This window comes from Phyllobacterium myrsinacearum (assembly GCF_014138285.1).
Lineage (GTDB): Bacteria > Pseudomonadota > Alphaproteobacteria > Rhizobiales > Rhizobiaceae > Phyllobacterium > Phyllobacterium myrsinacearum_A.
This window is the reverse complement of record NZ_JACGXN010000001.1, coordinates 473,726-531,396: the sequence shown is the minus strand read 5'-3', so window position 1 is coordinate 531,396 and position 57,671 is coordinate 473,726. Positions and strand designations below refer to the sequence as shown.

50 protein-coding genes and 1 tRNA gene (1 of these 51 cut by a window edge) are annotated in these 57,671 nt (G+C 57.8%); 34 read left to right on the top strand and 17 right to left on the bottom strand.

Features of this window, described 5'->3' with window-relative positions:
• Window positions 1–169: 169 nt before the first annotated feature.
• Entirely contained in the window at window positions 170–856 is a 687-nt protein-coding gene (locus FHW16_RS02685; protein WP_182547616.1) for an HAD family hydrolase, read from the bottom strand.
• Window positions 857–1,069: 213 nt separating this feature from the next.
• Here FHW16_RS02685 and FHW16_RS02680 point away from each other — a divergent pair, with 213 nt between their 5' ends.
• Window positions 1,070–2,203, top strand: a complete 1,134-nt coding sequence (locus FHW16_RS02680) for a site-specific DNA-methyltransferase (protein WP_182547615.1) — start codon at window positions 1,070–1,072, stop codon at window positions 2,201–2,203.
• A 91-nt stretch (window positions 2,204–2,294) separates the two neighbouring features.
• On the opposite strand, the gene FHW16_RS02675 is transcribed toward FHW16_RS02680, so the two are convergent.
• On the bottom strand, window positions 2,295–2,906 hold the full coding sequence (locus FHW16_RS02675; protein ID WP_182547614.1) for an HAD family hydrolase: 612 nt from the start codon (window positions 2,904–2,906) through the stop codon (window positions 2,295–2,297).
• Window positions 2,903–3,982 (bottom strand): A/G-specific adenine glycosylase, encoded by a 1,080-nt coding sequence (mutY, locus tag FHW16_RS02670; RefSeq protein ID WP_182547613.1) that lies wholly within the window; start codon window positions 3,980–3,982, stop codon window positions 2,903–2,905. The genes FHW16_RS02675 and mutY overlap by 4 nt, the downstream gene beginning before the upstream one ends.
• Before the next feature lie 87 nt (window positions 3,983–4,069).
• Here mutY and FHW16_RS02665 point away from each other — a divergent pair, with 87 nt between their 5' ends.
• From FHW16_RS02665 to FHW16_RS02635, 7 genes are all read left to right on the top strand, one after another.
• On the top strand, window positions 4,070–5,380 hold the full coding sequence (locus FHW16_RS02665) for an O-antigen ligase family protein (protein ID WP_182547612.1): 1,311 nt from the start codon (window positions 4,070–4,072) through the stop codon (window positions 5,378–5,380).
• A 31-nt stretch (window positions 5,381–5,411) separates the two neighbouring features.
• On the top strand, window positions 5,412–6,386 hold the full coding sequence (locus FHW16_RS02660; protein ID WP_182547611.1) for an SDR family NAD(P)-dependent oxidoreductase: 975 nt from the start codon (window positions 5,412–5,414) through the stop codon (window positions 6,384–6,386).
• Window positions 6,387–6,421: 35 nt separating this feature from the next.
• Window positions 6,422–6,922: a DUF721 domain-containing protein gene (locus FHW16_RS02655; protein WP_182547610.1), complete on the top strand. Its 501-nt coding sequence runs from the start codon at window positions 6,422–6,424 to the stop codon at window positions 6,920–6,922.
• 139 nt (window positions 6,923–7,061) lie between these two features.
• On the top strand, window positions 7,062–7,799 hold the full coding sequence (locus tag FHW16_RS02650) for a DsbA family protein (protein ID WP_182547609.1): 738 nt from the start codon (window positions 7,062–7,064) through the stop codon (window positions 7,797–7,799).
• A gap of 66 nt (window positions 7,800–7,865) precedes the next feature.
• Window positions 7,866–11,324, top strand: coding sequence for a chromosome segregation protein SMC (gene smc, locus FHW16_RS02645; RefSeq protein WP_182547608.1), 3,459 nt, complete (start codon window positions 7,866–7,868; stop codon window positions 11,322–11,324).
• A 429-nt stretch (window positions 11,325–11,753) separates the two neighbouring features.
• A complete protein-coding gene (gene ppdK / locus FHW16_RS02640) occupies window positions 11,754–14,417 on the top strand; it encodes a pyruvate, phosphate dikinase (protein WP_182547607.1) in 2,664 nt (887 codons plus the stop codon).
• An 88-nt stretch (window positions 14,418–14,505) separates the two neighbouring features.
• Entirely contained in the window at window positions 14,506–15,258 is a 753-nt protein-coding gene (locus FHW16_RS02635; RefSeq protein WP_182548886.1) for a polysaccharide deacetylase family protein, read from the top strand.
• A 65-nt stretch (window positions 15,259–15,323) separates the two neighbouring features.
• Here FHW16_RS02635 and FHW16_RS02630 read toward each other — a convergent pair whose 3' ends face one another.
• Window positions 15,324–16,532 carry an MFS transporter gene (locus tag FHW16_RS02630; protein ID WP_182547606.1) on the bottom strand — a complete coding sequence of 403 codons (1,209 nt, stop codon included), beginning with the start codon at window positions 16,530–16,532 and terminating at the stop codon, window positions 15,324–15,326.
• Window positions 16,533–16,690: 158 nt separating this feature from the next.
• Between FHW16_RS02630 and FHW16_RS02625 the strand changes: the two genes are divergently transcribed.
• Window positions 16,691–17,611 carry a LysR family transcriptional regulator gene (locus tag FHW16_RS02625; RefSeq protein WP_348643840.1) on the top strand — a complete coding sequence of 307 codons (921 nt, stop codon included), beginning with the start codon at window positions 16,691–16,693 and terminating at the stop codon, window positions 17,609–17,611.
• 7 nt (window positions 17,612–17,618) lie between these two features.
• Here the strand turns inward: FHW16_RS02625 and FHW16_RS02620 are convergent, their stop codons facing one another.
• Window positions 17,619–18,728, bottom strand: a complete 1,110-nt coding sequence (locus tag FHW16_RS02620; RefSeq protein ID WP_210278005.1) for a calcium:proton antiporter — start codon at window positions 18,726–18,728, stop codon at window positions 17,619–17,621.
• Window positions 18,729–18,984: 256 nt separating this feature from the next.
• On the opposite strand from FHW16_RS02620, the gene gnd reads away from it, so the two are divergent.
• Entirely contained in the window at window positions 18,985–20,007 is a 1,023-nt protein-coding gene (gene gnd / locus FHW16_RS02615; RefSeq protein WP_182547605.1) for a phosphogluconate dehydrogenase (NAD(+)-dependent, decarboxylating), read from the top strand.
• A 195-nt stretch (window positions 20,008–20,202) separates the two neighbouring features.
• Complete coding sequence (locus FHW16_RS02610) at window positions 20,203–21,207, top strand: OmpA family protein (protein WP_182547604.1); 1,005 nt, start codon at window positions 20,203–20,205, stop codon at window positions 21,205–21,207.
• Window positions 21,208–21,290: 83 nt separating this feature from the next.
• Here the strand turns inward: FHW16_RS02610 and FHW16_RS02605 are convergent, their stop codons facing one another.
• From FHW16_RS02605 to FHW16_RS02595, 3 genes are all read right to left on the bottom strand, one after another.
• Window positions 21,291–21,644 carry a hypothetical protein gene (locus tag FHW16_RS02605; protein WP_182547603.1) on the bottom strand — a complete coding sequence of 118 codons (354 nt, stop codon included), beginning with the start codon at window positions 21,642–21,644 and terminating at the stop codon, window positions 21,291–21,293.
• A gap of 197 nt (window positions 21,645–21,841) precedes the next feature.
• Window positions 21,842–22,192: a hypothetical protein gene (locus tag FHW16_RS02600; protein ID WP_182548883.1), complete on the bottom strand. Its 351-nt coding sequence runs from the start codon at window positions 22,190–22,192 to the stop codon at window positions 21,842–21,844.
• A 284-nt stretch (window positions 22,193–22,476) separates the two neighbouring features.
• Window positions 22,477–23,568, bottom strand: a complete 1,092-nt coding sequence (locus FHW16_RS02595; protein ID WP_182547602.1) for a citrate synthase/methylcitrate synthase — start codon at window positions 23,566–23,568, stop codon at window positions 22,477–22,479.
• 87 nt (window positions 23,569–23,655) lie between these two features.
• Between FHW16_RS02595 and FHW16_RS02590 the strand changes: the two genes are divergently transcribed.
• Both FHW16_RS02590 and kdgT read left to right on the top strand, forming a co-directional pair.
• Window positions 23,656–24,804, top strand: a complete 1,149-nt coding sequence (locus FHW16_RS02590; protein ID WP_182547601.1) for a citrate/2-methylcitrate synthase — start codon at window positions 23,656–23,658, stop codon at window positions 24,802–24,804.
• A 213-nt stretch (window positions 24,805–25,017) separates the two neighbouring features.
• On the top strand, window positions 25,018–26,007 hold the full coding sequence (gene kdgT / locus FHW16_RS02585) for a 2-keto-3-deoxygluconate transporter (RefSeq protein ID WP_182547600.1): 990 nt from the start codon (window positions 25,018–25,020) through the stop codon (window positions 26,005–26,007).
• A 6-nt stretch (window positions 26,008–26,013) separates the two neighbouring features.
• Here kdgT and FHW16_RS02580 read toward each other — a convergent pair whose 3' ends face one another.
• Complete coding sequence (locus tag FHW16_RS02580; RefSeq protein ID WP_182548882.1) at window positions 26,014–26,415, bottom strand: GNAT family N-acetyltransferase; 402 nt, start codon at window positions 26,413–26,415, stop codon at window positions 26,014–26,016.
• Between the two features lie 294 nt (window positions 26,416–26,709).
• The gene (locus tag FHW16_RS02575; protein ID WP_182547599.1) at window positions 26,710–27,636 is read right to left on the bottom strand and encodes an SDR family oxidoreductase; all 927 of its coding nucleotides are present in this window, start codon (window positions 27,634–27,636) and stop codon (window positions 26,710–26,712) included.
• Window positions 27,637–27,735: 99 nt separating this feature from the next.
• Here FHW16_RS02575 and FHW16_RS02570 point away from each other — a divergent pair, with 99 nt between their 5' ends.
• Window positions 27,736–28,335 (top strand): TetR/AcrR family transcriptional regulator, encoded by a 600-nt coding sequence (locus FHW16_RS02570; RefSeq protein ID WP_182547598.1) that lies wholly within the window; start codon window positions 27,736–27,738, stop codon window positions 28,333–28,335.
• 105 nt (window positions 28,336–28,440) lie between these two features.
• Window positions 28,441–29,799 (top strand): esterase-like activity of phytase family protein, encoded by a 1,359-nt coding sequence (locus FHW16_RS02565; protein ID WP_182547597.1) that lies wholly within the window; start codon window positions 28,441–28,443, stop codon window positions 29,797–29,799.
• Here FHW16_RS02565 and FHW16_RS02560 read toward each other — a convergent pair.
• The 3 genes from FHW16_RS02560 to FHW16_RS02550 form a co-directional block, all read right to left on the bottom strand.
• Window positions 29,796–30,437, bottom strand: a complete 642-nt coding sequence (locus tag FHW16_RS02560; protein WP_182547596.1) for an alpha/beta hydrolase — start codon at window positions 30,435–30,437, stop codon at window positions 29,796–29,798. The genes FHW16_RS02565 and FHW16_RS02560 overlap by 4 nt on opposite strands.
• A gap of 75 nt (window positions 30,438–30,512) precedes the next feature.
• Window positions 30,513–31,907 carry an aminotransferase gene (locus FHW16_RS02555; RefSeq protein WP_182547595.1) on the bottom strand — a complete coding sequence of 465 codons (1,395 nt, stop codon included), beginning with the start codon at window positions 31,905–31,907 and terminating at the stop codon, window positions 30,513–30,515.
• Window positions 31,908–31,998: 91 nt separating this feature from the next.
• Complete coding sequence (locus FHW16_RS02550; protein ID WP_182547594.1) at window positions 31,999–32,340, bottom strand: hypothetical protein; 342 nt, start codon at window positions 32,338–32,340, stop codon at window positions 31,999–32,001.
• Between the two features lie 303 nt (window positions 32,341–32,643).
• Between FHW16_RS02550 and FHW16_RS02545 the strand changes: the two genes are divergently transcribed.
• The 3 genes from FHW16_RS02545 to FHW16_RS02535 all read left to right on the top strand — a co-directional run bounded on the left by FHW16_RS02545 (window position 32,644) and on the right by FHW16_RS02535 (window position 36,483).
• A complete protein-coding gene (locus FHW16_RS02545) occupies window positions 32,644–32,910 on the top strand; it encodes a plasmid mobilization relaxosome protein MobC (protein ID WP_182547593.1) in 267 nt (88 codons plus the stop codon).
• 58 nt (window positions 32,911–32,968) lie between these two features.
• Window positions 32,969–35,395 carry an alkaline phosphatase family protein gene (locus FHW16_RS02540; protein ID WP_182547592.1) on the top strand — a complete coding sequence of 809 codons (2,427 nt, stop codon included), beginning with the start codon at window positions 32,969–32,971 and terminating at the stop codon, window positions 35,393–35,395.
• Between the two features lie 287 nt (window positions 35,396–35,682).
• Complete coding sequence (locus tag FHW16_RS02535) at window positions 35,683–36,483, top strand: DUF1499 domain-containing protein (protein WP_210278004.1); 801 nt, start codon at window positions 35,683–35,685, stop codon at window positions 36,481–36,483.
• Here FHW16_RS02535 and FHW16_RS02530 read toward each other — a convergent pair.
• Window positions 36,468–37,373, bottom strand: coding sequence for an MBL fold metallo-hydrolase (locus FHW16_RS02530; protein WP_182547591.1), 906 nt, complete (start codon window positions 37,371–37,373; stop codon window positions 36,468–36,470). The two genes, FHW16_RS02535 and FHW16_RS02530, sit on opposite strands and share 16 nt — an antisense overlap.
• Before the next feature lie 104 nt (window positions 37,374–37,477).
• Between FHW16_RS02530 and FHW16_RS02525 the strand changes: the two genes are divergently transcribed.
• The 7 genes from FHW16_RS02525 (at window position 37,478) to uraH (ending at window position 44,665) form a co-directional block, all read left to right on the top strand.
• Complete coding sequence (locus FHW16_RS02525) at window positions 37,478–38,065, top strand: biotin transporter BioY (protein WP_182547590.1); 588 nt, start codon at window positions 37,478–37,480, stop codon at window positions 38,063–38,065.
• 138 nt (window positions 38,066–38,203) lie between these two features.
• A complete protein-coding gene (puuE, locus tag FHW16_RS02520; protein WP_182547589.1) occupies window positions 38,204–39,121 on the top strand; it encodes an allantoinase PuuE in 918 nt (305 codons plus the stop codon).
• Entirely contained in the window at window positions 39,118–39,618 is a 501-nt protein-coding gene (locus FHW16_RS02515; RefSeq protein WP_182547588.1) for an ureidoglycolate lyase, read from the top strand. The genes puuE and FHW16_RS02515 overlap by 4 nt, the downstream gene beginning before the upstream one ends.
• Before the next feature lie 244 nt (window positions 39,619–39,862).
• Window positions 39,863–41,278, top strand: a complete 1,416-nt coding sequence (xdhA, locus tag FHW16_RS02510; protein ID WP_182547587.1) for a xanthine dehydrogenase small subunit — start codon at window positions 39,863–39,865, stop codon at window positions 41,276–41,278.
• A gap of 184 nt (window positions 41,279–41,462) precedes the next feature.
• A complete protein-coding gene (xdhB, locus tag FHW16_RS02505) occupies window positions 41,463–43,808 on the top strand; it encodes a xanthine dehydrogenase molybdopterin binding subunit (protein WP_182547586.1) in 2,346 nt (781 codons plus the stop codon).
• The gene (gene uraD, locus FHW16_RS02500) at window positions 43,795–44,298 is read left to right on the top strand and encodes a 2-oxo-4-hydroxy-4-carboxy-5-ureidoimidazoline decarboxylase (RefSeq protein ID WP_182547585.1); all 504 of its coding nucleotides are present in this window, start codon (window positions 43,795–43,797) and stop codon (window positions 44,296–44,298) included. The genes xdhB and uraD overlap by 14 nt, the downstream gene beginning before the upstream one ends.
• A 10-nt stretch (window positions 44,299–44,308) precedes the next feature.
• Window positions 44,309–44,665 (top strand): hydroxyisourate hydrolase, encoded by a 357-nt coding sequence (gene uraH, locus FHW16_RS02495; RefSeq protein ID WP_182547584.1) that lies wholly within the window; start codon window positions 44,309–44,311, stop codon window positions 44,663–44,665.
• Between the two features lie 29 nt (window positions 44,666–44,694).
• Here the strand turns inward: uraH and FHW16_RS02490 are convergent, their stop codons facing one another.
• Entirely contained in the window at window positions 44,695–45,867 is a 1,173-nt protein-coding gene (locus FHW16_RS02490) for a DUF2793 domain-containing protein (RefSeq protein WP_182547583.1), read from the bottom strand.
• Between the two features lie 249 nt (window positions 45,868–46,116).
• On the opposite strand from FHW16_RS02490, the gene FHW16_RS02485 reads away from it, so the two are divergent.
• Together FHW16_RS02485 and FHW16_RS02480 are read left to right on the top strand one after the other, a co-directional pair.
• Window positions 46,117–47,985, top strand: a complete 1,869-nt coding sequence (locus FHW16_RS02485) for a nucleoside-diphosphate sugar epimerase/dehydratase (protein WP_182547582.1) — start codon at window positions 46,117–46,119, stop codon at window positions 47,983–47,985.
• A gap of 86 nt (window positions 47,986–48,071) precedes the next feature.
• The gene (locus FHW16_RS02480) at window positions 48,072–48,995 is read left to right on the top strand and encodes a glycosyltransferase (protein WP_182547581.1); all 924 of its coding nucleotides are present in this window, start codon (window positions 48,072–48,074) and stop codon (window positions 48,993–48,995) included.
• Here the strand turns inward: FHW16_RS02480 and FHW16_RS02475 are convergent, their stop codons facing one another.
• Complete coding sequence (locus tag FHW16_RS02475; protein ID WP_182547580.1) at window positions 48,996–49,997, bottom strand: glycoside hydrolase; 1,002 nt, start codon at window positions 49,995–49,997, stop codon at window positions 48,996–48,998. It abuts the gene before it with no gap.
• 174 nt (window positions 49,998–50,171) lie between these two features.
• Here FHW16_RS02475 and FHW16_RS02470 point away from each other — a divergent pair.
• Window positions 50,172–50,246 (top strand) — tRNA-Gln (locus FHW16_RS02470).
• Window positions 50,247–50,293: 47 nt separating this feature from the next.
• Here FHW16_RS02470 and FHW16_RS02465 read toward each other — a convergent pair.
• Window positions 50,294–51,247 carry an NAD-dependent epimerase/dehydratase family protein gene (locus FHW16_RS02465; protein WP_182547579.1) on the bottom strand — a complete coding sequence of 318 codons (954 nt, stop codon included), beginning with the start codon at window positions 51,245–51,247 and terminating at the stop codon, window positions 50,294–50,296.
• A gap of 444 nt (window positions 51,248–51,691) precedes the next feature.
• Between FHW16_RS02465 and FHW16_RS02460 the strand changes: the two genes are divergently transcribed.
• The 6 genes from FHW16_RS02460 to FHW16_RS02435 form a co-directional block, all read left to right on the top strand.
• On the top strand, window positions 51,692–52,735 hold the full coding sequence (locus FHW16_RS02460) for a substrate-binding domain-containing protein (protein ID WP_182547578.1): 1,044 nt from the start codon (window positions 51,692–51,694) through the stop codon (window positions 52,733–52,735).
• Window positions 52,736–52,792: 57 nt separating this feature from the next.
• Entirely contained in the window at window positions 52,793–54,292 is a 1,500-nt protein-coding gene (locus tag FHW16_RS02455; RefSeq protein ID WP_182547577.1) for a sugar ABC transporter ATP-binding protein, read from the top strand.
• Window positions 54,289–55,266, top strand: coding sequence for an ABC transporter permease (locus FHW16_RS02450; RefSeq protein ID WP_182547576.1), 978 nt, complete (start codon window positions 54,289–54,291; stop codon window positions 55,264–55,266). Before FHW16_RS02455 ends, FHW16_RS02450 begins: the two co-directional genes overlap by 4 nt.
• A gap of 17 nt (window positions 55,267–55,283) precedes the next feature.
• The gene (locus FHW16_RS02445) at window positions 55,284–56,279 is read left to right on the top strand and encodes an ABC transporter permease (protein ID WP_182547575.1); all 996 of its coding nucleotides are present in this window, start codon (window positions 55,284–55,286) and stop codon (window positions 56,277–56,279) included.
• A gap of 73 nt (window positions 56,280–56,352) precedes the next feature.
• A complete protein-coding gene (gene rbsK, locus FHW16_RS02440) occupies window positions 56,353–57,282 on the top strand; it encodes a ribokinase (protein ID WP_182547574.1) in 930 nt (309 codons plus the stop codon).
• A 31-nt stretch (window positions 57,283–57,313) separates the two neighbouring features.
• Window positions 57,314–57,671, top strand: the 5' portion of a protein-coding gene (locus FHW16_RS02435; protein ID WP_182547573.1) for an RbsD/FucU domain-containing protein. The gene runs 98 nt beyond the window's last position; the window shows 358 of its 456 coding nt (coding positions 1–358); it begins with the start codon at window positions 57,314–57,316; the stop codon falls past the right edge of the window.

The following is a 57,671-nucleotide window of genomic DNA, read 5'->3' as shown; positions in this document are numbered from 1 at the left end:
GGAAGCTCACCTTTGCGGTGCGTGGTTCGACAAGCTCACCATGAGGGACATGGTAGCTGCAAGGCTAATCGGAAACATTGCAGGATATAATTCCCTGCTATCCTCACTCTCCCTCATGGTGAGCTTGTCGAACCACGCACAACGGCATTGCAGCTATTTCAGCCTGATTCTAAACAGCCTCGGACCAGACGGCCATCGCCTCGATAACGGCAGGCAGGTCGCGGTGACGGCTGATTACGGTTTCGGCGCCTGCATCAGTCAGCTTGTCCGCATGACCCGGGTAGGTATGGGCGCCACCGGTAAAGCCGATAACACGCATGCCGGCGGTCACTGCCGCATGTACGCCGTGCGCAGAGTCTTCGATTACAATGCAACGGGCAGGCTCGACATTGAAATGCTTGGCAGCGAAGATGTAGACATCCGGTGCCGGCTTTGCCTTCCGGGTTCCTACTTCGCGAGCCGAGAAAATATTGGGTGCGAAGAGGTCATAGAGCGAGCTTTGTTCCAGCATCATCTTCAGCGAAGCACTGGTCGAGTTCGAAGCAATGCATTTCGGGTATTTGAGCGTAGCGGCAACCTGCTCGATACCGTCAATGACATTCAGTTCATGGCGCAGCTTCTGATCCATCTGGCGCGTCGATTCTTCAATCAGCGAGGCGGAAATGGGGACGCCCGATTCTTTTTCCACTTGAATGAGGATATCCGTCCAGGTCAGTCCGGCAAAACGTTCGGCAATGGCCTCCGCTTCGATCGGGTAACCCGATTCCGTCAACAATTTCGATTCGACCTCGGCGGCCAATATCTCTGAATCGACGAGTACGCCATCGCAGTCGAAAATAATCAGCTGGGGTTCCATTCCGTCATACCTGTTCGTGAAAAATGGCTGCATCGCGCAGCTTTGTGTCAAGTTTGGGGGATTACCGGCATCGACTACACCCTTATTGACGGGGCGTCAAAGAAAAGCGCGTTGTTTTCGATCACGGATATCAGCTGGCTTTAACGCGATGTTTACCCTGCTCGGTAACCATAAGGTCAGTTCAGTAACGCGTCTCCAGTAATCGAGTATCCCATGTCCGTTGTTCGTCTCGTCAATGACCTGCCCCAGGCTGCACCGCAATCTTCCTGGCTCGACACGATCCTGAAAGGCGACTGTGTTGCCGCTCTCAATCGTCTTCCCGATCATTCCATCGATGTTATCTTTGCTGACCCTCCTTACAATCTCCAGCTTGACGGCGATCTGCATCGCCCCGACCAGTCAAAGGTCGACGCTGTTGACGATCACTGGGACCAGTTCGACAGTTTTCAGGCCTATGATGCCTTCACCCGCGCCTGGCTCCTTGCGTGCCGGCGCGTTCTGAAGCCGAATGGCACCATCTGGGTCATCGGCTCCTACCATAACATCTTCCGCGTTGGCGCCGCCATGCAGGATCTCGGATTCTGGATGCTTAACGACGTCATCTGGCGCAAGAACAATCCGATGCCGAACTTCCGCGGCCGCCGGTTTCAGAATGCGCATGAAACCATGATCTGGGCGTCGCGCGACCAGAAGGGCAAGGGCTACACCTTCAACTATGAAGCGATGAAGGCTGCCAATGACGATCTGCAGATGCGGTCCGACTGGCTGTTTCCCATCTGCACTGGTGCGGAGCGTCTGAAAGATGAGAATGGCGACAAGATCCACCCGACCCAGAAGCCGGAAGCGCTTTTGGCCCGTATTCTCATGGCTTCATCCAAGCCCGGCGATATCATTCTCGATCCGTTCTTCGGATCAGGAACAACCGGCGCGGTCGCCAAACGCCTTGGCCGCCATTTTGTCGGTGTTGAACGCGAACAGAAATACATCGACGCGGCGATGAGCCGGATCGCCTCGGTCGAGGAACTGGGCGGTGCCGAGCTCAAGGTTATGACCGGCAAACGCGCCGAACCACGTGTTGCGTTCGGCAGCATCGTTGAGGCCGGACTGCTGAAGCCGGGTGTCGTTCTGAGCGATGTCCGTCAGCGCCATGCGGCTATCGTTCGTGCTGACGGAACCGTATCCAGCAATGGCGATGCGGGATCGATCCACCGCATGGGTGCGAAGGTGCAGGGCTTCGATGCCTGCAATGGCTGGACTTTCTGGCATTACGAGGAAGATGGCAAGCTCAAGCCGATTGATGAACTGCGCAAACAGGTTCGCGACGGAATGGCTTCCGCCGGCGTATAGGCCCTGATCCGATCGGACGAGACCTCCAGTGCCGCTCTGATCTCGAAACGCCCGAGGTGTAAGCCTTGGGCGTTTCGTCGTTTTCGTCCGTTTAAATGCGAACGCCGAGCCGGGCGAGATCGGCGCGCAGCGTTTCCGGATTGATGAACTGCACCGACTGCCATCCAGCAGCCTGCGCGCCGGCCACATTCTTGGCGCTGTCATCAATGAAGAGGGTGGCGGCGGGATCAACCGCGAATGTTGCAACGTGATGGTCATAGATCGCCTTGTCAGGCTTGATCAGGCCGATATCGCCCGAGATCGTAACGCCACGGCTTTCCGTCAGGAAGGGGAAGCGCTCCCAGGCCTCGCGCAGCGTGTCGGAGGCGAAGTTCGTCAGCATCGTCACATCGTGCCCGTCAGCAATCAGCTTGCGCATGATAACGACGCTCTCATCGATCGAACCGGTGATCATCTGATGCCAGTTCTGCCTGAAGGCGCGGATATGGTGCTCGCGGTCAGGAAAATCGGCGATCAGGAGCGCTTCGGCATCAGCCCATTTGCGGCCCCGGTCCTGTTCGATGTTCCAGTCATGGGTACAGACGTTGTCGAAGAACCATTTACGCTCGGCGGCATCCGGGATGACACTGCGAAAAGCGACATCGGGATCGTAATGGATAAGAACCTGTCCGATGTCGAATACAATGTGTTTGACGGGTGTCATGCCTCTTTCCTTCTTTTCTCGAAAGCATCCGGTATTGCGGCAGCAATGGCCTTTTTCATGACCGTGGGCAATGCTTCGTTGTCCAGATTTTCAACACTGATCCACCAGCCGTCATTGCTGGCCAGCTTTTGCACGTTCTGAGCCTTGTAGATTGTCAGGCGGAGTTCAAAATGCGTGAAAATATGGGTTATGGCGCCACTGGATGTCCACTCCGCTTCAAAGGGAGCGGCATCAATGCCTGTCTCGCCATCGGCGCGGGACGTCCATTCCGTTGTCGGCACCTCGGTCATACCCCCAAGCAGTCCGGTTTGAGCCCGTCCTCGCAGATAGACCTCACCGTTGCCCGAAATTGCAACGAACGCGGCGCCCATCCGGACTGGCTTCCGCTTTTTGGGCGCCTTCACCGGGAAGAATTCCGGATCTGTCGTCTTCAGGGCCTCGCAATTGTCATTGAGCGGGCAGATCACACAGGCAGGACGCCTGGGTGTGCAAATTGTCGCGCCGAGATCCATCATCGCCTGGGCGAAATCACCGGAACGCTTGTCCGGCGTCAGCGCCTGCATCAACCGCCGAATGTCAGGCTTGGCCGCAGGCAATGGTGTCGACAGCGCATAAAGCCGCGTAATGACGCGTTCCACATTGCCGTCGACAACAGCAACCGGCATATCAAACGCAATGGATGCAATGGCCGCTGCGGTATAATCACCGATTCCGGGCAATGATTTGAGTTGGGCAAGATCGGCCGGAAAGTGCCCGTCAAAATTTTCTGCCACAATATCGGCGCACTTCTTCAGGTTTCTGGCGCGGGAATAGTATCCAAGTCCGGCCCACGCACGCATCACATCATCCTGGCTGGCGGCCGCGAGATCCAATATGGTTGGCCATTTATGAATAAAGCCGAGAAAATAAGGTTTGACTGCCTCAACCGTCGTCTGCTGAAGCATGATTTCCGAAAGCCAGATTCGGTATGGACTAGCTACAATTCCGGACTTGTAATCGCGTGGTGTTATGCGCCAGGGTAAAATTCGATGATGGCTATCATACCAAGTGAGCAGTTCATTTGTTATTGGTTGCATCAATTCAAAACTGCTTTACAGGGAAGTGGAGTGACATTTCTCATGAAACGGTTGCGAAAGTAAATTCAAGAACATTCGGATTCATAGATGTTTCCAGCTCAGTTGACCAACGCCCTGCTGTTACCCACAAAAGGGCGTCTTGTCGGTATTGATCGCAACAATCGCATCTTTACTTTTTTGTTCGCGCTTTTTCCCGGTTTGCTGGTCAGCGGAACGTCGGTGACGCTGGTCTGCGCGTTCCTCTGGGCTATAATTTCGCTGGTATTGGGGCGCTTCCCCTATCAAATGACGCGGCAGGACCGCATCATTGCATGGATTTTCACCACTTATGTCCTGGCTACTGTCCTCGCAGTTATTCTGAGCCCCAATCTGGCAAAGGGTGCTGAATACCTTCTGAAGATGATTCCGTTCCTGGCGGCATGGGCAATTATCCCTCGTCTCAGAGTGAGTCTGCAGGGGCGCCTCATCCCATTCTTTTTCACAGGTGCCGGGATCGGGATGATCGGTGCCCTTGTCTACAGCATCATTCAGGTGCTGTTCATTGAGAGTCGCGCCGCAGGCGGCGCGGGCAATGCCGCCGTGTTTGGGCTTTTTGCGGTGCTTTTTGGGAGCATATCACTGCTCAATGTGCATTCGGAAAGCAGGGCCGAGCGGATAATTGCCGTGGCCGGTTTCACCTGCGGTTTGATTTGCGCGTTTCTCTCGGGAACCCGGTCCGCCTGGCTGGTGATTCCCTTTCATTGCGCCATTCTGTTTTGGTATCTGCGCGGTCAGACACTGCCGACGATCAACAGGACTATAAAAATCCTGGTGGTAATTTTGCTTGTTTTGGTGGCCGTGGCCGCTGTTCCCAAGATTCTCGACCGCTATCGTGCCCTGCAGACGGATATCGTCCAACTCGATGAACAGCCAGGCAATATGAGTTCCCTGAGTGCCCGCATTCAGCTGTGGAGCGGTGCAGAAAAGGCATTCTTTGCTTCACCTGTCATCGGGCAGGGGCCGCAAAATCGCATGAAGGCCGTCAACGAGGCGCTGCAACTACCCGTTGAGAAGTATATGACGTTCACCCACGTCCACAATGGGTTCCTGAATGCGGCTGTGGACGGCGGTATTGTGGGTATTATCGCGCTGCTCCTGTTGCTCTCCGCGCCCATTGTGGCGGCAAGACTGAAAGAACCAGGGCAGGGCCGCGATCTGATGACAGCGCTTTCGTTGCTACTGGTGACGAGTTATGTCATCACGGGCATGTTTGGCATTATGTTCGGTCATGATGCCACTGATGCGGTTTTCATCTATGTGACGCTTCTTATTTCTTCGGTTTCCGGCACTATACCCTATCTGTCGGTGCGGCAACTCGCGGAGCGTGCCGAAGACGACAAGGCCGTTCTGGCCACATGATAATAACGGGTGCTTGGGATAAAATATTGAAATGAAAGCGATTGTTACCGGAGCAGCGGGCTTTATCGGCTTTCACGTAGCAAGACGGCTTGCCAAGGAAGGCTTTGAGGTCGTCGCTATCGACAACCTTAACGATTACTATCAGGTGGCCCTCAAGGAGACACGCCGGTCGGCACTTGATGGCCAGCACAATATCCGCTTTGCCCGCGCCAATATCGCCAGACCCGAGGAATTGCGCGCAGCGATTGGCGCCGACATGGACGCTGATGTCATCGTGCATCTGGCTGCCCAGGCAGGGGTACGTTACTCGGTTGAAAATCCGGCTGCCTATGTCGACGCCAATGTTCATGGTCAGGTGACCGTATTTGAACAGGTCCGGGTGATGCCGAAGCAACCACCGGTCGTCTATGCAAGTTCATCGTCGGTTTACGGTGCCAACACCAAGGTGCCGTTTTCCGAGAGCGATCCGGTCAACAATCCGGTTTCCGTCTATGCGGCGACAAAGCGCTCGGCTGAATTGCTGGCCTATTCCTACTCCCACGTGCACAAGATCGCTTCAACCGGTCTGCGGTTCTTTACCGTCTATGGTCCCTATGGCCGCCCTGACATGGCGCCCTGGCTGTTCACGGACGCTATTTCGAAGGGTGAGCCGATCAAGGTATACAATCACGGCAAGATGGCGCGCGATTTTACCTTCATCGACGATATCGTCAGCGGCGTCCTCGGTGCTGTGAACCGCATCCTGTCGAATCCGGCAGAAACGGCCCCGGTCTACAATCTTGGCAACAACAACCCGGTGGCCCTGCTGCGCTTTATCGAGATCATCGAACAGGCGGTGGGACGTGAAGCCGTCAAAAAGTTCGAACCGATGCCACCGGCTGATGTCGAGCGGACCTATGCCGATATTGAACTTGCTACGCGTGATCTGGGTTTTTGCCCGAAGACAACACTGGAAGAGGGTATTCCTTTGTTTGTTGAGTGGTTTCGCGGCTATAATGGCCGCTGACGCTTCCATTCCGGACACACGAGGCAATCGGCACCATGAGCGATAATCGCAAGCAGAGAGGATTCCGGCCATTGGCCGATCCCGCTTCAGGTGTGCTCGATCCTGTCCTGCGCAAGCGTGCCGGGATCACGATAGAGCTTGTTCAGGCTTGGGAAGAGGTGGTCGGCCCCGCCCTCGGCGATCAATCCCGCCCTCTCAAGCTGCTGTGGCCGCGCCGTGCGCATGAGGACGATCCGTTCCAGCCGGCAACGCTTGTGATCGCCTGTCAGGGCTTTACCGCCATGCGTATCCAGCACGAAACGGGTGAGATTATCAGCCGGGTCAACGCTTTTCTGGGGTTCGCCGCCGTCGGCCGCATCAAGATCGAGCAGAAGGCCATCACGCTGCCTGCACCGAAGCGGCGTCCCTTGCCGCCGGTCGATGCGGCAACCAGAGGAAAGATCAGCCGCGTGGTGGAAGCTATCGAGGATGACAGCCTGCGCGAAGCACTGGAGCGGCTCGGCCAAAGCATCCACGCGGAAAAGATCAAACGCTGAAACACGTTTTGCTTGATTTTATTCCGGTTCAGATCACGAAAAATTCAAAGACAGATTGCAAGCTCTGCCTTAAAGAGACTGCCATAGGACTCTATTGAGTCAATCAACGCATAATCAACACCGGAGACAGGTGATCCTTATGACTGACATGCTGACACGCCGAAACATTCTGACACTTGCGGCCGTATCGACGGCGGCGCTCGCCGTGACTGCGGGCAGCCAGGCATGGGCAGAAGATGCGGCAGCGCCCGCTGCAGGTGCTTCGACACCAGCCCCCGCGACACCGGCCCCCGCGACACCGTCCAACGTCAAGATTCCGGAAGCTGCCGGCAAGGTCGATCAGGCCAAGCTGATGGAGCAGGGTGCTTTGAAAGACATCGTCCTGGGCAAGGCCGATGCGCCGGTCACCATCGTCGAATACGCCTCGATGACCTGCCCGCACTGCGCGCACTTCACCGTTGCCACGCTGCCGACGATCAAGGAAAAGTATATCGATACGGGTAAGGCCAAGCTCATTCTGCGCGAATTCCCGTTCGATCCGCGCGCTGCCGCTGCCTTCATGCTGGCTCGTTGCGCCCCGGAAGACCGTTATTATCCGCTGGTAGATGTGCTGTTCAAACAGCAGGAACAGTGGGCTGCTTCGGCAAATGCAGTGGAACCTTTGATGCAAATCTCTAAATTGGCCGGTTTTACACAGGAGTCCTTCAACGCTTGCTTGACGAACCAAAAACTTCTGGATGATGTGAATGCATCGCGTGACCGCGGAGCCAAGGATTTCGGCGTGAATGCCACGCCGACCTTCTTCATCAACGGCACGAAATATTCAGGAGCCCTATCGGTTGACGAAATGTCAGCGATTATCGACGGTCTACTCTGATAGCTGCCTGTCCGGCGGACGCTTTGTCGCGTCCGCCCTTGCGGTGTTTTGCGGGAAGGGCCTCTGATGCGCTTCACGAAACTCCGTCTCCTCGGTTTCAAATCTTTTGTCGAGCCTGCCGAATTCGTCATTGAAGGCGGATTGACCGGCGTTGTCGGTCCCAATGGCTGCGGCAAGTCCAATCTCGTTGAAGCCCTTCGCTGGGTCATGGGCGAGAACTCCTACAAGAATATGCGTGCGTCCGGCATGGATGACGTCATTTTCTCGGGCTCCGGCACGCGCCCGTCGCGCAATACCGCTGAAGTGACGCTTTTTCTCGACAATCATGACCGCAGCGCTCCGGCAAGCTTCAATGATGCCGATGAATTGCAGGTATCGCGCCGCATCGAGCGGGAAGCGGGATCAGTCTACCGTATCAATGGCAAGGATGCCCGTGCCAAGGATGTACAGCTTCTGTTTGCCGATCAGTCGACCGGTGCCCGATCGCCATCGATGGTGGGTCAGGGCCGCATTGGCGAACTTATTCAGGCCAAGCCGCAGGCCCGCCGGGCGCTTCTGGAAGAAGCCGCTGGCATATCCGGTCTGCACACCCGCCGCCATGAAGCGGAACTGCGCCTCAGAGCAGCCGAACAGAATCTGGAGCGGCTGGAAGATGTCGTTGGCGAACTCGAAACCCAGATCGAGAGCCTGAAACGGCAATCGCGTCAGGCCAACCGCTTCAAGAGCCTGTCGGCGGATATTCGCCGTTCAGAAGCGATTCTGTTACATCTGAAGTGGGCCGTAGCCAAAAAACAAGAAGCAGAGGCGCAATCCGCCCTGTCCGCCGCAACGTCGGGGGTCGGTGATTTCGCCCAGGTCCAGATGAATGCTGCCAAGGAGCAGGCAATCGGCGCACATAAACTGCCTGATCTGCGTGAAGCAGAAGCCAAGGCTGCCGCAGCCCTGCAACGCCTGACTATTGCCCGCTCGCAGATCGAGGAAGAGGCCCAGCGCATCCGCGCCCGCCAGTCGGAGCTGGAAAAGCGTCTGGTCCAGCTCACCGCCGATATCGCCCGCGAAGAGCAGATGGTGCGCGACAATGCCGATATTCTGGCGCGTCTCGATGCGGAAGAGCGCGGCCTCAATCAGGACAACGCCAATGCGGGTGAACACGAACTGGAAACCCGCGCTGATTTTGAACGTGCCGATGCGAAGCTTCTGGAAAGTGAAGCGGCTCTTGCCAAGGTAACCGCAGAACGCGCCGAGGCCACGGCCGAACGGGCGCAGGTTGAACGCAACCTGCGTGAAAGCACCGAGCGCCGTGATCGTCTCGTCCGTCAGATGGGCGAGGTGGAACGCGACCTCTCCGCCATCACAGTGCAAATTGGGGCTCTTGCCGATCCCATCGAGAAACAGGCGCTGGTTGAAGCAGCCGAAGCGACGCTCGAACAGGCCGAGGAGCGTGCTCTGGCGGCCGAAGCCGCCGTTGAGGCCGCGCGCCGTATGGAAGCGCAGTTGCGCCAGCCGGTGCAGGACGCCCGCAGCAATCTCAACCGGATCGAGACTGAAGCCCGCACTTTGGCCAAGATGATCAACGTCGGCGGTTCGGATCTGTTTCCCGCCGTTGTCGAAGCGGTAAAGGTAGAAAAGGGGTTTGAAGTCGCGCTTGGTGCCGCGCTCGGTGAAGATCTCGATGCGCCGCTGGATCGCAGCGCTCCGGTTTTCTGGGGCGATATTGACAGCACCGGCGATGATCCCGCTTTGCCGTCCGGACTGAAGTCCCTTGCCAGCGTCGTCAAGGCGCCGCGTCAATTGGCTCGTCGTCTTGCCCAGATCGGCATTGTCGATGAGGCGGACGGCGTGCGAATTCAGGCATCTTTGAAGCCGGGACAGCGGCTGGTCAGCCGTTCCGGTGCGCTCTGGCGCTGGGATGGCTATACGGCGAGTGCCGATGCCCCGACCCCGGCAGCCCAGCGTCTGGCGCAGAAAAACCGCCTTGCCGAACTTGATATCGAAGTTGTCGACGCGACAAAGCACCTGCGCGAGGCCGAGGCCGCCATCGCGGGCGCAGAAGCCGCGGTGCGGCAGTCGGTCGACAACGAGCGGATGGCCCGTGATCACTGGCGTGCCATGCAGCGCGCCGTCAGCGATGCGCGTGAGGCGCTTGCATCAGCCGAACGGGCTGCCGGGCAGCTTTCCAGCCGCCGCGCCGCCTTGGACGAGGGCAAGGCGCGTTTGGCCGAAACGCTTGAGGAAACGCAGGAGCAGCTGCTTGAAGCCCAAGACCGGCTGGAACGGGCGCCGGATCTGGAAGAAGTCAATATCCGGCTCACCCATCTGACCACGGAAGTCATGACCGACCGGGCGGCCCTTGCCGAGGCACGTGCTGCGCACGAGGGGTTACGCCGCGAAGCTGAAAACCGCATGCGGCGGCTTGAATCGATTGGTTTTGAACACAAGAGCTGGAGCGACCGTGCTCTGAATGCCGACCGCCAGATTGAATCCCTGACCGTGCGGCGGCAGGAAGCGGAAGAGGAATTTGCCGATCTGGTCGATGCGCCGGATGAAATTGCTGAGCGCAACCGGGCTCTGTTGTCGCAACTCTCGCAAGCCGAGGCTCTGCGCAAGGACGCCGGTGACCGTCTGGCCGTCGCAGAGGCGCGTCAACAGGAGCTTGACCGCGCCGCCACCGATGCCATTCAGGCATTGGCCACTGCGCGTGAGGGCAGGGCACGGTCTGAAGAGCGCCTTGCGGCGGCGCAGGAACGCCGCCATGAAGCCGAAACCCGCATTACCGAAGCCTTGAACTGTGCACCGCATGAAGCGATGAAGCTGACCGGTCTGGGCCCCAATGACCTGCTGCCGGATGTCGACGCGACAGACCGCAATCTGGAAAGGCTCAAGATCGAGCGCGAGCGACTGGGTGCAGTCAACCTTCGGGCCGAGGAAGAGCAGGAAGAATTGTCATCGCGGCTTGAGGCGATTGTCAGCGAGCGTGAAGACATTATCGAAGCGGTCAAGAAGCTGCGGCAGGCGATCCAAAGCCTCAACCGCGAGGGCCGCGAACGGTTGCTTGCCGCGTTCGAGGTGGTGAATACCCAGTTCCAGCGCCTGTTCACGCACCTGTTTGGTGGCGGCACGGCTGAATTGCAATTGATTGAATCGGAAGATCCGCTGGAAGCCGGTCTTGAAATCCTCGCCCGTCCGCCCGGCAAGAAGCCGCAGACCATGACGCTTTTGTCCGGCGGTGAACAGGCATTGACTGCCATGGCGCTGATCTTTGCGGTGTTCCTGACCAACCCGGCCCCGATCTGCGTTCTGGACGAGGTGGATGCACCGCTCGATGATCACAATGTCGAACGCTTCTGCAATCTGATGGACGAGATGGCGGCATCCACCGAAACGCGTTTTGTTGTCATCACGCATAATCCGATCACCATGGCCCGCATGAACCGCCTGTTTGGTGTCACCATGGCCGAGCAGGGAGTCAGCCAGCTGGTATCGGTCGATCTCCAGACTGCCGAGCAGCTGCGCGAGGCAAGCTAGGATCATATCCTCGGTATGGTGTCAGGGGTTGCCATAGTTCGTGGTTCGACAAGCTCACCATGAGGGAGAGGGAAGCTCTTCACGAGGGAGATTGAGGATTGCAGGCCCCTATATTCTGCAATGTTGCCCATTAGCATTCTGCAATGTCTCCAATTAGCCTTGCAGCACCACTCTCCCGCATGGTGAGCCTCACTCTCCCTCATGGTGAGCTTGTCGAACCACGAACCACGAACACTCAACCCGCCATGCAGTGCTTCAAGCTTGAAATGACGAAGGATTTCAAAGATTAACGCGGATTTACCCTGCTAATCGATTTGAATGGTGCAATGCAGCATTTTTTGATGGTGCTTCACGGGTCTATCGAATAGACCTTCTCCAGCGCTTTGTAGCGCATGGACGGCGGCATGGACGGCGGCATGGGAGGCTGCAATGGTGAAGTGGGTCTACACATTCGGTGACGGCAAGGCTGAAGGGTCTGCCAGCGATCGCAATCTTCTGGGTGGCAAAGGCGCCAATCTGGCCGAGATGTGCGCGCTTGGTCTGCCGGTTCCACCCGGATTTACCATCACGTCCGAGGTATGCAGCTGGTTTTATGACAATGGCCGCCACTATCCCGATACGCTCCAAGCTGATGTCAAGAAAGCGCTCGGCCATATCGCTGCGGTAACGGGCCGCGATTTTGGTGACCAGTCCAAGCCGCTGCTGGTGTCCGTGCGTTCCGGGTCCCGGGCGTCCATGCCCGGCATGATGGATACGGTGCTCAATCTTGGTCTGAATGACGAGACGGTGGAAGCCATCGCGCGCGAGTCCGGCGATCCGCGCTTTGCCTATGACAGCTACCGCCGTTTCATCCAGATGTATTCTGATGTGGTCATGGGGCTCGACCATGCGGTCTTCGAGGAAATCCTTGAGGATACCAAGGCCAATCTTGGCGTCGAGATCGATACAGCGCTCTCCGCCGAAGACTGGAAAGGCATCATTGCCCTCTACAAGGCCAAGATTGAGGAAGAGCTGGAAGAACCGTTCCCGCAGGATCCGGAAAAGCAGCTTTGGGGCGCGATCGGCGCGGTGTTCTCCAGCTGGATGAATGCGCGGGCTATCACCTATCGCCGCTTGCACAATATCCCGGAAAGCTGGGGCACCGCCGTCAATATTCAGGCCATGGTTTTCGGCAATATGGGCGAACGCTCGGCAACGGGTGTCGCCTTCACACGCAACCCTTCGACCGGCGAAAAGAAGCTCTACGGCGAGTTTCTCGTCAATGCGCAGGGCGAAGATGTGGTTGCGGGCATCCGGACGCCGCAGAACATCACGGAAGACGCGCGTATCGCTGCCGGTTCCGACAAGCCGTCGCTGGAAAAACTGATGCCGGCCGCCTTTGCCGAATTCTGCGCCGTGTCGGACCGTCTCGAGAAGCACTATACCGACATGCAGGATCTCGAATTCACCATCGAGGACGGCAAGCTGTGGATGCTGCAGACGCGATCCGGCAAGCGGACCGCCAAGGCCGCCCTGAAGATCGCCGTCGAAATGGCAAATGAAGGGCTGATCACGCGGGAAGAAGCCGTCCTCCGCATTGATCCGGCCTCACTCGATCAGCTGCTGCATCCGACAATCGATCCGTCGGCCAAGCGCAACGTCATCGGCAGCGGGCTTCCGGCATCGCCGGGCGCCGCCACGGGCGAGATCGTTTTCTCGTCGGAAGACGCGGAACAGCTGAAGTCGGAAGGCCGCAAGGCTATCCTCGTGCGCATCGAAACCAGCCCGGAAGATATTCACGGCATGCACGCGGCCGAGGCCATCCTGACGACTCGCGGCGGCATGACCAGCCACGCGGCGGTTGTGGCACGTGGCATGGGCAAGCCCTGTGTATCCGGTGCCGGTTCGCTGCGTGTCGATTACCGTAATGAAACCCTGCTGGCGGCTGGGGTACTCCTGAAAAAGGGCGATATCATCACCATTGATGGCGGTATCGGCCAGGTGCTCAAGGGTGCCGTTCCCATGCTTCAACCGGAATTCTCCGGGGATTTCGCCAAAATCATGGAATGGGCGGACAAGACACGCCGCATGAAGGTGCGCGCCAACGCCGATACTCCGGCGGATGCGCGCATGGCACGCTCCTTTGGTGCAGAAGGCATTGGCCTTTGCCGCACCGAGCACATGTTCTTTGACGGTGAGCGCATCCTCGCCATGCGCGAAATGATCCTTGCCGACAATGAAAAGGGCCGCCGTGCGGCGCTTGACAAACTTTTGCCGATGCAGCGCGATGATTTCAAAGAGCTTTTCGAAATCATGAATGGCCTACCGGTAACGATCCGGCTGCTCGATCCGCCGCTGCATGAATTCCTTCCCAAGACCGAGGAAGAGATCGCAGACGTTGCCGCTGTCATGAAAATCAGTCCGGACAAGCTACGCGAACGCACGGACAGTCTGCATGAATTCAATCCGATGCTCGGGCATCGCGGTTGCCGCCTTGCGATTTCCTACCCGGAAATCGCCGAAATGCAGGCGCGGGCCATTTTCGAAGCGGCATTGCAGGCTGCCAAAGCTACCGGTGCGCCGATCGAACCTGAGATCATGGTGCCGCTGGTTGGTCTTCGCGCCGAGCTCGATTTCGTCAAGGCCCGCATCGATGCGGTTGCTGCCGATGTAATGAAGGAAGCCGATATCAAGATCAATTACCTCGTCGGCACGATGATCGAGCTGCCACGCGCCGCGGTGCGTGCCCACTCCATTGCCGAGGTTGCCGAGTTCTTCTCCTTTGGCACCAATGACTTGACGCAAACGACCTTCGGCATCTCGCGTGACGATGCGGCCTCTTATCTGATGACCTATCAGATGAAGGGCATTATCGAACAGGACCCCTTCGTCTCCATTGACGTGGATGGTGTCGGCGAACTGGTGCGTATTGCGGTGGAAAAGGGCAGGGCGACCCGTCCGGATATCAAGCTTGGCATCTGCGGCGAACACGGCGGTGATCCAGCCTCGATCCACTTCTGCGAAGAGACTGGGCTCGACTATGTCTCCTGCTCGCCTTTCCGTGTGCCGATCGCGCGTCTTGCCGCCGCACAGGCTTCCGCGAAACAAAAGTAGCGTTGCTGCTTCTGTTTGCGGGAGGCATGCCGCATTTTGGACGTGATCTGCGCGCGTATCTGCGCGGAATTCTCAAAACCGGTGAAACATCGTGCGTTCAGCTTCTGCAATCATCGCTGCCCTTCTGCTTGTCATGCCTGCGGGGATCGCAACGGCCGGGAATCGCGCCTCTTTCGTGGAACCCAAACTGTATATTGCCAAGGGCGGTGCCGTATCGCCGCAAGTGGCGCTGACCCTCGATGCCTGTTCGGGCCAGACGGACCCGCGCATTCTCAATACGTTGGTCGAGAACCATATCCCGGCGACAATCTTCGTCACGGCCCGCTGGATGCGCCGCAACGCGGAGGCGCTCGCTGTCATGAGGGCGCATCCTGATCTGTTTGAACTGGAAAATCACGGCCTCAATCATATCCCGGCCATCGATAACCAGCCGACTATGTTCGGGCTGAAGACGGCCGGCTCCGAGGCGGCTATCCGCACCGAGATTCAAGGCGGCGTCGATGCCATGCTGGCATCAGCCGTCGCCAAGCCGGTCTGGTACCGCGATGCCACCGCCCGTTACAGCGACAACGGTATTCGTATTATCCATGACATGGGCTACCGCGTGGCCGGTTACTCGCTGAATGCTGACATGGGTGCTTCGCTGATGGCCGGACAGGTGGAAAAGCGCATATCCGCAGCCAAGGACGGCGACGTGATCATTGCCCATATCAATCAGCCGAGCCGGGTTGCCGGTGCCGGTGTTGCCAAGGGTATCCTGACTTTGCAGCAAAAGGGCTTCCGTTTCGTGCGCCTGCAGGATGTGACTGTCTCTGCCCAGCCGGTGCACTCCGGGGTCTAGTCCATCCCTATCCGTCATCCTCGGGCTTGACCCGAGGACCCATGACGGAGAGGGATATCAATTGTTCATTGCCCCGCAGCGACAACCGGAAAACCGTGGCTCCTTGCTCTGACGGCGGCGATGAAGGCGAGCGCAAGCATTGCCAGCAAAACCCATGAGAACGCGCTGACGCCGGTTGTTTCCAGCAGGAAGCCGCCGATGATGCCTCCACCGGCAATACCGATATTCCAGACTGTCACCATCATGGATTGCGCCACATCTGCCGCATCGCCGGCGGTTTTGGCCGATGCCGTCTGGAACAGGGTAGGCACCCCGCCATAGGTGATGCCCCAGATGGCGAAGCTGAGATAAACCATCGTGCTGTTGGCGGACCAGACAGCAAGGAATACGGCTGCCACGGCAAAGGCCGCGATGCAGATCAGCGTCAGTTCCCGCAACCAGCGGTCGATCATCATACCGATCATCCATGTGCCGAGAATGGCAGACAGACCGAACACGAAAAGCACTTTGTCGATGCTTCCAGCGAGCCCGGCGGGAACCAGAAACGGTGCGATGTAGGTATAGAGCACATTATGCGCCACAACATAGGTCAGCGTGACGAACAGCACGGCTTTGACGCCCGGGATGGCGAAGACGCCTGAAATCGGCAATTGCCTGCCTGCTTCCTGTCCGGGAAAATCGGGCAGTTTCCAGATTGTCCAGCCCACGAGCAGCACCGTCAGGCCGCTCATGATACCAAACGTATATTGCCAGCCTACGAATGCCCCGAGGAATGTCCCGGCGGGAACGCCGAGGGACAGTGCAAGAGGCGTACCGAGCATGGCGACGGCTATGGCCTTGCCCTTCATATGGCTGGGAACCATGCGCCCGGCATATCCCGCCACGAGGGCCCACAGCAATCCGGCGAAGACACCCGCGAAAAACCGTGCGCCGAGTGTGAGGGTATAGCTGGTCGAAACCGCCGTGATCGTATTGACGATGGCAAATCCGCCGATGGCGCTGAGCAGGAGCGGTTTGCGGCGCCATCCGCGCGTGGCCGCAGTCAGCGGGATAGCGGCAACCAGCGAGCCGAGGGCGTAGATGGTGACGAGCTGGCCCACCAATGATTCCGGCACCGCGAAACTTGCGCCCATCTGGGGCAATAATCCCGCGGGCAGGACTTCTGTGAGAACCGTGATGAATCCGGCCGCAGCAAGGGCGAGCAGCCCGCTGAGCGGCAATCGGCCGGAAGAGGCGGGAGAAGCCTCATCCAGCGATGTTGTTATCGATGTCATGTCTTTGCCTGTGTTGCGATTAAGGGACTGGCAGATCGAAGGACTATTTTGCTTGCGAGGCAGAGGTCTTCATCTGCGATGGAAAACCGAACCTAGGCATCTTCGCAAAATGGAAAAACGGGCTATAGTTCCTTTCACAAAGGACATTTTTGTCGGCAATGAAAAGAGTGCTGCAGATGGACAATCTTGGCTCGTGGAATGCCTTCATTCAGGCGGCGGAATATCGCAGTTTTGTAGCTGCCGGGCGACATCTTGGCGTCTCGCCCTCGGCCGTCGGCAAGTCCATCGCGCGGCTGGAGGAACGGCTTGGCGCCCGGCTCTTTCACCGGAGCACCCGCAGTATCACGCTGACACCCGAGGGATCACTCTTCCTCGAGCGCTGCCGCCGGATTTTCTGCGAGATCGAGGCGGCCGAGCTCGAACTGTCACAGGCGCACGAGGCACCTCGCGGCAAGCTGCGTGTCAGCATGCCGATTGCGGACAAGCTGATGATGCCTGTGCTTTCCGCTTTCATGCGTGCCTACCCTGATATCGAGCTGGATATTGACTGCTCGGACCGGCTGGTCGACGTGATCGAAGATGGCTTTGACGCGGTCCTGCGCACCGGCGAGCCAAATGATTCCCGGTTGATGACACGGGTGCTCGGTTCATTCCGCAAACGCCTTGTCGGATCACCGGAATATTTCAAGCGTATGGGCACACCGCAGATTCCGGAGGACCTCACGAACCATCAATGCCTGTTTTATCGGTATCCCACGACCGGGAAGCTGCAACCCTGGCCGCTGTCTCGCGATGGCAAGGATCTGGAACTCGACCTGCCTGCGACGATTATCTGCAACACATCTGCACCGCAGATCCACATGGCCAAGGAGGGATTGGGCATTGCCTGCCTGCCGGATTTCACCATACCGGGCGAACTGGAATCTGGAAGGCTGGTCAGTGTTCTCGAGGATTTTATCCCGTTTTCCGGCACATTTCGCGTGCTTTGGCCGTCGAGCCGTTATCTCTCACCCAAATTGCGGGTGTTCGTCGATTTTATCGCCGAACACCTTGATCTCGCGCCGATAAAGACCCCGTAATCTCAGATCAAGGGCTGAAGATCAGGACGAGATAAACGAAGAAGATCATCAGATGCACCGCGCCCTCGAGAATTGTCGTGCGCAGGCCGGAAAAGGTCAGCGTGCTCAGGATGAGGGTAACCGCGAGCAGCGTCATTTCGGTGGGCGACAGGCCGAGGATGGCGGTCTGACCGGTGAACAGGCTGATGGCAAGCACGGCAGGCACGGTCAGGCCGACAGTCGAGGTGGCTGCCCCGAGGCACAAATTGACCGCGCGCTGCAGTTCATTGCCCGAAACGGCGCGCAGCGCGGTGATGGCCTCGGGCGTGAAGACGATGGCGGCAATGAGCAAACCGCCCAGCGCAGTCGGAGCGCCGAAACTGGCGATGCCGTGATCGAGCAGTGAAGCAAGGCTCTTCGACAACAGCACGATCGGCAGGATATTCAGAACGAGCAGCAGCGTGTGGCGGCTTATGGCACCGGCGGGCTTGGCTTTGGGCGTTTCTGCTTCAGGCAAGACCTCCAGCGGCACTTCGTCGCCCTTGGGATAGACGAAGAAGTCACGGTGCCGCCCGGTCTGCAGCACGAGGAAAATCACATAGAGCGCGATGGTGAAAATCGAGAAAAACACCGACTGCACCACGGTCAGCGAGCCATTGCTCGTCGAGACCGTGAAGTTTGGCAGGATCAGGGGGATGACCGTCAGCGGAATGATGACAATGAGATAGGACGCTGCGCCCTGCAGATTATAACCCTGCTGGCCGTAACGCAGCCCGCCGATAAGCAGGCCAAGGCCAACCACGCCGTTCAGAACGATCATGAGTACCGCAAACATTGTGTCGCGGCCAAGCGTCGGTGCGTCTGAACTCAGCATGACGGCGCTGATCAGCACCACTTCAATGATGACGATGGAAAGCGTCAGAATAAGGGTTCCGAGCGGTTCGCCCAGCAGTTCCGCCAGTTCCTCCGCCTCATGCACGACCCCGAAGGCCGACCAGATAATGACGCCGAACAACCAGACAAACAGAAACGAAGCTTTCATCACCGAACTCAGATCGGCCATCCAGCCATATCCGAAAACGAGAAAGGCACCCACTGTTGCCCAAGCGACTATCAATCTGATCCATCCGGATATCATCGGCCCTCCTTCATCGGGTTGAGGTATTATTTCATCTTGCAGACCTATACAGGATTTTATCGGCGATTTTACGATTTTCTGATGCTTTATCAAAGATTTCGCGCGCTTTGCCGCTATTCGCGCACGTGCTGTCCGATGCAATCACGTGCTTATGACGCATCGCTCGCTTGTGTCGGCCGTCCGCTCTGCCTAACTTGCACCTGATGTGGAGCCGAAAGGTTCCCCGATGGATTGCAAACACTCCAAGGAGAATGAAATGCAGCTTGGCATGATTGGGTTGGGGCGCATGGGCGCCAATATGGCGGAGCGTTTGATGAAGCGCGGTCACGCCCTTGTCGTGAACGATACCCGCGCCGAGAGCATGGTGGAATTGCAGAAACAGGGCGCGACGGGCACCGTTGTGCTGAAAGAGTTTGTCGCGCTGCTGACCAAGCCGCGTGCGGTCTGGCTGATGCTACCCGCTGCCGTCGTTGACAAGGTCATTGCCCAGCTGGTGCCGCTGCTGGATGAGGGTGATATCATCATCGATGGCGGCAATTCCTATTATCACGATGATATCCGGCGGGCCGGCGAGTTGAAGGCCAAGGGCTTGCACTATGTCGATGTTGGCACCAGTGGCGGCGTGTTCGGGCTGGAGCGCGGTTACTGCCTGATGATCGGTGGCGAAAAGCCTGTCGTCGAACATCTGTCACCGATCTTTGCTTCGTTGGCGCCCGGCGGCAATGACGTCAACGCACAACCTGTCGCCGTAGCTGGCAAGAGCACGTCGGAACTGGGCTATCTGCATTGCGGCGCGAATGGTGCAGGCCACTTCGTGAAGATGGTCCATAACGGTATCGAGTATGGTTTGATGGCAGCCTATGCGGAAGGGCTGAACATTCTGCGCAACGCTGATATCGGTCTACGCACGCACGAGGTTGATGCGGAAACCACGCCGCTGCTGCATCCGGAGCATTATCAGTACAGTTTCAACCTGCCTGATATCGCCGAAGTCTGGCGCCGCGGCAGCGTGATCAGTTCCTGGCTGCTGGATTTGACGGCCGATGCCCTGCAGGACGATCCGACTCTGTCGAATTTCCAGGGCCGTGTTTCGGATTCAGGCGAAGGACGCTGGACGGCGATCGCTGCCATTGACGAAGCGGTGCCGACGCCCGTTCTCAGCGCCGCACTGCAGGAGCGTTTCAGTTCGCGCGGCAATGCCGACTTTGCCAACAAAGTGCTTTCGGCCATGCGCAGCGAGTTTGGCGGCCATGCGGAGAAGCCCGCTCCCAAGTCCTGACCTGCAGATCACGCGAACGGCGGCCAGATGGCGCCTCGCCGTTCGCGCCACACCTGTCATATGACAGGTGTGGCGGCACTCTGGCTTCTGCTAAATCCCCGTCATCGGACGAGGGATGCAAGGCAGGTGTGAACGCCTTGCTGTCAGATTTCTCGCTCGATGATGCTTGGTTCATCACTCTTTGAGAGAAATATCATGACAAAAGCCGACTTTTTCCACCTTTTCAGGGTCTTTGTGACTGCTGTGGCTGCATCCATATTCGCCGCGTCCTTTGCTCATGCGGCCGACAAGGCAGGTTGCAAGGATTTCCCCGGTATCAAGCGGTTTGAGGGTTCCTCGATCATGCTGTGCGACGGGCGCAACTTTGCCGAGTACACGCTGCCAACCGGCAAATGGGTCAAAGACGAAGAAGATTCAGCCAAGTCAGACTTTGCCAGCAAGGAAGCGCTGGAAGGCCGCCTCACGCAGAATGTCTATTCTGTACCGGCTGGCCCCTCTTCGGCCGAAGTATTCCGCAATTACGTGAGCGATTTACAGTCTGCGGGCTACAGCGTGTTGTTCCAGGCTAAGCAGGAAGAGACGCGTAACCTTGAGCAGGTCTTCGGAGAAAAAGGCCCCGGCGGCCAGTTGTTCGGGTATAGTCCTGACGAGGCGCGCTACGTCGCTGCGGTGAAGGAAGAGGGTGGGGTCAAAACGTACATCGCGCTTTACGTCATCGAGTTCGAGGGCGGCTATGTGCCGGAATTCGACGCAGTGAAGGGGCAGGTTTACGTGCGCCTTGACTCCCTCCAGGTTGGCAAGCTGACTGAGCAGATGGTTCTCGTCTCCGCTGCTGAAATCAACAAGGGCCTCGATACTTCAGGCAAAGTGGTGCTCTATGGCATCCAGTTCGACTTTAACAAGGCATCAATCAAGCCGGAATCCCGCTCGGCGCTGGACGAAATCGCAAAGTTCCTCAAGGAACAGCCGGGTCAGAAGGTCTACGTGATCGGCCACACGGACAATGTCGGCGGCTTCGACTTCAACATGCAGTTATCCAAGGCACGGGCGGCTTCCGTTGTCGCCGATCTGGTCAAGACCTATGGCATTGCGCAGGGCCGTCTGAAGGCCAGCGGAGTGGGTTTACAAGCACCTGTTGCCTCGAATGCTGACGAGGATGGGCGGGCTAAGAACCGTCGCGTGGAACTTCTTCCACAATAGTACCCGTTCAGCGTATGAAATCAGAAAAGGCGGCTCATGGAGCCGCCTTTTTGCATTATTGACGCGGGTCAGGACACTGGACCCTAGTTGCCTATGATGATCTCGGCGCGAGGCGCACCCATCGGATACCGATGACCATTATGGTGCCTGCGATAGACGCGGCGATCATCGCGTGATGCCCGCCAGCCGTGATCGCGATCGCGGCGGTTCATATAGACACGTCCATGATCTCGGCGGTCGCGACGATCCCAGCGGTCAGAACGGCGTTCCTTGTGACGCGGGCGGTACTCATCGTTCTGGTATTGAACTTGCTCGATTGCAGTGTTGGCCTTAGCGGCGGTTGGAGCCACGGGCATGGCAACGGAGGGCGCGATGGCCATGAGGCTGAGTGTTGCGCCAAACATTCCGGCGCAAACGGCGGACAATAATCTGTTCATGGATAACTCCTGTCAGGGCGGCATTCTCGGGAAGAGAAAAGGATCAACCCGCAAACTGGCTCGATCCAAACGCCAACCACTGCAACCTAACTCGCAGGGTTATCGATGGTTCCGGCTGGATTGAAAGTAAATGGCGGCAAACAAAGGCCATTCTTGCAGGAATTGACTTCCGTACAGGCTCCCGAAAGACCGGCCAGTCAGTTTGGTCGCACGCTCGCTTCCCGGTTGCAATCGCCGCCACAAGCATCCGGCGAGGCGAACTGCATGGTGAACACCTGGCCGCCAATGCCCTGTGCGAGCTCCGGCGATAATGATAGCGGAGTGCAGTCCTTGACGGCAGAGATGGCAGCGTCGACGAATGATTTGCGTGCCGCAGCATCATTGCCCTCAAAATCGATTGCCGTCGTTCGCGGCGGGCCGATCAGGGAACCATCGCGCTTGAAACTGAAGCGAAGGGTTACGGTTGATTTTTGCGAACCCGATGGTGCCGTCCAGCACGCCTGAAGTGCCTTGCCAACATCATCCATTGAGTTCAGTGGTCCGGCCATCGCATAGGGAGTGGTGGAGAGTGTGATGGCGAGTGCGAGAGATAGGCGATTGAGAAGCTGTGTCATGATCCCAGTTGCTCCTTTTGAAGGTCCGAAGACGGTGCACTTGAGTCCATGTGCAGAATATCACCAAAACGCCCTATGAGGGAGTAAAAATACTATCCAAGGTTGAGCATTACTGGTGGAATCACCAGTATTTACTGGGCTTTCCAATTTTCACACGAACATGTGATGGCGGGCCGCCATTTCTGACAGTATTCGCCATCACCGGGTTTTGAAAAAGCTCATGCCGCCTTGATCGGACGCGGGCCGACATAGCGGGATTGCGGGCGGATCAACCGGCCATGCTGGGTTTGCTCGCGCGCATGGGCGATCCAGCCGCCAACCCGTCCCATGGCAAAGACGCTGGTAAAGCTGTCTCTGGGAAAGCCGAGTGTTTCCAAAAGCAGCGCCGTGTAGAACTCGACATTCGTCTTGAGCGGACGGTCCGGCTTGCGCCGGGCGAGGATGCGTAGTGCTGCAGCTTCGACGCTCTCGGCGAGCTTGAATCGGCCTGCACCATGATTGCCTGTCCCGGCCAGCCGCCGCAACGCCTGCATCAATGCATCGGCACGGGGATCGCGCACCCGGTAAATGCGATGGCCAAAGCCCATCAGGCGCTCGCCGTCATCAAGAGCCTTTTCCAGCCAGGTCTCGGCATTATCCGGTGCGCCTACGGCGTCGAGCATGTCGAGAACCGGTCCCGGCGCGCCGCCGTGCAGCGGGCCCTTGAGCGCACCCAACGCGGCAAGCACGGAGGAAACCAGTCCCGCATGGGTGGATGCCACCACGCGCGCTGCAAATGTCGAGGCATTCATGCCGTGGTCGCTGACCGTGACAAGGTACGTATCAAGTGCAGCCGCTTCCTGTGGCGTGATCGTCCGGCCGTGCAGCATGTGCAATATGTCGGCGGCATGGTCGAGCGAGGTGTCAGGCGCCACGGGTGCCTGACCCTTCTTCAATCGGATGACAGCCGGTGTGAACACTGCGGGTGCTGCGATCAGGCGCAGGGCTGTGGCAAGCTCATCGCCATCAGCAAACTGGGCAGTCAGAGCACGCACCGCATCGGTGACCGGTAGTTTAAGCAACGGGGCATCGGCCTCAGGCAGGGTGCGGAATACTTCCTGCCGGGCAAGGCCGATCTGCATGCGCAGGCTATTCGCATCAAGCTTTTCGTCGAAGGCATCCGACAGCAGCAGTGCCAGCAATTCCTCATAGGTCACAACGCCGGCCAGTTCGTCCAGCGACCGGCCGCGAATGATCAATATGCCCCCAAGACCGTCAACATCCGAGAGTGTGGTTTCCGTGGCGATAACATCGTCAAGACCGTTTTTCATGGCAATCTCCAGTTTTCGTTTCGGGAATAAAATGATGTGCGCTATGATTGACGTCAATCTTGACGTAAATAATCAATGTGAGATCCGATGGCGTGGTTGACTGCATCTCAGGCTTTGGCGGCCCTTGGCGTTCAGCCGCAAACCCTCTACGCCAATGTCAGCCGGGGGCGAATTCAGGCAAAACCTGACCCGCAGGACCCGCGCCGCAGCCTTTATAAAAGCGAGGATGTCAAACGTCTGGCCGGACGAAAGGCTGGTCGGCGGACTGTCGCCAGCGTGGCTGCGGAGGCGATCGGCTGGGGCGATCCAGTCTTGCCATCGAGCATCTCGACCATTGCCGACGGGCGTTTGTGGTATCGCGGCAAGGACGCGGCGGTACTGGCGGCTACATCGACGCTCGAACAGGTTGCCGCGCTGTTGTGGGAGACGGGGGAGGTCCCGGTACCAGCTTCAGCCCATCCTGTGCCCATGCCGGACCGTCCGCTGGAGGCGGCAATGATCACCCTTGCCCGTCGTGCAGCGATGGATCTGCCAGCCTATGGCCGTTCGCGTGCCGTGCTCGTGGTCGAAGCGTCGGACATTTTTGGTGAAGTCGTTTCGGCGATGCTTGGCGCTGACAATGCCGCCGGTCTCCATGTCCATGCCCGGCTGGCGTGGGTCTGGAATGCACCCGACGCGGAAGATTGCATCCGCCGTGCGATGATTCTGCTTGCGGATCACGAACTCAATGCATCAACCTTTGCGGCGCGGGTGGCCGCTTCGACCGGGGCTCCGCTTTCGGCAAGCATGCTCGCCGGGCTTGCCACATTGACGGGTCCGCTACATGGCGAAGCCTATCTCAGTGTCCAGGCGCTGGTTCGAACCGCACAGGCCACCAGCCCCGGTTTTGCCGTACGCGAATTATTGGCGCAGGGCAGGGCCATTCCTGCCTTTGGGCATCAGCTCTATCCCAATGGAGATCAGCGGGCCGTCGCACTGCTCACACAGTTCAAACCGGGCGATGTCTATCGCGAGATTCGCGAGGTAACGGAAATGCTGACCGGAGAACAACCCAATGTTGATTTCGCTCTTGCGGCCATGACCGATGCCTTTGGTTTGCCCTCGTCCGCGCCTCTCGTGCTCTTCGCCATCGCTCGTTCCGTCGGCTGGATCGCGCATATTCTGGAACAGCAATCGATGAACCAGCTCATCCGTCCGCGTGCCCGTTACACCGGGCCGCCCCTGTCCCTGTCATGAAGGGAGTTCGCCCGGAATAGATTTGCCAGAAAGTCCATTTGCCAGACCACGCGATATCAGGGGCATTCACCACAATTTGTTTCGTCGGAAAAAGCATACCGGCGTAGACCAGCATGCATGATCCCCGATGATTCCGGTATGGCGAAGCTGCTTCAGAGCAAATTCTGATCATGGCAGACGGGGAGGCGTGATGAAATGAGGATGGAGGAAACTATGCAAATCAAGCGGGCTGTTGAGCGCGTACCAGGTGGATTGATGTTGATTCCCCTGTTGCTGGGAGCGCTATGCAAGACATTTGCGCCCGGTGCGGGCGCTTATTTCGGGTCTTTCACCAACGGCATGATCACCGGCACGGTCCCAATCCTCGCGGTCTGGTTTTTCTGTATGGGGGCAACAATCGATCTGCGGGCAACGGGGACTGTCCTGCGCAAATCCGGTACGTTGCTCGTCACCAAGATGCTTGTGGCATGGCTCGTGACGCTCATCGCCATGCGGTTCATTCCGGAGGGCGGCATCACCACCGGTCTGCTGGCAGGCCTATCCGTGCTGGCATTGACGACATCCATGGACATGACCAATGCCGGTCTCTACGCGGCGCTGATGCAGCAATACGGCTCCAAGGAAGAGTCTGCGGCCTATGTGCTGATGTCGGTCGAATCCGGCCCGCTGATGAGCATGCTGATTCTCGGTGCAACCGGTGTTGCAGTGTTTGAGCCGCACCTGTTTGTCGGGGCGGTTCTGCCGTTTCTGGCCGGTTTCCTGCTCGGCAATCTTGATCCGGAGCTGCGCACGTTTTTCGGCCGCTGCACGGGTCCGCTCATTCCGTTCTTTGGCTTCTCCCTCGGCAACAGCCTTGATCTGCACGTCATCCTGACTGCGGGTGTGGCTGGTCTGCTATTGAGCGGATTTGTTGTCGTGGTCACAGGCATTCCCCTGATGATTGCCGACGTTGTCATCGGACGCGGCAACGGTATTGCCGGCCTGGCAGCTTCAAGCACCGCCGGTGCTGCCGTGGCGAACCCGTTTCTGATCGGCGAAATGATTCCCCGCTTCAAGCCTATTGTGCCCGCAGCGACAGTGCTCGTCGCCACCGCCTGTCTGGTGACCGCCATCATCGTCCCGATCCTGACGGCGATGTGGGCGAAGCACGTTGGGGTGAAGACGCAGCCACCGGAACCCGATCTGATCGAGGTCAGCCATTAGGTTCGTTCACAGGGCCAGCTTCATGCCCTCATGGCTGGCCACAAAACCCAGCGCCTCATAGAAACGGGCCGCATCGGGCCGGGTCTTGTCGGTAGTCAGTTGTACCAGTCCGCAGCGGCGTTCGCGGCAGGCATCGATGGCCCATTCAAACATGCGGCGGCCCAGGCCACCGCGCCGGTGCGTTTCGGCAATCCGCACGCTTTCGATCTGGCCGCGCCACATGCCGGTGCGCGACAGTCCCGGAATGAAGGTGATCTGGGCGCAACCGACAACCTGCTCTCCTTCTGCTGCTACAACCAGAAGCTGGTTCGGATCGCTGTCGATGGCGGCAAAAGCGGAGAGATAACGCGCATCGACGGGATCGGAGACGACTTCGCGCTGGCTGCCCAATGGATCATCGGCAAGCATGGCTATGATCGCGGGGAGGTCAGCTTGAGTGGCTTTGCGGATGAGAGTATCGGTCAATACTGATCTCCTGAGTTCAGGTGGAAAGTAAGATACTGCTAAGTTGGATTGCAGAACCAGTGTGCGTGGTTCGACAGGCTCACCATGAGGGAGAGTGAGGATTGCAGGGAGTTATATTCTGCAAAATTTCTGAATCCCGCAACGGTTCAGATTGGCTTTGCAGCACCGCTCTCCATCATGGTGAGCCTGTCGAACCACGAACCACGCACACTGGTTCTGCAACGGCTTTGATACGTCTCACTCGACAGTATCAAACCCAACCCCCGTCAAACGCTCTGATACCTCCCACAATCTTGCAGCCGCGGCGGTATCTTTTGCCTGTGGCATGACCTTGGCTGGTTCCGGCGATCCCTTCAATTCGTAGAACCAGTTCGGGCCGTAGTAGCCACTGCCCGTTGCAGCGGGAGAAGTGGCGGCAAACAGCGTCGGTAGCGAGCCGTCGGCGGCGGAATGGCTGGCAAGAGGCTGGAGCAGCATGCCGATCCTCGACAGAAGCCCGTTCGCGCCGGGTCCATTGGCGATGAGTTCGGTACGGGCATAGCCGGGATGCGCCGCATTGCTCATCAGGCCCCAGCCGGCGGCATCGCTGCGACGCTGCAGCTCGAAGGCAAACATCAGCATCGCCAGTTTCGACTGACTGTAGGCCGGCCACGGCTTGTAGGTCTTCTGCCATTGCAGGTCATCAAAGTGAATTTTGCCACTGCGATGGGCCAGGCTGCTCAGATTGACCACGCGCGGCCCGTCGCCTTTAACGAGCAGTGGCAGCAGATGCGCCGTGAGGGCGAAATGGCCGAGATAATTCGTGCCGAACTGCAGCTCAAAGCCATCGCTGGTCACCTGCCGGGTTGGTGGTGTCATCACACCCGCGTTGTTGATGAGCAAATCAAGGCTTTGCCGCTGCTGCCGCATGCGATCGCCGAAAGAGCGCACCGATACGAGACTGGCAAGGTCGAGTTCCTCAAAACGAATGTCCGCACCGGGAACAGCGGCCTTGATCTGCGCCACCGATGCGGCGCCCTTCTTGCCGTTGCGTCCGGCAAGAATGATCTCGCCGCCTGCCCGGGCGAGTGCCAGTGCTGTTTCATAGCCAAGGCCGCCGGTGCCGGTGACAATGGCGGAGCGGCCGCGCTGTGAAGGAATATCCGAAAAAGTCCAGTCTGCCATGATGCGTACTCGCGTTGATGATCGTAGGCATTAAATATGCACTCAGTGCAAATTTGCAAGTAGGGCAATTATTTGCCATAAGATGCGCCGGAGACAGACATGACAGACACCCCTGGAACGGAAGAAGGATTGCGGGCGCGCAAGCGGCGGGAAACACGCCAGCGGATTGCCGAGGCGGGATTGCGCCTTTTCCTGAAGAATGGATTCGAAGCCACGACGCTGGATGCCATTGCGGCGGCGGCGGATATTTCGCGCCGGACGTTTTTCCATTATTTCAGTTCCAAGGAAGAGGTCGTCAATGCGTTTGAAAGCAGCGCCGATGAGGCATTTCGGGCCGCCATTGCAGACGAGCCACTGGATGAAGCGCCGCTTGATGCGGTCCGCAACGCCTTTCTCAAGGTCATAGCCAGTTACGAAACCAAACAGGCTATCGCCATCGACGGCCTGTTACGCTCGACCGAGGCTTTATGTGCCCGCAAGCAAGCCAATTATGCGCGCAAGGAACAGATGCTGTTTGAGGCTCTGAGCGCGCGCTGGCCGGATCCGGAGAGGCGCGCAAGCCTGCGGTTGGTGGCCATGGTTGGTGTCGGGGCATTGCGGCTTGCGGCAGAAACGTGGAGCATCGAGCAGGGGCGACGGCCGCTGGGTGATTATCTGGAAGAGGCATTCCGCGGCTTGCGAACCGAAATCACCACCTGACCAATCCGGTAGCGTCATCAAAACTTCATGGAACAGTCAAACGGCAGAGATGCATGGCACCTATTGCTGCGGGCTCGATCCACGAACTCGAACCTCCGGTGACCCATGCGACCCATACTTGCCGCTCTGCTTTGCGCCACTTTTCTCGTACCGGCCTCGGCCTTTGCCGCCGATCAGGAATTCAAGGCGAAACTCGTCTCTCACGCCATTCTACCAGCCAACACCATCATCAAGGCCCCTGAAAATGTGCCCGAGCACCTGAAAACATCCGGCAAATTCACCACCGCCGACCGCAAGCGCGCCGAGGGCCTGGGCACTGTTCCCGGCAAGGATGGTGTCCGGCTGACCGGTCTTAGCCTGCCGTTCGATGGCCAGCCGGTACAGGGTTTTTCCGGTATCAAGGCCGTTGGCGACGGCACGTACTGGTCGCTGTCCGACAATGGTTTCGGCAGCAAGCTGAACTCACCCGATGCCATGTTGATGCTGCATCACATCGCCTTCGACTGGGACAAGGGCACGGTCGAGCGCAAGGAAACCGTGTTCCTGCGCGATCCGGACAAGAAAATCCCTTTCCCGATCATCATGGAAGGCAGCGACACACGCTACCTCACTGGCAGCGATCTCGATGTGGAATCAATCCAGCCGGTTGCCGACGGTTTCTGGATCGGCGAAGAGTTCGGCCCCTATCTCGTCAAGGTGACGCGCGATGGCAAGGTGACTGATGTCATCGCCACCAAAGTTGGCGACCGCGCCGTTCGTTCGCCCGACAATCCGGCCATTACGCTCCCGGCCAACCCGACGCTGAAAAACCCGGCCTTCAATCTCAAGCGTTCCGGTGGGTTCGAAGGTCTCGCGCAATCCAAGGATGGCAAGAAACTTTACGGCCTGCTCGAAGGACCGCTGTTCGGCGACGACGGCGTGGTGGAAAAGGTCGATGGCCAGCCAGCGCTGCGTGTCATCGAATTCGATGTTGCATCGAAGAACTGGACCGGCCGCAGTTGGCTCTATCCGCTGGCACAGGGCGGCGAGGCGATCGGTGATTTCAATATGATCGACGAGACGACAGCCCTCGTGATCGAACGCGACAATGGTGCGGGCACTTCAGCCAAGGCCTGTGCCGATCCGAAGGCGCCGAAGCCCGATTGCTTCGATGTACCATCCAAGGTCAAACGCATCTACAAGATTGAAATGACCGATCAGAATGTCGGCTCCGCCGTGCGCAAGATCGGCTATATCGACCTTCTCAACATTGCCGACCCTGATAACAAGAAGCGCCAGGGTGGTGGTGATGGTTTTTACGACATGCCGTTTGTCACCATCGAGAATGTGGACGTGGTCGATGCCAGCCATATCATCGTCGGAAATGACAACAACCTGCCGTTCTCGGCTGGTCGCGCTGTCGACAAGGCCGACGATAATGAATTCGTGCTGCTGGAACTCGGTGATTTTCTGAAGGCGCGTTAATACCTGGTCCGGGGCGGCTTATGCCGCCCGTCTTCCAGCCAGGCTCTGGCGATTGTCTGGTCGGCATTACTCCAGCCGTGCCCGGCTGGAATGGAATGATATGTTACACCAGCACTTGCATCCCGGAATTGCCGGGCGATGAATGGCGCGTCCTGCGGGTCGCGGCGTTTATCGTGTTCTCCTGCAATGATAAGGACGGGATAGTGATCAAGCGGCGGAAATACATCGCCGGGCGACGGAGAAAGTGGCCTCAGGAGAATAGCCCCTGATGTCAGCGTCTTGTCCTGACAGATTGCGGCGGCGGCGATGATTGCGCCGTTCGAATAACCCGCCAGAATAGGTGGCTTGCGCAGATCATAGTGTTTGGTGGCGTAGCGAATGAACCCGCACAATGTGGCCGCGCGGTCTGACAGATCAAGCAGATCGAGCGTTCTGTCGGCATGTCGGCGAAAAAAGGCAAATCCACCCTCCCACGGCAGGGTGCCGCGTAGCGCAATCCGGGTTGCAGCGGGCAAAATCGTCTGGCCAAAGCCAGCCAGCGTAGTCTCGTCCTGTCCACTTCCATGCAGGAGTATGAGTGCAGGAATTTCCGTATCACCGGGCTGCACCGTGTGGAAGTAGCCGGACGATTCGGGCATAACGAACCTCTTGGTGGCGTCGCGGGAAACACCGGGCAGGAGGCCCGATGTTGTGATTTACAAAGACGACGCGCCTTAAATCGCCCGCAGATTGTTCTTCGAAACGTGCTCTTCCGTGTCGGCCAACGCCAGCTCGAAGCGGTTGAAGAGTTCGTTGAGTTCCGCTTCGGTGATGATCATCGGCGGGCAGAAGGCGATGGAATCACCGATGGCCCGCAGCACTGCGCCGTGGCCTTCAAGGAAGCGGGCGAGTTGCGCGCCGACGCCATGTGCCGGATCGAAGGAGCGCTTGGTTGCCTTGTCAGCCACCAACTCCACGGCACCCATCAGGCCGGAATTGCGTACTTCGCCCACCAGCGGATGGTCGATCACCTTTTTCAGGCGCGCTTCGAAGGTCGGCGTCAGCCCGCGCACATAGTCGACAATGTTGCGGCGCTGGTAGATCTCGATTGCCTTGACTCCGAGCGCACAGCCGAGCGGATGGCCGCCATAGGTGAAGCCGTGCCCGAAGGTGCCGATCTGGGCGCTGTGATCGACATAGGCCTGATAGACGTCCTCGGGAACCAGCACGGCGCCGAGCGGTGCATAGGCCGATGTCAGCTGCTTGGCGGCCGAAATGGTTGTCGGCGTCATGCCCACGGCCTGACTGCCCCACCAGTGACCGGTGCGGCCAAAACCGTTGATGACCTCATCGGCGATAATAAGGATATCGTGTTCGCGCAGGATCGGCTCGATGGCAGCGAAATAACCCGATGGCGGCACCAGCACGCCGCCGGCGCCCATTACCGGCTCGGCGATGAAGGCGGCAATCGTGTCGGGGCCTTCGCGCTCGATCATGTCGCGCAGCGAATCGGCGAGTCGCGTGACGAATTCCGCCTCGCTTTCGCCAGCCTGGCCGAAACGGTAGTAGTGCGGGCAGTCGGTGTGCAGGATGCCTTCCACCGGAAGATCCCAGCCCTTGTGGTTGTAGGGCAGGCCGGTCAGCGACGCGGCCATGATAGTCACGCCGTGATAGGCCTTGACGCGGGAAATGATCTTTTTCTTCTTCGGACGGCCCAGCGCATTGTTGTAGTACCAGGCAAGCTTGACCTGCGTGTCATTGGCTTCGGAGCCCGACGAAGTGTAGAAAACCTTGGAAATCGGAACGGGTGCGATTTCCTTCAGCTTTTCGGCAAGCTCGATCGCTGGTTCCATGCCTTTGCCGCCGAAGAGATGGTAATAGGGCAGGGTGCGCAACTGCTCGGTTGCCGCCTCGATCATTTCCTGATCGCCGAAGCCGAGGCCCGCGCACCAGAGGCCCGCCATGCCTTCGATGTATTCCTTGCCCTGTGTGTCGTAGATGTAGACCCCCTTGGCATGGCCCATGACCAGCGGTCCCTGCTCCTGAAGCTTATGGAGGGGCGTGTAGGGATGCAGGATCGAATCGACATCGCGCTGCTGAACATTTGTAAGGGGGCGGCTGCTCGCCATTTTATGACTCCATTTTCAAGGGATGGAGCGAGCTTAGCCAGACTTGTCTGAAAGAGCAAAGCGACTTCAAAAGAAAACTTTAAATGCGTTGCTATTCCGGGCGAAGGCCCTTCATCACGGCGGCGTAGTCCTTGCCGAGGCGGCTGAGCAGTGTGGTTTCATCATCTTCGGCTGAAACGGTGAGACTGGTGCCGTCATTGCCGAGCATGACGAAAACGATCTGATCGACGGCACCGTCCGAAACGGAAATAGCGGCAATGCGCTGCTGGTCTCCGTCTTCCGGTGCCCTGATGTTGAAAACAACTTCGCCGCTGACCAGTGCGGCGGCTTTCTGCAATGCGCCTTCAAAACCGTCGGCAACAATATCCTGTGCGCCAAGCGCCAGTTCGATCTCGACAACTTCAAGCGAAACCGCTTTGCCAGTCTCAGGCATTCTATCCGGCCTCGTCATTTTGCGTTGTGAAAAGCGGCTTGCTTGCCCGCCTTCTGTTTCCTGCCCTGAATCACTTGAGCGATGATGTCAGCTATGTGACAGCCGATCTACTCATAAAGTGTAAACGGTTGAGATGGTTCGATGGTGTGGCGGATTACTGGCCGTTGGCGGGTTTCTTGCATGTGTCATCAGGGCTTCATAAACCGCGGGCATTCATGTGCCGTTGCCTCGGATTTCAACTTAGCTATCCAATTCCATTTTTTAGATGCCGCATTTTCATTCACACATTTATCGGAGGGGATTTTGAAACCTCGATTTTTTCTATTGCTGCCATTGCTTTTCCCCACAGCCTGTTCCGACACGGAACAACCCAGAACAGTTGCTGTCTCGCCATCGACATTCGACGCGGAACAATTTGACGAGTTGAAGAATCAGATCGCCAGACTTGCAAACCAGAACGCCGGTTTTGCCGCGGATGCGGCTGAAATGAAGCGGCTTCAGGATGAGATCAACCATCTGAAAGTCGCCGAATCTCCTCACTTGCAGCCTGCCGTCGAGGTCTGCCAGTAAGACGCTCGATTTAAGAAAAAATAATCATTTCAATATCTTGTTATTTCAGGAAGCAATTATGGAAAGACGTGATTTTATCAAGATGCTTGGCATTGCCGGCATCAATACCGCCGCCTATGCGGCATGTTCCGCCTATATGCAGGAAGCACTGGCAAGTTCGACGGTGGTCAACGAGATGCTGAGCGCTTCGCTCCATTGCAAGGAGGGCTCGCTTGCGGACATCGAGCACGTGGTGATTCTGATGCAGGAGAACCGGTCTTTCGACCATTACTTCGGGACGCTGCGCGGTGTCAGGGGGTTCGGTGATCCGCGGCCGCTGAAACTGCAGAACGGCGAACCGGTCTGGCATCAGGCGCAATCAGACAGTTCGGCGCAAAAGATACGGCCGTATGAACTACCCCAAGGTGACACGCTGGATGCGGAGGGTGGCGCGGGCGGCGTGTTCCTGCAGGACCCTGCGCATGACTATGAGAGTGGTCTTGCCGCGTGGAATGGCGGCCTGATGGACAAATGGATTCCGCAGAAGGGCATCGTGTCGATGGCCCATTATACCGAGCGGGATATTCCGCTTTATTTCAAGCTGGCCAAAGCCTTCACCATTTGTGACTCCTATTTTTGTTCGCACAATGGAGCCACCGATACCAATCGCATCTATTTCTGGACCGGGACCAGCAAGGGCCGTTACGACAACAGCCATTTTCCCTTTGCTAATGAACACACGGAACTTAAGCGGCCTGATTGGAAGTCCTATCCGGAAGTATTGGAAGACATGCTCAAAAAGTTCCAATCGCGCGAACCGAAGGTTAGGCAGGAACTGGAAAAATGCGTCAGCTGGAAGTTTTATCAGGATGGTGTGGGAAGCGATGTTTTCACAGGAAACTACGACAACAACCCCCTTGAAGCCTTCGAAAATTTTCGCGAAAAGAACACGTCGTTTTACAAGAAAAGCCGAACAGCTCACTCCGTCTTGCGGACTGACGCCAACGTGCCGTCAGAGCTTGAAAAGGATGTTGTTTCCGGCAATCTCCCTGCTGTTTCCTGGATTGTTGCACCGAAGGCGTTTTCCGAACACGCCGTCTATCCTCCGCATTTTGGCGAGTATTATGTAAATGAGATATTGCGCGCGCTCGTTGCCAACAAGGAGGTCTGGAAAAAGACCGCGCTCTTTATAACCTATGACGAGAACGGGAGCTTCTTCGATCACGTGCCACCACCGGTCCCGCCTTTGAGCGTTCTTGAAGCCGCTGTGAAGTACGGCTTTCTCACCAGCGTTCTATCAGAGGGGATAGAGATAACAGCAACAACCCTGAACAATGAAGGGAAAGAAGAGGGGCGCGATTTCAATTCGGAAAATGCCTACAGGGGAAATCCGAAGGGTAAAGATGAAACAGACGATGAAAAGAAAAAACGGGAACTGATACGACCTTTAGGGATGGGCATGCGTGTTCCATTGCTGGTCATTTCTCCATGGAGCGCGGGCGGACGCGTTTGCTCAGAAGTGTTTGATCACACTTCGTTTATATCATTCCTGGATACGTGGATCGAAAAACGCCTTGGGGCAAAGGGAGAATATTTCAAAGGGCTAGGAGCTTCGAATATCTCTGCCTGGCGAAGAGCCATTGCCGGCGACCTGACAAGCACGTTGGATTTTGACCGTGGGGCAGCGGGGGCGATAGACGCATTCATCGATAGGACAGTACCGGTGAAAATTTTTACCGAAGACGAAAAGAAGAAAGCAGAAGCAACGAACAAATTTTCCCCCGATATCAAGGTCGTCAATGCCGATCCCAACGCAAAGAATCCGGTTGCGGTGAAACAGGATCGAACACAGTGCAATCTGTTGCCGGTGGATTATGATTTTCAGATCAGCTTTAAGATTAAACCTGCTTCTGCAACCATGCCGACGCCGTTTCTAGAATGTCACTGCATAAATTCGGGTCAGCTTGGCGTATCATTTGCCATTTATGCCTATGATGCGCCAATTCCGCCGATGCTCATTAGCTTGGAAGGAAAGCGGCCTGGCGGCTATCCAGCAAGTCTCAAAAACGAATTCTTTCCGATGAATGAACAATCCGACTATTACTATGCCGCTCATGGTCCCAACGGCTATCTGGTGGAGGTTCGCGGCAATGCGCAAAGCGCCACGGAGGCTGCCTTTCATTTCAGTTACGATATAACGCGAGATAAAGACGGAAAAACACTCAGCTTTCACTTCCCGAATTGGCCGACGGCCAACGGAACACTGAAACTGGTCAACGCGTACACTCACGAGGTGTTGCCTGTTAAAAATGGCACCAAGCGTGTTGACGTTGCCACCAAAGACGGCTGGTACGATGTCTCCTTCGTCGACGCTGTTAACACCGACAGCAAATACCTGCGGCGATATGCCGGGCATATCGAGAACGGCAAGATGAGCCGGACCGATCCGGCTATCGGAATGGTCTATGACGAGGCGACAAGGGTCTACGTTCCGGTGGCTTTATAGGGTGCAGAACCCCTGACGCGCGGTGGGTGCATGGTTCTTGGTTCGACAAGCTCACCATGAGGGAGAGTGAAGCTGCAAGGCCAACCGGAAACATTGCAGTCTGAACAGTCTTGCAAAATATAGCTCCCTGCAATCCTCACTCTCCCTCATGGTGAGCTTGTCGAACCACGGACTCATGATGAGCTTCCTGAGCTTGTCGGACCAGGAACCACGCCCCATCGCTTGTCTCATTGCGGAAATACGGTTAGCTGTTCGTGTCAGTCACAGACCAGCCCCATCAGGATTCCATGCGACACCACATCCGACGCCGCCAATCGATTTCCGCCAAGTGGTCAGTGCGGATTGCGTTCCTGTCGGCGATCCTGTTTGTGCTTTCCGCCCTCGGGCACCGCTTCGAGCGGATTGAAACGCCGGAGTTTCTCTGGCTGCTCGCCATTGTTGCCGGCCTTGCACTGCTTGCGCTGCTGCTCAGCATCAAGGGGTTTACCAGCCTGTGGCGGCGCGGCGACCGTGGCGGTCCATCGGCGTTCTGGGGCGCCGTGATTGCGCTGGTGGTGCTCGGTCCGTTCATCACCACGGTGTATCAGGCAATGACCCTGCCGGCGATCTATGACGTATCGACCGATATCACCGAGCCCCCGGCATTGTTCGCCCTTGCCGGACAAAGGACGGAGCGTATGAACCCGCTGGTCAATGATACGCAGAGCCGCGCTTTGCAGGCCAGCGCTTATCCCGGTGTGACGGGCCGTCGCTATGAGGGGTCGCCGGATCGCATACTTGACGCCGTCGTGTCGGTGATTGCCGACAATGGCTGGACAATCACCGAGCAGAAGGGTGTACCCGGCGATGACGAGGAAATTCTGGTGGAAGTCGTTGCCAGAACCTGGCTGCTTGGTTTTACCAGCGATGTGGTCATCCGTCTGAGTGACGAGGGCGAGACCACGTATGTCGATATGCGTTCCGTGTCACGCTATGGCATTCACGACCTCGGCGACAATGCCGACCGCATCACGCAGTTCATGACGGCGCTCGACACCCAGGTTCAGAGTGCCCAGCCCGAGGAAGACACCACTCAGCCCGCCCAGTAAACGCCGTCAATGGAAGGACTGCCTTCCGTAAACACCCTGCCTCGGGCGACGAGGTCTTCGAGATGCGCAAGCACCGAAAGCCCTGCAGCGCCGTGCAGGCGCGGGTCGGTTTCACGGTAGATGACCTTGACCATGGCGGGAATCGTGCGGTCGCCCAGCTTCACGCGTTCGAACACCGCCCGCTCGCGCATCTTGCGATGGGCTTTCAGGCCGCGCACAAAGGTTTTCGGTTTTGTCACCGCACCGCCATGGCCGGGAAGATAAACCCGGTCGTGCCGCTCCAGCAGCCGGTCGAGCGAGGCCATATAGTCAGACATGGAACCATCAGGCGGCGCCACGATGGATGTGGCCCACGCCATCACATGATCGGCGGAAAACAGGATATCGGTTCCTTCAAGCCCGAACACCACATGGTTGGCCGTATGGCCCGGTGTGTGGATTGTCCGCAGGGCCCAGCCATCGCCCGCAATGACGGAATTATCGGCGGCAACGATATCCGGCACGAAATCATAGTCCCCGCTTGCATCGAGCAGGTTGACCTCGCCGATATGCAGCGCCCGGGCCGGACGGTGTGGGCCTTCCGCGACAAGCGTCGCACCAAGCTCGGCTTTCAAAACGGTAGCAAGCGGTGAGTGGTCCCGGTGCGTATGGCTGACAAAAATATGGCTGACGGGACGCCCGGCAATCGCACGCAGCAATGTCGCATGGTGGGCCGCGTCTATCGGACCCGGATCGATCAGCGCCAACGTGTCCTGGCCGATGAGATAGCTGTTGGTGCCATAAAAAGTGAACGGGCTGGGATTGTTGACCGTGATGCGCTTGATATCAGGCGCAATCTCGACGGCTTCGCCATAATGCGGCGCAAAAGAACTGTCGAAAACGAGGGACATGGGGGTGTACAGACCTTTGTGGTACTTCAGGTGTATTGCGAAGCGGCGTCATCCCCAATATACCCTTTTCAACGCGTGGCGAAAGCCGATCCGGAGGATAGAACATGATTGCTGCCCAAACTCGCTCCCTTGCCGAAACCTTTCAGCCGGAAGGCCAGCTTGCCAAAGCCGTATGGTTTGTCTCGCTTGCCCTCGTCGGCACGGCATTGATGACCCTTGCTGCCAAGACCAAAGTTGACATGGTTTTCGTCAACGTCACCATGCAGACATTCGCGGTTTTCGCCATCGCTGCAGCCTATGGCTCACGTCTGGCCGTCGCCACAGTGGCGCTTTATCTGCTGGAAGGTGCGCTCGGCATGCCGGTTTTCACCGGGACGCCGGAAAAGGGCATCGGGCTTGCCTATATGGTCAGCACGACAGGCGGATACCTCATCTCCTATCTTGCCGCTGCCTGGGTTGTCGGTCTTGCCGCTGACAAAGGCTTTGCCCGCAACCCCGTCGTCATGGGCGTTGCGATGCTTGCCGGCGAAGCGATCATCCTCAGCCTCGGTTTCCTCTGGATGGCCTATCTGCTCGGCTTCGAGAAGGCTTTTGCTTTCGGCGTCGGCCCGTTCATCGTTGCCGATATCCTGAAGCTGGCTCTGGCCGCTGCCATCGTTCCGGCCGTGGGGACGCTGCTCAAGCGCCGCTGATAGCCAACAGTACCCGATTATACAAAGCCGCAGTTCAGTCTGCGGCTTTTTCTTTTGTCTGATTGTTCAGCATTGACAATACAGCGCAGGATTCGCAGGTTCGCCGGATAGCGCTATGACCAAACTGTGAGGCATTCCTTGTCAGACTATCCCCGCGATCTGATCGGCTTTGGCCGCAATACACCTGATCCCAAATGGCCGGGCAATGCCCGGATCGCCGTGCAATTCGTGATCAACTACGAAGAGGGCGGTGAAAGCTGCATTCTCGATAAAGACCCCGCCTCGGAAAACCTGTTGTCGGAGATCGTTGGCGCGGCAGCGTGGCCGGGGCAGCGCAATCTCAACATGGAATCCATCTATGAATACGGTTCCCGTACCGGTTTCTGGCGGTTGTGGCGCATCTTTACCCGTCGGGACCTGCCGGTGACGGTCTATGGCGTGACGCTGGCCATGGCGCGCAACCCCGAAGCGGTGGCCGCGATGCAGGAAGCCGATTGGGAAATCGCCAGTCACGGGCTGCGCTGGCTGGAATACAAGGATTTCCCCGAAGAGATCGAGCGGCAGCACATTCTCGAGGCTGTCCGGCTGCACACCGAAGTCACCGGTTCGCGCCCGCTCGGCATCTATCAGGGCAAGCCTTCGGACAACACGCTCAAAATCGTCATGGAAGAAGGCGGTTTCGTCTATTCGGCCGACAGCTATGCCGATGAACTGCCCTATTGGGTGAAGGGGCCAAAGGGCCCGCATTTGATCGTCCCCTACACGCTCGATGCCAATGACATGCGTTTTGCCACACCGCAAGGTTTCAACACAGGCGACCAGTTTTTCACCTATCTCAAGGACACATTCGATGTGCTCTACCGGGAAGGGCAGGAAGGAGCGGCAAAGATGATGTCCGTCGGCCTGCACTGTCGACTTGTCGGGCGCCCCGGCCGGGCAGCGGCGCTGGAGCGGTTCCTGGATTATGTGCAGGGCCACGAAGGTGCCTGGGTGACGCGGCGCATCGATATTGCCCATCATTGGCATGAACACCATGCTCCGGACAGTGCCGCATGACCATCATACCGCTTGCCGTCCAGCCGCTGACCCGCGCGGCGTTCGAACCCTTTGGCGATGTCATCGAAACCGAAGGTGCGGAGATACGCCTGATCAATAATGGCACCACGCAGAGGTTTCACGACCTTGCCCATGTGGATGTCACCGGCGACGATGCGCGGGTTCTGGTCAATATCTTTCGCGGACAGGCTTTCGCCCCGCCACTTGATATCGTGATGCTCGAACGCCACCCGCTGGGCAGTCAGGCATTTTACCCGCTGCAAAACCGGCCGTTTCTGCTTGTGGTGGCGGACGATGATGCAGGCCGCCCCGGCCAGCCCAAGGCGTTTCTGGCGATGGGGCATCAGGGTGTCAATTACGGGCGTAATGTCTGGCATCACCCCCTGATCTCACTGGAAGCGGAGTCGGATTTCCTCGTGGTTGATCGTGGTGGCGCAGGGAATAATCTCGAAGAGTTTTTCTTCGAGGATGTGATCTATCGCATCGAGCCGGTGTGAGTCGCAGCAGGCTTGGTGCGTGGTTCGACAAGCTTACCATGAGGGAGAGTGAGGGCTGCAGGGAGTCAAGTTCTGCGATCTTCGTAATTGGCATTCTCTGCAATTTTCGCGATTAGCGTTGTAGCACCACTCTCCCTCATGGTGAGCTTGTCGAACCACGAACCACGCACCATCACCACGGACGGCTCTCATCCCTCTCGTATGCCCCTTGACGCCTTACCTCTGCCGGTTGAAGCTGTATACCATGTCACAGATGATCAAATTTTTTCTCAATGGTCAAAAACAGGAAGCATCTGTCCGGCCGGATATGACGGTGCTTGACTGGCTGCGCAGCGCGCCGCGATTGACGGGAACCAAGGAAGGCTGCGCGGAGGGTGATTGTGGCGCCTGTTCGGTGCTCATCGGTGACCCCCATGGTGATTCGGTGCAATATCACGCGGCCAACAGCTGTATTCTGGCCATGGGCCAGATTGACGGGCGCTCGCTGGTCACTGTCGAAGGCCTGAAAACCGAAGTCCTGCACCCGGTGCAGGCGGCAATGGCTGAAAACGGCTCATCCCAGTGCGGTTTCTGTACGCCGGGAATCGTCATTTCTCTGGCCGGTCTTGCTGCCAACAACGTCAAACCCGATGATCACGCCATTCATGATGCGCTGGCGGGTAATCTGTGCCGCTGCACCGGCTATCGCCCCATCGTTGAAGCGGCGCGCAAGGTTGCAGGTGGCGGCGGTGCAGCGATATCGGGACCGCAGGTGGCAGCGTTTGCGAACTTGGATCCGCAAAAGGCGATATCCGCCGATGGGTCGACCTTCCACCAGCCGGGTACGCTCGCCGACCTGCTGCAATTGCGCAAGGACAAACCGGATGCGCTGCTTCTCGGCGGCGGAACCGATCTTGGCGTTGCGCTGGCCGATTATCACACGGATTGGGACGAGGTGATCTCGCTGGCGCATGTGCGTGAAATGCGGGTCATCGGCGAAACCGAGAATCATCTGAGTTTTGGCGCTGCCGTGACGTGGGAAGAGGTGCTTGCGCGCGTCGCCGGCTCCTATCCGTCCTTTGCCACACTTATTCGCCGTTTCGGCTCCACCCAGATCCGGTCCATGGGAACCATCGGCGGCAATATCGGCACGGCGAGCCCGATCGGCGATGGGCCGCCTGCCTTGATCGCGCTGGGTGCGGATGTCGAACTGGCTTCGCTCAATGGCCGCCGATTCATGGCGCTTGAGGATTTTTTCCTGGATTATCGCAAGACGGAATTGCGGGCTGACGAAGTGATTGCATCGGTCTCCATTCCCAAGCCCAAACCGGGGCAGGAATTCCGCGTCTACAAGATTTCCAAACGTTACGATCAGGATATCTCGACGGTCTGCGCTGCCTTTTCCATCACCCGCGAGGACGGGCAGGTCCGCAGCGCGCGCATCGCCTTTGGCGGCATGGCTGCAATACCCCGCCGGGCGCTAGAGGCCGAACGTGTGCTTGTCGGCAGCCAGTTCGACGCAAAGGCGGTCGACGCCTGTGCGGCGGCAATCACCGCTGCGTTCAAGCCACTCAGCGACTGGCGCGGCAGTGCGGATTACCGGCTGCAGGTGGCGGCCAATCTGGTCGAACGGTTCTGGCGGGATGTTTCGGGAGAGACCGTGGAAGTGATGGCGCTATGACCGACAGTTTTGGTTCTCGTGGCACGCCCCTCTGTCCTGTCGGACATCTCCCCCGCAAGGGGGGAGATCAGCTTTCATTGCGATCTCTGCGAAAATTGAAATATTTCCAGTTGTGCGAAGGCGTTCATGTCGATGTGATTTCCCCCCTTGAGGGGCAGATGGGCGACAGCCCAGAGGGGGGTAAATGACCGACAACACCCCTCTCACCGTCCAGCGCAGTATCGTCGGCAAGGGCGTCGCCCATGATTCCGCCGCGCGTCACGTGGCGGGCGCGGCAAATTATATCGACGATATGCCCGAACTGCCGGGCACACTGCACGCGGCCTTTGTCCTCTCGCCGGTCGCCCATGGTCGACTCAAATCAATCGATCCGGCACAGGCGCTGGCGATGGAAGGCGTGGCGGGTGTCTGGTGGGCCAAGGATGTGCCCGGCCATAACGAGGTCGGCCCGATCCTCAACGGCGAAACACTTTTCGCCGAGGATATCGTCGATCATGAAGGGCGGGTCATCGCCGTCGTCGCTGCCCGCGATTTCGAAACGGCCTATCGCGCCGCGAAAAAAGTCAAGGTCGACATCGAACCGCTGGAGCCCGTGCTCGATATCGAGGAAGCCCACCGGCGCAGGAGCTATGTCCTGCCGCCGCAGGAAGTCATTGACGGCGATGTCGAGACTGCACTTGCCAACGCGCCGCATGTCCTGTCCGGTACGCTGCATATGGGCGGGCAAGATCATTTCTATCTGGAAACCCAGATCGCCTATGCCATTCCCGGCGAGAACGGCGAAATGCTCGTGCATTCTTCCACCCAGCATCCGACTGAGGTGCAGCACCATGTTGCGCTGATCCTCGGACTGCATGCCAATGCGGTGGAATGTCAGGTGCGGCGCATGGGCGGCGGTTTCGGCGGCAAGGAAAGCCAGGCGACAATCATCGCGGGGGCTGCTGCGCTGGTGGCCGCCAAGACGGGAAAGCCCTGCAAGATGCGGCTGAAACGCCGCGACGACATGGCGGGCACGGGCAAACGTCACGATTATGTGGCCAACTGGAAAGTCGGCGTCGATTCACTCGGCCGTATACAGGGGCTTGATGTGGAATATCTCGCCCGCGCCGGAAATCTGCCTGACCTGACCGGACCTGTCATCACCCGCACGCTGACACATACGGACAATGCCTATCATATTCCCCATGCCCGGTTTATCGGCCATGCGTGCAAGACCAATACGGTTTCCAACACCGCCTTCCGCGGTTTCGGCGGGCCTCAGGGCATCCTGACCATCGAGAACATCATCGATACCATTGCACGGGAACTGAAGCTCGATCCCAATACTGTCCGTGCCATCAACTATTACGGCGACGAAACCGGCATGGTGACGCCCTATGGTCAGCCGGTGGAAGACAACCGCCTGATCGAAGTGACGGAAGCAGTTTTGACTTCGGCGGACTGGCAACAGCGGCGTGCCGAGATCGACGCACACAATGCCGCCAATCCGGTCATCCGCCGGGGACTGGCGATGATGCCGGTGAAGTTCGGTATTTCATTCAACCTGACGTCGCTCAATCAGGCCGGCGCGCTGGTGCATGTCTACCTCGACGGCTCGATTTTCCTCAACCATGGCGGCACGGAAATGGGGCAGGGCCTCTTCGTCAAGGTTGCGCAGGTCGTGGCCGAAGTGTTTCAGGTCGAACTCGACATGGTGCGCATTTCCTCCACGGCGACGGGCAAGGTGCCGAACACCAGCGCCACAGCTGCGTCCACGGGTTCTGATCTCAACGGCATGGCGGCGTTCAAGGCAGCCAACGCGATCAAGGCGCGCATGACGACCGTTGCCGCCGAACATTTCGGCGTTGAAGAAGAACATATTATCTACCGGGAGGGCCGTGTCCACGCGGACAACGAATCCATATCCTTCGGCGAACTGGCCAAGATGGCCTGGCTCAAACGGGTGCAGCTGTCGGAAGCCGGACATTACGCAACGCCTAAAATCCATTGGGACGGCAAGACGATGAAGGGCCGGCCCTTCTTCTATTTCACCTATGGCGCGGCGGTGGCTGAGGTGGCCATCGATACGCTGACCGGTGAATCGCGGTGTCTGCGCGCCGATATCCTGCAGGATGTCGGATCGCCCCTGAACCCGGCGATTGATCTTGGCCAGATCGAGGGCGCATTCGTGCAAGGCATGGGCTGGCTGACCTGCGAGGAACTCTGGTGGGACAAGACGGGGCGGCTGCGCACTGTCGGGCCGTCCACCTACAAGATTCCGGGTTCCCGCGATGTGCCGCCGGAATTCAACGTGCGCATTCTCGACAATGCGCCCAATCGCGAGGAAACGGTGTTCCGCTCCAAGGCCATCGGAGAGCCGCCGCTGATGCTCGGCGTCTCCGTCTGGCTCGCCATCCGCGATGCCATCGCCTCCGTGGGCAAGGGCGGCATCGCGCCGCAACTCGATGCACCCGCCACGCCGGAAAATGTATTGCGCTCGGTGAATGCATTGAAAGAACGCATGAAGAAAGGTCTCGATGACTCTCGATGAACTGAACAACGCCGAAGCAGAAACTTTCGTCAGAGCGCTGGGTGATGTTTTCGAGCACTCGCCGTGGGTTCCGGAAGCTGTAGTGCCGCTGCGCCCCTTTGCCAGTGTTGAACTCCTGCATGCGGCAATGGTGGGTTCGGTGGACAAGGCCGGACAAGTCGCGCAGCTTGGCCTCATCCGTGCACATCCGGATCTGGCAGGAAAAGCCGCGCGGCAGGGCGGTCTGACAGCGCACTCAACCAGTGAACAGAAGGGCGCCGGGCTCGACCGCCTGACCGATGCGGAATTTACGGAGTTTCATCAGTTGAATGACGGATATCAGCGGCGTTTCGGTTTTCCGTTCATTCTCGCTGTGCGCGGTCACGACAAACACTCGATTCTGGCGGCGTTCAGGACACGGTTGCAGAACAATGCCGGGGAAGAGGTGGCCGAAGCCCTGCGCCAGATCTCCCTGATTGCGCGGTTTCGGCTTGACGATCTGCTAGCCTGAGAGGTTATTTATGGGAAAACTGTCGACACATGTGCTGGATACAGCGGCGGGGCGCCCCGCATCGGGCATGACGCTGAAGCTGCATCGGATTGACGCGGATGAGACAAGACATTTGCTGAAGGAAACGGTCACCAATGCGGATGGCCGTACCGATGGCCTGTTGCTGCCACCGGATGAAATGGCTGTCGGGCGCTACGAGATCAGTTTCTTTGTCGAGGCGTATTTCCGGGCTAAGGGAATTGAATTGACCGAGCCAGCTTTTCTCGACGTGGTGCCCATTCGTTTTGCCATTTCGGACGTGGATGCGAATTATCATGTCCCGCTACTGGTCACGCCATGGTCTTATTCCACCTATCGCGGGAGTTGAGGGAAGGTTTTGCACAACAGAAATACCACTCACCCATAAACACCGATCACATTGAATCGCTTGCGATCCTCAGCTTTGAAGATAATCAGATTGGTCGCCGACACCGGTGAAGCAATAAAGCAGGCAATGGTCAGATCCCCGCCCGCGGTGCCCAGCAACACCCCATCCTGAGGAAAGACCCCGCCGAGCTGTTTTTGCATGAGCGGAGAGATATCGATGGCGATGCTCTGGCTGACGGGATCGATCGTCTGGATCGTATCGCCTGCTACCCATTGCCGGATGTGCGCGGGATCACTGACCTGCAATTGGTCGGCAGCGGTATCCCATTTTACCCAGGCGGACTGAACCGGAGATTTGCTCGTGTTCCAGATACGAATCAGTGCGGAATCCCGCATGCCCGGGGCAAAGATGCCGGATGCAGCTTTGCTTTTCAGGGAAACCAGATCGGCCGAGATTGACGCGCAGACAGCGGTGCCGGCGGCAGGTTCGAGAACGGCATTGATGCCGCCATGGGGTAAAAAGATCAGACCGCACAGTTTTTTGCCCGTCCTGGCCTGCGCGATACCGCCGGGAAACTGCACCGCCCCGGTCTTGTTGTCCGCGAGCATGATATCCCGCCAGTCCTTGCCGTCGATGCTCGCCTTGATGGAGAAATCCCTGTTCCAGATCGTGCCGATCTCAACCCGCCCCTGATAACCCGATTGGAAGAGAATGGAAGCGAGCTGCTGGTCGCCCGCCTTGTTGATCTTGAGCTGATGCCCGTTGCCGACATGATCGAACAGGGAGGCTGCACTTTTCAGGCTGAGGCGGTTTGCATCATCCGCCCGCGCATTGATGCCCACGAGGTCAACGGGGTTTGTTCCGGTGTGCATATCGGTCCATTGCCCCTGATTGAAAACGGCAAGGCAGTTCTCGGCAATCATCCATGCGCACCATCCGTCCTGTGGCTTGAAAAAGGCCCAGGCGCCGTCTTGCCACGCGGCGATTTGCTCGTCCTTGCCGCCCCATGCAGCTGAAGCGCCTGATGGGATGAAATACCGGTCTCCCTCCTTTGGCTTGGCCGGCGGTTCCTTCAGCGTCCTGCTGATAAGGGAAAGCTGTACCAGAGCATCGAGTGCCCGGATGGCCTCATTGTGGGTGACGTGTTTCTGGGCCTGCGACGGAGCGATATAGGGAAGCTGGAGGTTCGAAGTCTGTACCATGGGTCTTGTTCCGTTGTTGGGAAAAGCCAAGGATAAACGCTGCCAGCCTGTGTTGGATAAAGTTCAGGAAAGGGGATGGTTGATAGACCATCATACGATCATTGCATTTATGTAACCCTATGTTACTGGTCTGGAAGGCATTTAGGGTTTTAAGGATGGTTGGCGTATCTCACAAATGCCTTAAATTGGACTTTAAGAAAAACTGCAGTTTCTCACGCCATCCAGGCATTCCGTTAGCACCGAGGATCAATGAAATTGGAAAATTTTCGGCAACGCATCTCGATGATGCCGCGTCGTTATAAACAGGTCCTCCTTGTCAGCTTTGACGTGGTGGTGCTGATGTTTGCGGCCTGGTTCAGCTATGTGCTGAGATTCAACACCCTTTTCATGCCCAATACCGAGCAGGCGATGCTGATGATCGCCGCGCCCCTGATTGCGTCTCCGGTGTTCATCCGCTTTGGTCTTTATCGGGCCGTTATCCGCTATCTGCCTGATAAGGCCATCTGGACGATGATTCAGGCTGTGACCTTTGCTGTCATTATCTGGGTGGTCGTGGCGTTTCTCACGCAAATGACCGGTGCCGAGGGTGTACCCCGCGCCGTTCCGTTTCTTTACTGGGTTCTCAGCGTCGTTCTGATCTGTGGCAGCCGGTTTGCCGCAAAATGGCTGCTGTGGAGCCCCTTGCGCGAGAAACTGCTTTCCCGACAGTGCCTTATCTTCGGTGCAGGCGATGCAGGCCGGCAATTGGCCAATGCGCTCAAAGCGCAGAATGAAGTCTTCGTTGCCGGCTTTATTGATGACGACAGCAGTCTGCAGGGCATGGATATTCTTGGCATCCGGGTTTACCCGACCGCCATGATTGAGACGCTGATCGATAATTTCGGTATCAACGAAATGATCGTGACCACGTCATCCTTGAGCGGCACGCAGCGTCGTTTGTTGATCGGCAAGCTCAAATCACTGAACGTGAAAGTGCGCATTCTGCCCGCTATTTCCGATCTGACCGCCGGAAAATACATCGTCAGTAATCTGCGCGATATTGATATTGACGACCTTTTGGGCCGGTCGCCCGTGCCTGCCGACCCGGATCTGCTCGACAAGACGGTCGAGAACCGTGTTGTGCTGGTGACAGGCGCGGGGGGCTCCATCGGCTCGGAACTCTGCCGGACCATCGTCAAGCTGGCCCCGGCGAAACTCGTGCTTTTCGACGTGAACGAGCACAGTATTTATCAGCTTCAGCGCGAACTTTCCGTTATCAGCGATTGTGTCCTGGTGCCTGTTCTTGGCTCGATCAGCGATGGTGCCTTGCTCAAGGTGGTGCTCGAACAGCACAAGGTGGAGAATGTCTATCATTGTGCCGCTTACAAGCATGTGCCGCTGGTTGAGGAAAACGTCGTTGAAGGCGCGCGGAACAACGTCATAGGAACCGATGTGCTGGCGGGAGTGGCGCGCGAGGCAGGTGTCCGCAATTTCGTCCTCATCTCGTCGGACAAGGCGGTGCGGCCATCCAACATCATGGGTGCCACCAAGCGCTGGGCCGAGCTCATCGTGCGCTATAATGGCGACGAGGCAAAAAAACGCGGCACCGGCCAGATTTTTACCTGCGTACGTTTCGGTAATGTGATCGGCTCCAGCGGCTCGGTCGTTCCGCTGTTTCGCGAACAGATCGCGCAGGGCGGTCCGCTGACCGTTACCCATGACGAAATGACCCGCTATTTCATGTCGGTACGGGAAGCTGCCGAGTTGATCATCCAGGCGGGAGCGCTCTCTGAAGGCGGTGATATCCTGCTTCTGGAAATGGGTGAGGCGGTGCGTATCCGCGATCTGGCCGAAAACATGATCCTGCTTGCGGGCTTGTCCGTGAAGGACGCCCAAAATCCGGATGGGGATATCGAGGTTGTCACGATCGGCATCCGGGATGGCGAAAAGCTGCATGAGGAGCTTTTTTACGATCCGACAGGTGTTTCGGCGACGGTCCACTCCAAGATTCTGCGTGCCACACGGCGGGTCGCTTCGGCTGATCATCTGCCGGCTGCCGTCGCAGGGCTGCGTGAACTCATCGCAAAGCAGGACCCTGATGCCATCAGGGTCCTGCTTTTCGAGCACGCCACCAGCTAGGCGTCACCTCAATCTTGGCCATATTCACGTGCAGAAACAACAGCACTGAATGACCGGTAGAAGACATAAAGCGGGATTGCGGGCTGTTGAAAAGGGCACCATCATCAGGGACCGTTGCCGTCCTCTTGGGAACATTCAACGGTGCGGCATTTCTCGACGGGCAGCTCGCTTCGATCGCAGCGCAAACCTATCCGGATATTGATCTGTGGATTTCGGACGACGGGTCAACGGATGAGAGCCGGCTGATCCTGCAACAGTGGGCGAAGTGCTGGACGAAAGGCCGTGTCACTCTTTTGCCCGGTCCCGGCGAGGGGCGTGCAGAGAACATCCGGTCGCTGATCACCAACCCGGCTATACAGGCGGATTATTATGCGTTCGCCGATCAGGATGACATCTGGGAGCCGGAAAAACTGGCAACATCCATTCGCTGGATCGAGCACAATGCCTTTGCTGTCCCGTCTGTATTTTGTTCACGAACGCTGAAAATCACCGATAATGGTGCCATTGTCGGTTCGTCTCCGCTTTATTCGCAGCCCACGGAATTTCGCAACGCGCTGGTTCAGAATATTGCCGGCGGCAACACGATGCTGTTCAACCGGATGGCGCATGCGCTTCTCGTGGAGTCCTGCCGGACCACGCCCTTCTCCAGTCACGACTGGTGGCTGTACCTGATTGTGTCAGGCGCGGGCGGGGTCGTGCATTTCGACCCGCAGCCCCTGGTGCGTGACCGTCAGCCCAACCCGGGAGAGGGGTGGCAGGCGCAACTTGCGGTCCTGCGGTCGTTGTTCGCAGATCGTTTTGCTGATCAGGCGGACATCAATATTCAGGGACTGGTGCGCAACCGGGATTTGCTGACCAGTGAAGCGCAGGCGATCTGCGATCTCTACTGGAAGGTGAGATCTGATAATTTCATCCGGCGCATTCTCGCCCTGCACCAGTCGGGAGTTTACCGACAGACCCTTCCAGGCCAGATCGGGCTTTATCTCGCTGCTGTCTTCCGCAGGCTCTGATCACGCGGACGTCTGTTTACGGAAACGCAACAGCACGGCTGCGACGCAGACGACAGCCACGAAAATGCCGATCAGCCGGACCGGAATATTGGTTGAACCCGCAGCCCAAGCGCAGATGCCAAGAACAATATTCAGTGCCGCCACGGTCAGCACCACCTGCCAGATACTCCATCCGGAGCGTTTTGCAATCTGATAGGCATGTTTGGAATGGGCCGCGAAAATATTGTCGCCTTCGAGGAGACGCTTGATCAGCGTTGTTGTGGCATCGGCAATGAAAAACAGGGGCAGGATGAGCCCGGTGGCGATGCGCATGTCGCGGGCGGCCATGAAAAAGGCGAGGCCGCACAGGAGCCCCAGCGGCAGACTGCCTGAATCACCCAGAAAAACCGTGGCCTTGGGGCGGTTGAACACGGCAAACCCCGCCAGTCCTCCGGCTATTGCCGCAGCAATGCTGCCGGAGGCCATGCCCGTCAGTCCAAAGACTGCAAACGCAGCGAGAAAGGCCAGCGGAATGCCCATGCCGGAAACGACCATCAGGTCGAGTCCGTCCATGAAGTTGGTCAGGTTGATGAAATAAACCAGCGCCAGGACGAGCAGACCGCGCTCGAGCAGGACGGGAAGAAAATCCGGCAACAGGCGGAAATCCGGGCCAAGACCATAGATGCAAAGGCAGGATGCAATCACCTGTGTGACGATCCTGACGCTTTCCGGTAAATGATGCCCGTCGTCAAGCATTCCCGTTATCCAGAGGATGAGGGCACCAATGGTCACGGAGATGAGTAAGCGCTGCTCAAGACCCGTTTGAGCGCCGAACAGCCAGAGGAGCGCCACAACCACTGGTACAATGGCAAGGCCGCCAAGCTGGCGCGCCGGCTGGGTGTGGTTGGAGCGTTCGTTGATTCCCGCGGCAAGGAAATGACCTGGCAGCAGCCTGATGAGGACAACCAGCAGGAGGGCGCTGCCTATGGCTGCGGCAAGGACGAGGGAGAGAATGAGAGGCAAGAAAATGTCGTCCTCAATTTACAGGGCTGTCGATTGCTCCACCCTTGTCATGAAAATAATGCCGAAACAATTGTGAAGAGCGACAAACTGGCCAATCATTCACGTTGCGCAAGCCGGAACCAGAGGTTATAAGGCCGCGCTGTCATGCGGTGGAATGCACCTGCATCGACATTTTGGGGCGTAGCCAAGTGGTAAGGCAGCGGTTTTTGGTACCGCCATTCCCTGGTTCGAATCCAGGCGCCCCAGCCATGTCACAACAGCAATCAATCCATTGAATATATTCATGTAAATCGAAATCACGCGTATTCGGTCACGCTGCTTTTCTGCAAAACCGATTGCCCGATCCGCAATCCGGAATCGATGGTCGGCTCCCAGCCCGTTGATTCCAGCAATGCGGCGCTTGCGACGAGAGGGCCGTTGAGTGTGTGCCAGCGCTGGTTCTGACCGGTGATCAGAGCTGCAAGATGCAGCAGCGCTGCGGGCAGGGCGAACAGCCCGGCATGTCGACCCATGCCGCGCCTTATGGCTGTGATGATCCCGGCTGCCGTCATCGGGTTCTTGTCCGCCACGATATAGATGCCGCCGTCGGTATTCGTGCTTTGCAGGCTGTGCAGCACGGCCCGGCAGAGAGCCGAGCGGTCAAGCACGGAGCGCTGCCCCGTCAGCGATTGGAACGGCAGGGGCATTCTAAGGGCCGCGATTTTGATCAGGGCAGCCATGTTGCCTTTCACGCCCGGGCCGTACACGAGAACGGGGCGCAGGATCGTGAAATTGCGTTTCGGCATTGCCTTCGCGATTTCAGCTTCGGCAGCCAGTTTTGCCCGGCCGTAATCGTCCGTTGGCCGAGGAGTCGACAGCTCCGTAACAAGGCCGTCCTGGATCGGTCCTGCCTGCGCGCGGATTGACGATAGAAACACGAGCTTTCCGTCTATCGTCTGGTCCGCAGCCTTGGCAAGCTTGGCAGCGAGGATGCAGTTCACGTCATGATACAATTGCGCGGCGTCCGGCAGCCGCGTGTGAGCAATCGCGGCCAGATGCACCACGTGATCAAAGCCGGCAAGCAGCTGCGTAAAGTCGTCGTCAGGCGCAGCGGGCAAGGGGAGGGGAATTGTTTCAATCGGCAGGATTGCTCCGCTGCCCGAGGACCGTGAAGCGCCCGTCACCTGATAACCGGCTGCCATCAAGTAAGGCACAAGCTCCTGTCCGATGAAACCGGAAGCACCTGTGACGAGGACCTTGCCCTTTGTCATTGTATGAAACCCCATTCTTGAACGTCACTCATACCAAGACGCGTTGCCGGGGATCAATGCGGCAAACCATTTTCATGGCGATGAGTATGATTTCCCGGCGATGGCTGTGTGATAATTCCGCGACAATTCAATCTTTCAGTAAACATTTGTTCAATCTCGGTGGAGTCGTATTGACAAGTCCCGTACGATCCGAAATGTTAAATGAAACGTTTCATAAGGCATGAATCGCAGGGAGAAGCGCATTTACACCGGTTCGGGAGGATCAGAGGTGTGAATCAATCTGGTAGAATTTGGCACCCAAGGACGGCACGCAGCGATGCGCAGGCCGGATGTGATGCACATTGCCACGTCGACAGCGTTTTCCGCGATTGAGGTAAGGATTTCAGGGCTGCCGCTCACGCGCGGTCCGGAAAAAATAGGGTAAAACCAAGGGAGGATAAACCTGTGAAAAAACTGCTCGCATCACTCGCCATCGTTGCGGCACTGGCCGCGCCTGCAATGGCCGACAGTGCCGTTGATACATCCAAGGTGAAGAAGGAATACGTCACCTCTGCCAGCGGCAAAACTTATTCGATTGCCACTGTCGTCAAGGTCGATGGCATTGCCTGGTTTGACCGCATGCGCACGGGCGTTGAACAATTCAAGTCGGAGACCGGTGCCGATGCGTGGATGGTCGGGCCGAGCCAGGCCGATGCCGCCGCACAGGTGCAGATCGTTGAAAATCTCATCGCGCAGGGCGTTGATGCCATCTGCATCGTGCCGTTCTCGGTGGAGGCGGTTGAGCCTGTTCTGAAAAAGGCCCGCGATCGCGGCATCGTCGTCATTGCCCACGAAGCCTCCAACATCGTCAATGTCGATTACGAGCTCGAAGCCTTTGACAACAAGGCCTATGGCGCCAAGCTGATGGAAGTTCTGGCCAAGGACATGGGCGGCAAGGGCAAGTACCTCGCCACGGTCGGCAGCCTGACCTCGAAGTCACAAATGGACTGGATCGACGGCGCCATCGAATACCAGAAGAAGAATTTCCCCGAGATGTCGCTGGCCACAGAACGTCTGGAAACCTATGACGACGCCAATCAGGACTACACAAAGCTGAAGGAAGCCATGACCACCTATCCGGATGTCAAAGGCATTCTGGGCGCGCCCATGCCGACATCTGCTGGTGCCGGCCGTTTGATCGCTGAAGGCGGCCTGAAGGGCAAGGTGTTCTTTGCCGGTACGGGTCTCGTTTCGGTTGCTGGTCAGTATCTCAAGAATGGCGACATCCAGTACATCCAGTTCTGGGACCCGGCTGTTGCCGGTTATGCCATGAACGAACTCGCTGTCATGGCACTGGAAAAGAAGACCGATCTGATCAAGGCTGGTCTAGATCTCGGTCTGCCCGGCTATAACAGCCTGCTCGTCCCGGACGCATCCAAACCAAACCTGCTCTATGGTGCAGGCTGGGTTGGCGTGACCGCTGCCAATATGGGCGATTACAACTTTTAACGGATGCTTATCACTCCCCTCTGTCCTGTCGGACAGAGGGGGGTAAAGAGGAAAAGCATGAGCGAACACCTTCTGGAACTGAAAAATATCGGTAAGCGTTTCGGTGGCCTCGTGGCTCTGGATTCGGTATCGCTGTCGATCAAGCCGGGTGAAATTCACTGTCTGGCGGGTGAGAACGGCTCCGGCAAATCAACAATCATCAAGATCATGGCCGGTGTTTACCAGCCGACCGATGGTGAAATCCTGATTGATGGCAAGCCGGTGTCCGGCATGACGCCTGCGCAGTCGGTGCAGCATGGCATTCAGGTCATCTATCAGGATTTTTCCCTGTTCGGAAATTTGACGGTAGCTGAGAATCTGGCGCTCAATACATTGCTGCTGGAGGGCAAGCGCACCGTGAACTGGCGGCGTGTGCGCGAACTGGCTGAAAAGGCGCTCGCCCGTCTTGGCGTGGCCATGGATCTGGATGCGGACGTCGAAACGCTGCCGACATCCGGCAAGCAGATCGTCGCCATTGCCCGGGCTGTCATGGCCGATGCACGCCTGATCATCATGGACGAGCCGACGACGGCACTGACCCGCCATGAGGTCGATGCGCTGTTTCGCATTGTGCGTGATATTCAGGCGCAAGGCATTGCTGTTCTGTTCGTCAGCCACAAGATGCGCGAGATGCTGGAAATCAGTGAACGGCTGACCGTCCTGCGCAACGGAAAAAAGGTTGCCGAAGGCCCGATCGGCGATTTCGACGAGCCTGCGATCACCCGCGCCATGACCGGGCACGATCTGACCGATCAGGTCTATCGCTGGGAGCAGTCGAAGGGCGATATTGTTCCCCGTCTCGATGTGCGCAATCTGGGCATTGCAGGCGGGCTTGATGATATCAATCTGACGCTGCATGCGGGCGAGATCGTCGGCCTTTCCGGGCTCATCGGTTCCGGCCGTACGGAGCTGGCCCTGGCACTGTTCGGGATGCATCCCAAATTCACCGGGACCGTCAAGGTGGATGGCAACAGCGTGCACCCGAAGACCGTGCAGGAGGCCATTGCCAGCGGGCTGGCTTACGTACCGGAAGACCGGTTGACCGAAGGGTTGTTCCTGACCCAGTCGATCGAGCGCAACATGCTGGCAACCTCCCTCGACAATTTTGTGCGCGGTCTGTTCATCGATCGCAAGAAGACGGCGGAGGCAACCACCTCCATGTTTGGCGCCATGCAGATTGCCGCGCCCGGACCCTATACGCCGGTCAATCATCTCTCCGGCGGCAACCAGCAGCGCGTGGTGCTGGCACGCTGGCTGCTGACCGGTGCGCGGGTGCTGATCCTCAACGGTCCCACCGTCGGTGTCGACGTCGGCTCCAAGGCGCAGATCCACCGCAAGATCCGCGAACTCGCCACCCAGAACGACCTTGCCGTGCTGATGATCTCGGACGATGTGCCCGAGCTGGTGCAGAACTGCAACCGTGTGATCGTCATGCATCGTGGCCGTTTCGTCGATGAAATCGGTCCTGGTGCTTTGAATGAAGACGCTTTAAACGACCGCCTGAAGGCCTTGAAATGACTCTGTTTCGCCGATCGGAATTCATCATCGCGTGCATCCTTTTTGCCGCCATGATCATCATTGGATTGATCAACCCGGCCTTCTGGTCGCTGGACAATCTGTTCGGGCTTCTGCGCAGCAATGTCATTATCGGCATCATGGCGCTTGGCGTTCTCGTGGTGATGATCTCGGGCGGCATTGATGTGTCGTTCACCGCCTTTGCCGCTGCCGCCATGTACCTGACCATCAAGCTGATGATCTATACGGGTTATGAAGGTGTCTTTCTGCCGTTTGTCGCCGCGACCCTGATCGGGCTTTTTCTCGGTGCGTTCAATGCGTTTTTCATCCACACATTCCGGATGATACCGCTGATCGTGACATTGGGTACAGGCAGCGTCGTACGCGGATTGCTGCTTGGTCTCGTCGGCACAAGTGTCATCAATATCGACAAGATGCCTCAGCAGCTGATCGCGTTCGCCAAGACCGATCTGGTCAGCCTGACCTCCGCCACCGGCACCAATTTCGGCCTGACAGCGATGATCCTCATCTATCTCGGCCTGGCGCTCGTCACCCACCTTTTCCTGCGTTACACCTTGGCGGGCCGCAGCATTTTTGCGCTGGGCGGCGCACCGGAGGCGGCAAATCGTGTCGGCTTCAACACCCGCCGCACGTTGATTTTCGTCTATTGTTTTGCGGGCGCACTGGCTGGTTTTGCCGGCCTCCTGCATGGTTCGATGATCTGGCTGGCCAACCCGCGTGATTTCGCCGGTCTCGAACTCGATGTCATCGCTGCCGTCGTGCTTGGCGGTGCGTCGATCTTCGGCGGGCGTGGCAGCGTCATCGGTACGCTGCTCGGGGTGTTCATGCTCGTCATGGTCAAGAACAGCCTGATCATCATGAAGGTCGACACCACGTGGCAACGCGTCGTCGTCGGTCTGATCATCATTGTCGCGACAGCGCTGACCGCCTGGCGCGACCGCAAGAAACTGGTGTGAGAGCAGGGAACGTCATCATGCAAAACAGCTCATTCGCCAAGCGTATTTTCGGACAGGACCGCAACATCCTGCAACTGCTCGTCATCACCGTGCTCGTCTTTGCGCTGATGTCCTATCTCAACCCGGACAAGTTCCTGCGCTATTATAATTTCGAGTCCATCACCTACATCATGCCGGAGCTTGGCATCCTCGCCATTGCCATGATGATCGCCATGCTCACGGGCGGCATTGATCTTTCCGTGGTGGGCATTGCCAATCTCGCCGGTATTCTGGCCGGTGTGTTCTTTCATTCGGTGATCGTCGGAACCAGTCAGTCGACGGGCATGCTGCTGCTCTATACCGGTATTGGCGTCCTGATGGCGCTCGCCATTGGTCTTCTGGCCGGGGTGCTCAATGGCTTCCTCATTTCCAAGTTGCGCATCACGCCTATTCTGGCGACGCTGGGCACCGGGCAGATTTTTACCGGCCTTGCGGTGGTTCTGACCGGTGGCCCGGCGATTGTCGGCTTTCCCGATGCGTGGAATTTCATCGGCAACGGCAAGATTCTGGGCATTGCCACGCCATTTATCCTCTTTGTCGTCGTCGCTGGTGCAGTCGCTGTTCTGCTGACGCGCACCACGTTGGGCGTCAATCTAATGCTGATCGGCACCAATCCGCGCGCCGCGATCTTTGCCGGGCTGCGCAAGGACCGGATGATTTTCTACTCCTACATGATGACCGGGCTTCTTGCGGCCATCGCGGGTGTCATCCTGTCGGGCCGGACCAATGCGGCCAAGTCCGATTACGGCGCGTCCTATCTCCTGCAGGCCATTTTGATTGCCGTACTGGGCGGAACAAATCCGGCTGGCGGCAAGGGCAGGGTGCTTGGCGTATCCATCGCGCTGATCGCGCTCATGCTGCTGTCTTCGGGCTTCCAGATACTGCGGTTTTCCAACCACCTGATCGATTTCATCTGGGGCGGCTTCCTGCTCCTCGTCATTGCCCTCAATGCCTTTAGGAACACGGACAGGTAAAGCCGTGTTCCTTTCGCGGGATCATTGATATAGAGCATTTTCGAACATACCGAAGAAGACAAGGAATACACATATGGCTCGTCGCATTGCAGTCGTTGGCAGCAACATGACCGATCTCGTCACGTCGATCATCCGCATGCCGGCGCCCGGCGAAACACTGGAAGCACCGGCATTCGCCATGGGGTTCGGCGGCAAGGGCGCCAATCAGGCGGTGGCCGCCGCCCGGCTTGGTGCCGAGGTGATGATGGTGACCAAAGTGGGTGATGACGTCTTCGGTCAGAGCACCATCGACAATCTGAAAAGCAATGGCGTGGATATCAGCCATGTCGGCACGGTGGCAGGACAGTCGAGCGGCGTCGCGCCCATTTTTGTCGATGAGTCAGGGGAGAATTCGATCCTGATCATCAAGGGCGCGAACAACGACCTGAAGCCTGCCGACATCGATGCGGCGGCTGAAGATCTCAAGACATGCGACCTGATCCTGATGCAGCTCGAAGTGCCGCTGGAGACGGTCTACTACACTGCCGCCTTCGCCGAGAAGCATGGCATCGAGACCATCCTCAATCCCGCACCGGCCGCGCCTGAACTGGACGCGGCGAAGGTTGCAAAGGTCACCTTCGTGGTACCGAACGAGAGCGAGCTGGCATTGCTGACAGGCATGCCCACCGATACGGACGAACAGATCGAGAAGGCTGCCCATGCGCTGATAGCCCGGGGTATCCGCACTGTCATCGTTACATTGGGCTCGCGCGGTGCGCGGCTGATCACGGCTGACAAGTCGACCATGATCGAGCCGGTCAAGGTCAAGCCGAAGGACACAACAGGTGCCGGCGATGCGTTCATCGGCAGCTTTGCCCGCTTCTATGTCGAGAGCCGGGAGCTCGAAGCGTCGCTGAAAAAGGCCGCGCTCTATGCAGCGGATTCCATCACGCGTCCCGGCACGCAGAAATCCTACGCGACGACGGCGGAATTCGAAGCCTTCATCGCTGCCAACAAGGCCTAAGGCCAATACCCGGAAGAATGAGGAAATAATCGTGCTGAAAAATCTTGATCCGCTGCTGAATGCCGATGTTCTTTATGCGCTGAAATCCATGGGACACGGCGACCGTCTGGTCATTTGCGATACGAATTTCCCCGGTGATTCCATTGCCCGGCAGACCCGTCTCGGTCGACTGCTGCGGATTGATAATGTGAGCGCACCGCGTGCCGCCAAGGCCATTCTCTCTGTCATGCCGCTCGATACATTCATCGACGATGCCGCAGCGCGCATGGAAATCGTCGGCAGCCCCGATGAGATTCCTGACGTCCAGAAAGAAATGCAGACGGAAATCGATGCCGCCGAGGGCAAGCACTGGCCGATGGTCTCCATCGACCGGATGGCTTTCTATGAAC

Coding starts and splice junctions, on each gene's coding strand:
- FHW16_RS02685 (WP_182547616.1), bottom strand. CDS start 856: ATGGAACCCCAGCTGATTATTTTCGACTGCGATGGCGTACTCGTCGAT.
- FHW16_RS02680 (WP_182547615.1), top strand. CDS start 1,070: ATGTCCGTTGTTCGTCTCGTCAATGACCTGCCCCAGGCTGCACCGCAA.
- FHW16_RS02675 (WP_182547614.1), bottom strand. CDS start 2,906: ATGACACCCGTCAAACACATTGTATTCGACATCGGACAGGTTCTTATC.
- mutY (WP_182547613.1), bottom strand. CDS start 3,982: ATGCAACCAATAACAAATGAACTGCTCACTTGGTATGATAGCCATCAT.
- FHW16_RS02665 (WP_182547612.1), top strand. CDS start 4,070: ATGTTTCCAGCTCAGTTGACCAACGCCCTGCTGTTACCCACAAAAGGG.
- FHW16_RS02660 (WP_182547611.1), top strand. CDS start 5,412: ATGAAAGCGATTGTTACCGGAGCAGCGGGCTTTATCGGCTTTCACGTA.
- FHW16_RS02655 (WP_182547610.1), top strand. CDS start 6,422: ATGAGCGATAATCGCAAGCAGAGAGGATTCCGGCCATTGGCCGATCCC.
- FHW16_RS02650 (WP_182547609.1), top strand. CDS start 7,062: ATGACTGACATGCTGACACGCCGAAACATTCTGACACTTGCGGCCGTA.
- smc (WP_182547608.1), top strand. CDS start 7,866: ATGCGCTTCACGAAACTCCGTCTCCTCGGTTTCAAATCTTTTGTCGAG.
- ppdK (WP_182547607.1), top strand. CDS start 11,754: ATGGTGAAGTGGGTCTACACATTCGGTGACGGCAAGGCTGAAGGGTCT.
- FHW16_RS02630 (WP_182547606.1), bottom strand. CDS start 16,532: ATGACATCGATAACAACATCGCTGGATGAGGCTTCTCCCGCCTCTTCC.
- FHW16_RS02625 (WP_348643840.1), top strand. CDS start 16,691: ATGAAAAGAGTGCTGCAGATGGACAATCTTGGCTCGTGGAATGCCTTC.
- FHW16_RS02620 (WP_210278005.1), bottom strand. CDS start 18,728: ATGATATCCGGATGGATCAGATTGATAGTCGCTTGGGCAACAGTGGGT.
- gnd (WP_182547605.1), top strand. CDS start 18,985: ATGCAGCTTGGCATGATTGGGTTGGGGCGCATGGGCGCCAATATGGCG.
- FHW16_RS02610 (WP_182547604.1), top strand. CDS start 20,203: ATGACAAAAGCCGACTTTTTCCACCTTTTCAGGGTCTTTGTGACTGCT.
- FHW16_RS02605 (WP_182547603.1), bottom strand. CDS start 21,644: ATGAACAGATTATTGTCCGCCGTTTGCGCCGGAATGTTTGGCGCAACA.
- FHW16_RS02600 (WP_182548883.1), bottom strand. CDS start 22,192: ATGGCCGGACCACTGAACTCAATGGATGATGTTGGCAAGGCACTTCAG.
- FHW16_RS02595 (WP_182547602.1), bottom strand. CDS start 23,568: ATGAAAAACGGTCTTGACGATGTTATCGCCACGGAAACCACACTCTCG.
- FHW16_RS02590 (WP_182547601.1), top strand. CDS start 23,656: ATGGCGTGGTTGACTGCATCTCAGGCTTTGGCGGCCCTTGGCGTTCAG.
- kdgT (WP_182547600.1), top strand. CDS start 25,018: ATGCAAATCAAGCGGGCTGTTGAGCGCGTACCAGGTGGATTGATGTTG.
- FHW16_RS02580 (WP_182548882.1), bottom strand. CDS start 26,415: ATGCTTGCCGATGATCCATTGGGCAGCCAGCGCGAAGTCGTCTCCGAT.
- FHW16_RS02575 (WP_182547599.1), bottom strand. CDS start 27,636: ATGGCAGACTGGACTTTTTCGGATATTCCTTCACAGCGCGGCCGCTCC.
- FHW16_RS02570 (WP_182547598.1), top strand. CDS start 27,736: ATGACAGACACCCCTGGAACGGAAGAAGGATTGCGGGCGCGCAAGCGG.
- FHW16_RS02565 (WP_182547597.1), top strand. CDS start 28,441: ATGCGACCCATACTTGCCGCTCTGCTTTGCGCCACTTTTCTCGTACCG.
- FHW16_RS02560 (WP_182547596.1), bottom strand. CDS start 30,437: ATGCCCGAATCGTCCGGCTACTTCCACACGGTGCAGCCCGGTGATACG.
- FHW16_RS02555 (WP_182547595.1), bottom strand. CDS start 31,907: ATGGCGAGCAGCCGCCCCCTTACAAATGTTCAGCAGCGCGATGTCGAT.
- FHW16_RS02550 (WP_182547594.1), bottom strand. CDS start 32,340: ATGCCTGAGACTGGCAAAGCGGTTTCGCTTGAAGTTGTCGAGATCGAA.
- FHW16_RS02540 (WP_182547592.1), top strand. CDS start 32,969: ATGGAAAGACGTGATTTTATCAAGATGCTTGGCATTGCCGGCATCAAT.
- FHW16_RS02535 (WP_210278004.1), top strand. CDS start 35,683: ATGCGACACCACATCCGACGCCGCCAATCGATTTCCGCCAAGTGGTCA.
- FHW16_RS02530 (WP_182547591.1), bottom strand. CDS start 37,373: ATGTCCCTCGTTTTCGACAGTTCTTTTGCGCCGCATTATGGCGAAGCC.
- FHW16_RS02525 (WP_182547590.1), top strand. CDS start 37,478: ATGATTGCTGCCCAAACTCGCTCCCTTGCCGAAACCTTTCAGCCGGAA.
- FHW16_RS02515 (WP_182547588.1), top strand. CDS start 39,118: ATGACCATCATACCGCTTGCCGTCCAGCCGCTGACCCGCGCGGCGTTC.
- xdhA (WP_182547587.1), top strand. CDS start 39,863: ATGTCACAGATGATCAAATTTTTTCTCAATGGTCAAAAACAGGAAGCA.
- xdhB (WP_182547586.1), top strand. CDS start 41,463: ATGACCGACAACACCCCTCTCACCGTCCAGCGCAGTATCGTCGGCAAG.
- uraD (WP_182547585.1), top strand. CDS start 43,795: ATGACTCTCGATGAACTGAACAACGCCGAAGCAGAAACTTTCGTCAGA.
- uraH (WP_182547584.1), top strand. CDS start 44,309: ATGGGAAAACTGTCGACACATGTGCTGGATACAGCGGCGGGGCGCCCC.
- FHW16_RS02490 (WP_182547583.1), bottom strand. CDS start 45,867: ATGGTACAGACTTCGAACCTCCAGCTTCCCTATATCGCTCCGTCGCAG.
- FHW16_RS02485 (WP_182547582.1), top strand. CDS start 46,117: ATGAAATTGGAAAATTTTCGGCAACGCATCTCGATGATGCCGCGTCGT.
- FHW16_RS02465 (WP_182547579.1), bottom strand. CDS start 51,247: ATGACAAAGGGCAAGGTCCTCGTCACAGGTGCTTCCGGTTTCATCGGA.
- FHW16_RS02455 (WP_182547577.1), top strand. CDS start 52,793: ATGAGCGAACACCTTCTGGAACTGAAAAATATCGGTAAGCGTTTCGGT.
- FHW16_RS02450 (WP_182547576.1), top strand. CDS start 54,289: ATGACTCTGTTTCGCCGATCGGAATTCATCATCGCGTGCATCCTTTTT.
- FHW16_RS02445 (WP_182547575.1), top strand. CDS start 55,284: ATGCAAAACAGCTCATTCGCCAAGCGTATTTTCGGACAGGACCGCAAC.
- rbsK (WP_182547574.1), top strand. CDS start 56,353: ATGGCTCGTCGCATTGCAGTCGTTGGCAGCAACATGACCGATCTCGTC.